This is a genomic window from Nostoc sp. 'Peltigera membranacea cyanobiont' 232 (genome assembly GCF_002245985.1).
Taxonomy (GTDB): domain Bacteria; phylum Cyanobacteriota; class Cyanobacteriia; order Cyanobacteriales; family Nostocaceae; genus Nostoc.
In genome coordinates this window covers 1-49,482 of record NZ_NOLK01000057.1, presented here as the reverse complement: position 1 = coordinate 49,482, position 49,482 = coordinate 1, and the positions used below count along the sequence as shown (strand labels likewise).

Annotated in this window: 30 protein-coding genes, 1 tRNA gene, 2 pseudogenes and 1 riboswitch; of the genes and pseudogenes, 19 read left to right on the top strand and 14 right to left on the bottom strand. The window is 40.5% G+C overall.

The genetic code is table 11. The features are described 5' to 3' along the window. A pseudogene (locus CDG79_RS19585) lies at nucleotides 1–359 on the bottom strand (transcription-repair coupling factor); the annotation flags it as partial. A 240-nt stretch (nucleotides 360–599) separates the two neighbouring features. On the opposite strand from CDG79_RS19585, the gene CDG79_RS19580 reads away from it, so the two are divergent. Then, complete coding sequence (locus tag CDG79_RS19580) at nucleotides 600–1,928, top strand: hemolysin family protein (RefSeq protein WP_094343611.1); 1,329 nt, start codon at nucleotides 600–602, stop codon at nucleotides 1,926–1,928. A gap of 82 nt (nucleotides 1,929–2,010) precedes the next feature. On the opposite strand, the gene CDG79_RS19575 is transcribed toward CDG79_RS19580, so the two are convergent. Further along, complete coding sequence (locus CDG79_RS19575; protein ID WP_094343610.1) at nucleotides 2,011–3,192, bottom strand: aldo/keto reductase; 1,182 nt, start codon at nucleotides 3,190–3,192, stop codon at nucleotides 2,011–2,013. A gap of 303 nt (nucleotides 3,193–3,495) precedes the next feature. Then, on the bottom strand, nucleotides 3,496–9,414 hold the full coding sequence (locus CDG79_RS19570) for an amino acid adenylation domain-containing protein (RefSeq protein ID WP_094343609.1): 5,919 nt from the start codon (nucleotides 9,412–9,414) through the stop codon (nucleotides 3,496–3,498). Nucleotides 9,415–10,947: 1,533 nt separating this feature from the next. On the opposite strand from CDG79_RS19570, the gene CDG79_RS19565 reads away from it, so the two are divergent. The 8 genes from CDG79_RS19565 to CDG79_RS19530 all read left to right on the top strand — a co-directional run bounded on the left by CDG79_RS19565 (nucleotide 10,948) and on the right by CDG79_RS19530 (nucleotide 23,241). Beyond that, nucleotides 10,948–12,390: a sugar transferase gene (locus CDG79_RS19565; protein WP_094343608.1), complete on the top strand. Its 1,443-nt coding sequence runs from the start codon at nucleotides 10,948–10,950 to the stop codon at nucleotides 12,388–12,390. Between the two features lie 203 nt (nucleotides 12,391–12,593). Then, nucleotides 12,594–14,027 carry an oligosaccharide flippase family protein gene (locus tag CDG79_RS19560; RefSeq protein ID WP_094343607.1) on the top strand — a complete coding sequence of 478 codons (1,434 nt, stop codon included), beginning with the start codon at nucleotides 12,594–12,596 and terminating at the stop codon, nucleotides 14,025–14,027. Between the two features lie 80 nt (nucleotides 14,028–14,107). Next, nucleotides 14,108–15,211, top strand: a complete 1,104-nt coding sequence (locus tag CDG79_RS19555; RefSeq protein WP_094343606.1) for a glycosyltransferase family 4 protein — start codon at nucleotides 14,108–14,110, stop codon at nucleotides 15,209–15,211. Between the two features lie 7 nt (nucleotides 15,212–15,218). Further along, nucleotides 15,219–16,484: an O-antigen ligase family protein gene (locus CDG79_RS19550; protein ID WP_094343605.1), complete on the top strand. Its 1,266-nt coding sequence runs from the start codon at nucleotides 15,219–15,221 to the stop codon at nucleotides 16,482–16,484. Nucleotides 16,485–16,674: 190 nt separating this feature from the next. Beyond that, nucleotides 16,675–17,829: a glycosyltransferase family 4 protein gene (locus CDG79_RS19545; RefSeq protein WP_094343604.1), complete on the top strand. Its 1,155-nt coding sequence runs from the start codon at nucleotides 16,675–16,677 to the stop codon at nucleotides 17,827–17,829. Between the two features lie 79 nt (nucleotides 17,830–17,908). Further along, the gene (locus tag CDG79_RS19540; protein ID WP_094343603.1) at nucleotides 17,909–19,210 is read left to right on the top strand and encodes a nucleotide sugar dehydrogenase; all 1,302 of its coding nucleotides are present in this window, start codon (nucleotides 17,909–17,911) and stop codon (nucleotides 19,208–19,210) included. Next, nucleotides 19,194–20,393 carry a glycosyltransferase family 4 protein gene (locus CDG79_RS19535; RefSeq protein ID WP_094328319.1) on the top strand — a complete coding sequence of 400 codons (1,200 nt, stop codon included), beginning with the start codon at nucleotides 19,194–19,196 and terminating at the stop codon, nucleotides 20,391–20,393. The genes CDG79_RS19540 and CDG79_RS19535 overlap by 17 nt, the downstream gene beginning before the upstream one ends. A gap of 616 nt (nucleotides 20,394–21,009) precedes the next feature. Beyond that, entirely contained in the window at nucleotides 21,010–23,241 is a 2,232-nt protein-coding gene (locus CDG79_RS19530) for a GumC family protein (RefSeq protein ID WP_094343602.1), read from the top strand. Nucleotides 23,242–23,402: 161 nt separating this feature from the next. On the opposite strand, the gene CDG79_RS19525 is transcribed toward CDG79_RS19530, so the two are convergent. From CDG79_RS19525 to fabI, 5 genes are all read right to left on the bottom strand, one after another. Next, nucleotides 23,403–24,791, bottom strand: a complete 1,389-nt coding sequence (locus CDG79_RS19525) for a choice-of-anchor Q domain-containing protein (protein ID WP_223278214.1) — start codon at nucleotides 24,789–24,791, stop codon at nucleotides 23,403–23,405. 1,186 nt (nucleotides 24,792–25,977) lie between these two features. After that, entirely contained in the window at nucleotides 25,978–27,441 is a 1,464-nt protein-coding gene (locus CDG79_RS19520; RefSeq protein WP_094343601.1) for an SLBB domain-containing protein, read from the bottom strand. Between the two features lie 499 nt (nucleotides 27,442–27,940). After that, a complete protein-coding gene (locus tag CDG79_RS19515) occupies nucleotides 27,941–28,930 on the bottom strand; it encodes an ABC transporter ATP-binding protein (protein WP_094343600.1) in 990 nt (329 codons plus the stop codon). Nucleotides 28,931–29,081: 151 nt separating this feature from the next. Further along, complete coding sequence (gene hisB / locus CDG79_RS19510; protein WP_094343599.1) at nucleotides 29,082–29,723, bottom strand: imidazoleglycerol-phosphate dehydratase HisB; 642 nt, start codon at nucleotides 29,721–29,723, stop codon at nucleotides 29,082–29,084. 74 nt (nucleotides 29,724–29,797) lie between these two features. Further along, entirely contained in the window at nucleotides 29,798–30,574 is a 777-nt protein-coding gene (gene fabI / locus CDG79_RS19505) for an enoyl-ACP reductase FabI (RefSeq protein WP_094328314.1), read from the bottom strand. Between the two features lie 380 nt (nucleotides 30,575–30,954). On the opposite strand from fabI, the gene ntcA reads away from it, so the two are divergent. From ntcA to CDG79_RS19490, 3 genes are all read left to right on the top strand, one after another. Next, a complete protein-coding gene (gene ntcA, locus CDG79_RS19500; RefSeq protein ID WP_008233817.1) occupies nucleotides 30,955–31,626 on the top strand; it encodes a global nitrogen regulator NtcA in 672 nt (223 codons plus the stop codon). A gap of 168 nt (nucleotides 31,627–31,794) precedes the next feature. Further along, complete coding sequence (locus tag CDG79_RS19495; RefSeq protein ID WP_094343598.1) at nucleotides 31,795–33,285, top strand: DUF3084 domain-containing protein; 1,491 nt, start codon at nucleotides 31,795–31,797, stop codon at nucleotides 33,283–33,285. 115 nt (nucleotides 33,286–33,400) lie between these two features. Continuing rightward, on the top strand, nucleotides 33,401–33,856 hold the full coding sequence (locus CDG79_RS19490) for a Holliday junction resolvase RuvX (RefSeq protein WP_094328312.1): 456 nt from the start codon (nucleotides 33,401–33,403) through the stop codon (nucleotides 33,854–33,856). A gap of 20 nt (nucleotides 33,857–33,876) precedes the next feature. Here CDG79_RS19490 and CDG79_RS19485 read toward each other — a convergent pair whose 3' ends face one another. The 3 genes from CDG79_RS19485 to mrdA (CDG79_RS19475) all read right to left on the bottom strand — a co-directional run bounded on the left by CDG79_RS19485 (nucleotide 33,877) and on the right by mrdA (CDG79_RS19475) (nucleotide 39,448). Further along, nucleotides 33,877–35,055, bottom strand: a complete 1,179-nt coding sequence (locus CDG79_RS19485) for an EcsC family protein (protein WP_094343597.1) — start codon at nucleotides 35,053–35,055, stop codon at nucleotides 33,877–33,879. A gap of 414 nt (nucleotides 35,056–35,469) precedes the next feature. After that, on the bottom strand, nucleotides 35,470–37,290 hold the full coding sequence (gene mrdA, locus CDG79_RS19480) for a penicillin-binding protein 2 (RefSeq protein ID WP_094343596.1): 1,821 nt from the start codon (nucleotides 37,288–37,290) through the stop codon (nucleotides 35,470–35,472). A 310-nt stretch (nucleotides 37,291–37,600) separates the two neighbouring features. Then, entirely contained in the window at nucleotides 37,601–39,448 is a 1,848-nt protein-coding gene (gene mrdA / locus CDG79_RS19475; protein WP_094343595.1) for a penicillin-binding protein 2, read from the bottom strand. A gap of 203 nt (nucleotides 39,449–39,651) precedes the next feature. Between mrdA (CDG79_RS19475) and CDG79_RS19470 the strand changes: the two genes are divergently transcribed. Further along, the gene (locus CDG79_RS19470; RefSeq protein ID WP_094328308.1) at nucleotides 39,652–40,779 is read left to right on the top strand and encodes an ABC transporter ATP-binding protein; all 1,128 of its coding nucleotides are present in this window, start codon (nucleotides 39,652–39,654) and stop codon (nucleotides 40,777–40,779) included. 139 nt (nucleotides 40,780–40,918) lie between these two features. Then, the gene (locus CDG79_RS19465) at nucleotides 40,919–41,365 is read left to right on the top strand and encodes a hypothetical protein (protein ID WP_094343594.1); all 447 of its coding nucleotides are present in this window, start codon (nucleotides 40,919–40,921) and stop codon (nucleotides 41,363–41,365) included. A gap of 146 nt (nucleotides 41,366–41,511) precedes the next feature. Here CDG79_RS19465 and CDG79_RS19460 read toward each other — a convergent pair whose 3' ends face one another. Continuing rightward, nucleotides 41,512–42,285, bottom strand: a complete 774-nt coding sequence (locus tag CDG79_RS19460; RefSeq protein ID WP_094343593.1) for an MlaE family ABC transporter permease — start codon at nucleotides 42,283–42,285, stop codon at nucleotides 41,512–41,514. 912 nt (nucleotides 42,286–43,197) lie between these two features. Between CDG79_RS19460 and CDG79_RS19450 the strand changes: the two genes are divergently transcribed. From CDG79_RS19450 to CDG79_RS19435, 4 genes and pseudogenes are all read left to right on the top strand, one after another. Next, a complete protein-coding gene (locus tag CDG79_RS19450; protein ID WP_094343591.1) occupies nucleotides 43,198–44,625 on the top strand; it encodes a DUF456 domain-containing protein in 1,428 nt (475 codons plus the stop codon). A 517-nt stretch (nucleotides 44,626–45,142) separates the two neighbouring features. Then, a pseudogene (locus CDG79_RS19445) lies at nucleotides 45,143–45,543 on the top strand (sensor histidine kinase); the annotation flags it as partial. 236 nt (nucleotides 45,544–45,779) lie between these two features. Further along, a complete protein-coding gene (locus CDG79_RS19440) occupies nucleotides 45,780–45,992 on the top strand; it encodes a hypothetical protein (protein WP_094343590.1) in 213 nt (70 codons plus the stop codon). A gap of 283 nt (nucleotides 45,993–46,275) precedes the next feature. Then, the gene (locus CDG79_RS19435) at nucleotides 46,276–47,238 is read left to right on the top strand and encodes an extracellular catalytic domain type 1 short-chain-length polyhydroxyalkanoate depolymerase (RefSeq protein WP_094343589.1); all 963 of its coding nucleotides are present in this window, start codon (nucleotides 46,276–46,278) and stop codon (nucleotides 47,236–47,238) included. Nucleotides 47,239–47,282: 44 nt separating this feature from the next. Here CDG79_RS19435 and CDG79_RS19430 read toward each other — a convergent pair whose 3' ends face one another. Beyond that, nucleotides 47,283–48,026 carry a cobalt-precorrin-6A reductase gene (locus CDG79_RS19430; protein WP_094343612.1) on the bottom strand — a complete coding sequence of 248 codons (744 nt, stop codon included), beginning with the start codon at nucleotides 48,024–48,026 and terminating at the stop codon, nucleotides 47,283–47,285. Beyond that, on the bottom strand, nucleotides 48,026–48,445 hold the full coding sequence (locus CDG79_RS19425; RefSeq protein ID WP_094343588.1) for a DUF1636 family protein: 420 nt from the start codon (nucleotides 48,443–48,445) through the stop codon (nucleotides 48,026–48,028). Before CDG79_RS19425 ends, CDG79_RS19430 begins: the two co-directional genes overlap by 1 nt. A 22-nt stretch (nucleotides 48,446–48,467) precedes the next feature. Then, nucleotides 48,468–48,631, bottom strand: a riboswitch (cobalamin riboswitch). 168 nt (nucleotides 48,632–48,799) lie between these two features. Between CDG79_RS19425 and CDG79_RS19420 the strand changes: the two genes are divergently transcribed. Beyond that, nucleotides 48,800–48,873: transfer RNA gene (locus CDG79_RS19420), tRNA-Val, on the top strand. Nucleotides 48,874–49,482 lie beyond the last annotated feature (609 nt).

Below are 49,482 nucleotides of genomic sequence, written 5' to 3'. Positions count from 1 at the left end.
CCAGTCCCCAGTCCCCAACCCCCAATTACCAAATCCGCCAATACCTGCATTTGTCCCCAACTCATCTCAGTTTCTGGGTCAAAAGGTTCGTAGGGAGAAGCCTCGGAGGTGGGGTAAAAATGTACGGTTTGCCATCCCATCGCCTCTAATTGTGCATAAACGCGTCCAGCTTCTTCCAGAGTGGCGCAAACCACAAATAAATCCTTACCCTGAGCCTGCGCCAATGCTGAAGCTACCAAACCCTTCGGCAATCGAGAAATGCCATTTAACCGCAATTCTTGTTGTCGGTTTAGCCTAGAAATAAATTCAGTGGTGAGCGGCGATCGCGCTAAGGCACGCACAATAGAAGAAAATGACATAAGTACTACTAGCGGTGGGAGTCTTTGTGAGCCAGAAAATCTTGAGGCAGTTTATGTCAACTATTTTAAAAGTGTTGACAGCCTTCTTCTTATTTCGGTGGAAGCATAATGCACAGCAACTAATAAACTTAAGAACTATAACTACTACTTTGTGTACAGTCAAAGCATTTATAGAAGCACCTTTAATACTAGATACTAGGTATTGAGCTACATTCGCTCTGAGAAGCGGCAATTTTAAACATGTCCCCCATCACTTTTGAAATTTTAATCATTTTGGTGCTGATTATTGCCAACGGCGTGTTTTCTATGTCTGAGATGGCGATTGTCTCAGCCCGGAAAGTCAGGCTACAACAGCTTGCCAATCAAGGAGATGCCAAGGCAAGGGTAGCATTGAAACTCGCTGAGTCTCCAAATCATTTCCTGTCAACCGTTCAAGTAGGTATTTCCCTAATCGGTATTCTGACTGGTGCTTTTGGAGGAGCAACAATTGCCAGTCGTTTGGCAGTTTATGTAAAACTTGTGCCTTTGTTAGCACCTTATAGTGAACCGCTCTCCTTCGGAATAGTGGTTTTGCTGATTACCTATTTCTCACTAATTGTTGGCGAATTGGTACCAAAACGTCTGGCATTAAATAATCCAGAAAGGATTGCCTCGATTGTAGCTATTCCGATGCAAGCCTTGGCAGCGATCGCTTCTCCAGTAGTCTTTCTATTAAGCGCTTCTACAGATTTGATCTTGCGAGTGCTGGGAATTACAGCTTCTACCGAGCCGCAAGTTACCGAAGAAGAAATTAAAATCTTAATTGAGCAAGGTACTGAGGCGGGAACCTTTGAGGAAGCTGAACAGGATATGGTGGAGCGAGTTTTTCGTTTAGGCGATCGCCCCGTCAGCTACTTAATGACACCTCGTCCCGATATTGTCTGGTTAGACTTAGACGACTCTCCCGAAGAAAATCGCCAAAAAATGGTTGATAGTGCCTATTCTCGATATCCAGTTTGTCAGGCGGGACTTGATAATGTGCTGGGTGTGATCCCTGTCACCGATTTATTAGCCAGGAGTTTCCGAGGAGAACCGCTAGACTTGACAGTGGGATTGCGACAGCCCGTATTCGTGCCAGAAAGCACCCGTGGTTTGAAAGTTTTAGAATTGTTCAAGCAAACCATCACTCACATGGCGCTAGTAGTGGATGAATACGGCGTAATTCAGGGACTAGTTACACTCAACGACATTATGAGCGAAATCGTGGGTGATGTTCCTTCAACAGATGGACAGGATCAACCCCAAGCTGTGCAACGCGAAGATGGTTCCTGGCTTTTGGATGGGATGTTGCCTGTAGAGGAGTTTTTAGAACTTTTCGGTATGGAACAGTGGGAATCCGAGGAACGCGGCAGTTATCAAACCTTGGGCGGTTTTGTGATCACCCATTTAGGGCGTATTCCTGCCGCAGCAGATCATTTTGAATGGCAAAGTATGCGAATTGAAGTGATGGATATGGATGGGAACCGCGTTGATAAGGTGCTAGTTGTACCAAAGGCAGCTAAATCAGCAGATACGAAAAAATCTGACTAGCGATGTTGAGGAGTTTGGAGAGACGCGATTAATCGCGTCTGTACAGGAGTTTGGAGTTATTTCTTGCCCAATCCCCAATTCATCAAGTCTTAGATAGACGTTTGACCTCCTCACCTGCCAACATCTGATGCGCTTGCTCCAGAAATTGCGGGATTTTATCCGCGTGGGGATTGTGGGCGAGACATTGCTGCAAGTTTAATTCGTCTAGCCGATCGGCTTTATTACCAGGAAACCAATGACCGCCATTACCAAGCAAGTTATAGCGCATTGTTGCATAATCGACTAGATCGTAAGCGATCGCTAAATTTCGCAGCCACAAAATCACCCGAATATTTACCTCGCCGGGGGTTTCGTCAAAAGTCGGTAAATTTGTTTCCCAGGATTTTACCCAATTTTCTCCCAAAGTAGCGATCGCTTCTGACTCCAACCTTGCTAAAATTGGTGGCAAAATTTCTGATGCCCGATCTACTAACTCTAAAGTCTTCAGGTGTTCATCAAAATCTTCTGGTTTTGCGGCTCCTACACTCAGAGTATGTACCTCTTGATGACTCAAACAAAACAAATCATTAAACACCATTGGACTCAAGGGGGCGCAAAGATTCACTAATTTTTCTGGCGGTTCATATAACAAACCTCCTTTATTAGATGGACTAATAATAAACACCCCCATATCGTGGCGTTTAGCTGCTTCAATTGCTGCCCAATTCCATTGATTAATGTAGTACCAGTGCAGGTTCACGTAATCAAATAGATTGGTATTAATTGTTTGCACAATTACATCTGTTGAACCGTGGGTAGAAAAGCCAATAAATCTAACTTTTCCCTCTGCTTGCAATTGCTGGGCTACTTCTAAACAGCCACCAGGACGAATGCTATAGTCTAATGACTCAGTATGGTTGATCCCGTGCAACCCTAAAAGGTCAACATAATCTAGCTGGAGATTTTGTAATGATTTTTCAAATGTCTCGCGGAATTCTTTCGCATCTTCCTTTGGGCTGATTTTGGTCTGAACAATCAACTTTTCACGGGGAAGCTGGGGCAATATTCTTCCCAATTGCATTTCGGAAGTTCCATAACCACGAGCAGTTTCAATGTGATTAATTCCAACCTCAACTGCCTTTCTAATCGTTGCTTCCAGATTCGCCTGACTATCAGCAGGAATTTCATTATTGGGAACATCGTCCCATTTAAACTGATATCTCATGCCACCGCAGGAAAACACTGGCATTTGTAATTCTGTGCGTCCAAATCGTCTATATAGCATCAGTAGATTGTGGATTGCTTACTAACTTAAAATCTCAAAATGACGGTCATTCAAGCCTACAGTGCCACAATAACTACCTCTGTTCAATTTGTAACATCTGCAAGATTCATCGCATATTAAATCGGTCAGGTCTTTTAGTTATTGGACTACGACCAGGATTCCAGTTCCATATAATAGTTATCTTATCCTAGTTGCCACTAGCAAGGGTTTTTCGATTATTCTCCCAATTGATTTTTAGACTAAGAAACGACAAAACGACCCAGCAATGCTGAGTTGTGTGAAGGTGAACTGAGGGAATTCAAATTAATTTTCTGGAGACTGCGCTTGAATTAAGCAATTTCTCAATGTTTCGGCTAACACTTGTACATGGGGTTCCTTAAGTATCTCAAGATGAGATCCGGGAATGTAATGGACATCTAATCCCCCAAGCACTAAATTGCTCCAGCCGAATTGAGGATCGTATTGTGTGCCTACAGCTTCGTCCCGATTTTTATCTTCTGTCCGCAAGAGAATAGCCCGACCCAGGTAAGGTGAAAGGATATATTCACTCATGGCTTGAATGTTAGTATCTATAATCTTTAAGTGCTTGTCAGTTTGAGGTAAATAAAGTGCGTTTTCTAAGTAACGCTTATATCTATTTTGGAGATGCTGCTTACGCCAATAGCTCCATTTTATAACCTGTTGCAAAAGGTAAATAGGCCCTTGTTGAACTATGTTATTTAAATGCAAAAAAAGTCGCTTGGTAAATGGCGCTCGCCAACTATAACCTGGAAGACAGGTATCAAGCATAACTAGAATACCAACTTGTTTGTCTTGCTTTTGCAGTTGCCGAGCCATCTCAAAAGCAACTACCCCTCCAAAAGAATAACCTCCCAGAAAATAAGGCCCATTAGGCTGAAGGGTTTGAATTTCTTGAATATAGTGAGCAGCCATATCTTCAACCCGCCTATGGAAAGGTTGTTTTTCATCTAGTCCTTGTGGCTGTAGTCCATAGAATGGTCGATCTGAACCCAGATGCAGTGCTAATTCACGAAAACACAAGACTTCTCCGCCCAGTCCGTGAATGCAGAAAAAAGGAGGCTTGGAACCGTTGGCTTGAATTTCTACCAGGGATGACCAGCTAGATTTTGATTCGTCTAAGGTATTTACTAAAGCCTTGTTTGTTACCACACTTTCTTCTTGAGAGATTATTTTGGCTAGAGCCTCTATAGTCCCTGACTGAAACAGAATGGCAAGAGGCAGATTTTTATTAAATGTCTTCTCAATTTGCCAAAACAGTTTTACTGCTAATATCGAGTGTCCTCCTAACTCAAAGAAGTTATCTCTGACACCGATGGGCTGGACACCTAAAATTTGTTCCCAAATTTTGGTTAGTTGCAATTCTAATGGATCGCGGGGAGCAAGATATGTTTTTTCTAAATCAAGCTTTGTTGAGTCTGGTGCTGGTAAAGCGCGGCGGTCGATTTTGCCGTTGGGGGTTAGGGGTAGGGTGTCTAGTAAAACGAAAGCACTAGGCACCATATATTCTGGCAGTTGCTGTTTGAGGAAGTGACGCAGTTCGTCTGTGTTTGGTGTCTGTTCTGGGTGAGGAACAATGTAGGCAACTAGTCGCTGATTTTCTGGATTATCAACTTTAGCTGTAACGACAGTTTGCTGTATGCTGGGATGTTGCGCTATTAAAGCTTCAATTTCTCCAAGTTCAATGCGGAAACCACGAATTTTTACCTGATGATCGATTCTACCGATGTATTCAATATTTCCATCGGGAAGATAGCGAACTAAATCTCCAGTTTTATAAAGTTTTTCGCCTTCCTTAAAAGGATGGGATATAAATCGCTCGGCTGTTAAGTCGGGACGGTTGAGATAGCCTTTAGCAACTCCAATACCACCAATATAAAGTTCGCCGTTTGCACCCAAGGGAACTGCTTGCAGATGGGAGTCGAGAATATAAAGTTGAGTGTTAGCGATCGCTCTACCAATTGGTACACTTTTTAAGTTACTCTCGCTTTGACACTGCCAAAATGTGACATCAATTGCCGCTTCGGTAGGGCCATAGAGGTTGTGTAGTTCGCATTCCATCCGGTCAAAAAACCGCTCTTGGAGTTCAACAGGTAAGGTTTCTCCACTACAAAATACCCGTTTTAAAGGCTGACAACGTTCTAGCCCTTTGGTTTCTAGAAATATCTGCAACATCGAGGGGACAAAGTGCAGTGTTGTAATTTCCTCTTGGATGATGGTGTTGACTAGGTAAGTCGCATCTCGCTGTCCGCCTGGTTGAGCCATCACTAAACGCGCCCCTGTCAATAGAGGCCAGAAAAACTCCCAAACTGAAACGTCGAAACTAAAGGGCGTTTTCTGAAGAACCCGATCGATTCCAGTTAACTTATAAGCATCTTGCATCCACAGTAAGCGATTACAAATTCCCTGATGGCTATTCATCGCGCCCTTTGGTTTACCGGTGGAACCAGAGGTGTAAATTACATAAGCTAAATCCAGAGGCTTGACCCTTGAATTGGGATTGTGACTCCTTTGTTGGGAAATCATTTCCCAGTCAGTATCTAGACAAACTTTTTGGCTACTTGTAGGGAGGCGATCGACTAAATCCCTTTGGGTTAATAGGACTGGGGCTTGACAATCGCCCAGCATATATGCAATGCGCTCTTGAGGATATTCGGGATCGATAGGTACATAAGCACCACCAGCTTTCAGAATCCCTAACAGTCCAACTACCATTTCTAAGGAACGCTCAATACAAATGGCTACGAGTCCATTGGGCTGGACTCCACAAGTTTGCAAGTAGTGTGCTAGTTGATTGGCGCGATTATTTAGCTCGCCATAGGTAAAGTGCTTGTCTGCAAATTTTACAGCGATCGCATCTGGTGTTTTCTCTACCTGCGCTTCAAATAACTGATGTAGACATTGAGATAAATCATAGTCAATTTGAGTATTATTCCACCCGACTAGTAGCTGATGCCCTTCAGGCGCTGTTAACAGAGGTAAATCGCAAATATGCTGTTCTGGGTTAGCGACGATCCCCTCAAGTAAGGTTTGGAAATGCCCTAGCATTCGAGCGATGGTTGTTGCATCGAATAAATCTGTGTTGTATTCAATTCCACCTTTGATCCCCTGTGAAGTTTCTGTCAAATCGAGGGTAAGCTCAAACTTGGCAGCGCCGTTATGAACTTCTAGAGGGGTAATGGTCAACCCCGGAAGTTGCCAGAGTTCTTTTGGGGTATTGTGAAAGGCAAACATTACCTGAAACAGTGGCGAGTGGCTCATGTCTCGCTCTGGCTGTAGTTCTTCTACTAGCTTCTCGAAGGGCAGGTCTTGGTGGGCATAAGCTCCTAGTGTTACTTCTCGAACTTGACTAAGTAACTGCCGGAAACTTGGGTTGTCTGCCAGGTTAGTTCGGATGGCGAGGGTATTGACAAAGAAACCAATCAACCCTTCGGTTTCAACTTGGTTGCGGCCAGCAATGGGAGAACCAATGAGAATGTCTTCTTGCCCAGTATAGCGGTGCAGGACTGTCCCAAAAGCCGCCAGCAATGTCATGAAAAGGGTGACACCCTGCTGATGGGAGAATTCTTTGAGCGATGCACTCAGATACTGGGGTAAGATCAGGGATTGCACCGCTCCCTGGTAAGTTTGGACTGGTGGCCGTGGTCGGTCTGTTGGTAATTCTAATACAGTATTAGCACCTGCTAACTGGGTTTTCCAATAGTTGATTTGGCTGGAGAGTTTTTCACCAGATAGCCATTGGTGTTGCCAGACAGCAAAATCGCTATACTGAATGGGCAATTTTGACAATGGAGAAGGCTTACCGCTCAAAAAAGCTTCATAAACGGCTGCTAATTGCTGCCAGAAAATGTTTATTGACCAGCCATCTGAGGCGATATGGTGCATGACCAACAAGAGTATATGCTCTTGTTGGTCTATTTGGAGCAAGGTAGCTCGCAGCATCAAGTCAGATTCTAAGTTAAAGGGGTGTTGGGCCTCTTCACTTAGGAGACATTCCACTTGCTCTTGTTTCACCTCAATTATTTTGAGTTCCACTGGTCGAGGCGTGCCAATTACTTGTATGGGGCTACCATCAAGTGATGTAATAAAGTTTGTTCGGAGTGCTTCATGATGGACAACGATCGCATCTAGTGACTGTTGTAATACACTGACGTTTAACTTACCCCTTAAGCGCTGTGCATTCGAGAGGATATATGCTCGACTGTCGGGTTGCAACTGCTGCAAAAACCACACTCGCTGCTGGGCAAAGGATAAAGGGGCTGATTCCCGGTTGCCTATTTGGGGAATAGTTTGATTTTGGGGATCGTTTTCTTGACTCTCGTTTTGGGTAAACCCTTGAGCTAAAGTAGCGATCGTTGGATTCTCAAATAAGAGTTTTAAGGGTATTTCTCTCTGAAAAGCTTGGCGAACCCGAGACATCACTTGAGTTGCCAGCAGTGAATGACCTCCCAATTCAAAAAAATTGTCGTGAATACCTACTTGTTCCAGACGCAAAACTTTTGCCCAGATGCTAGCTAACACCTCTTCTATAGCATTCTGGGGTGGAACAAAGTTAGTTGACAGACCCAAATCAGATGTATGCGGTGCAGGTAAAGCGCGGCGGTCTATTTTGCCGTTAGGGTTTAATGGCAAGGTGTCTAAAAAGACAAAAGAGGCAGGCACCATATATTCAGGCAACCGACCTTGTAAAAAGCGACGCAATTCAACCTGGCTAGGAATTTGCTCTGGCTTGGCAACAATATATGCGACAAGTTGCTTGTCACTAGGAACATCCTCTCTGGCTATGACTAGAGTCTGTGTCAGTGATGGATGTTGGCTTAATATCGCTTCAATTTCTCCTAATTCAATTCGGAAGCCACGAATCTTCACCTGGTAGTCAATACGACCGAGAAACTCGATATTACCGTCTGGGAAAAAACGGGCTAAATCCCCAGTTTTGTAAAGACGTGCGCCAATTTCTGAGCTAAAAGGGTCGAAAATGAATTTCTCTGCGGTTAATTCAGGACGGTTAAGATAGCCTCGCGCTAGACCAATACCGCCAATGTGCAGTTCACCTGATTCACCAACAGGTACAGGCTGCAAATTTTCATCAAGGATGTGAATCTCTGCATTGGTGATGGGGCGACCAATGGGAGCAATAGTATAATTAGTGACGCGTTGGCAAGTCCAGAAAGTGGTATCAATAGAAGCTTCTGTCGGGCCATAGCAATTATGGAGAACATTGTCCAAATTCAGTTGAGCAAAAAAGCGTTCTATAAGTTCGGTAGGTAAAGCCTCACCACCGCAGGTAATATGCCTAATGAATCGGCAATTCTCAATACCTTTCTCTTGCAGTAAGACACGCAATATAGAAGGCACTAAGGCCAGGACAGTGATTTGCTGCTCAGTAATCACCTTCACAAGGTAGGCAGTGTCTTGATGTCCACCAGGGCGAGCTACGATCAATTGTCCCCCAAAACACAATGGCCAGAATATCTGCCATACTGAAGGGTCGAAGCTAAAAGAAATGGTCAGTAAAACTTTGTCTGCCTGAGTTAATCCAAAGGTTGTTTGCTTCCAGTGGAGTTGATTGCAGATCCCACGGTGAGGGATCGTTACACCTTTGGGCTGTCCTGTAGAACCGGATGTGTAGATTACATATATGAGATTATCAGCCGTCGTTTCATTTACAAGATTTTCTAGACTGTTTTGGATATTCCCTTGCCAGTCTGAGTCTAGACAAACCACTTGTGCTTGATGCGGTGGTAGGTTCTTAACCAATTTTTCTTGGGTTAATAATACTGGTGTCTGGGTATCTTCTAAGATGAAGGCTAAACGCTCTGGGGGATACGCGGGATCTAAAGGCACATAAGCGCCCCCAGCTTTGAGAATACCCAGTATTCCTACGATCATCTCCAAGGAGCGTTCCAGGCAAATCCCCACAAGTACTTCAGGCCCAACACCTAAAGCACGTAGGTAGTGCGCTAGTTGATTCGCCTGTTTGTTTAACTGCTGATAAGTAAGTTGTATATCTTCAAAGACTACAGCAATAGATTCAGGCGATCGCTCAACTTGCATCTCAAATATCTGATGGATGCACTGACCTTGACGATCGGCTGCTTGGGTGTTCTTCCATTCCTGTAGAACTTGAGTGCCGATAATGTGAGTGAAGCTATTTAACTGAGTATTTTGCTTATACTCTGAAGTCTCGCTATTTATCTGCATTTTTTATCTATCAGCTCCATCAGGAAATAGGATTTTATTAATTTATTTACTATCGTAATACGCGAAACTGGACATTAACTTTCTCAGGATAGAAGCTTAAGGCTACATAAACAAAGCCTAGCTGGTCTTAAGAGCGTGATGGTAAGCGAACGGCTTCTGCTTTACAGTACCCAGGATAATACATACATTTTCAAAAATAGTTAGTATTTATAGAGTTGTCACTAATCTATTAGATCGTTTTATGCTTAATATAAATAAATACAATATGTTTACGCAATATCTTATTTTTCCAATAAGACTTTCAAATCAAAAAATACATTACTGCATTGCTGAGTTACGCCCATAGAGAAACATTTGTATTTACAGCTTGACTTTAGTTGACAGATTTTTTTGATTTATATACATAATATTTTAGTTAGCTATAAACATAGTGCTGACAAGAATTTATCCTTTTTTCTTAAAATTTACTTGATGAAAAAATAATTATTACCGAATCTTCATGGTGTTTGTTTATATGTAAAAATCGTGTAAAGTCATAATTATGATTTGCTTAAGTAATTGAGTAGGTTGCAAAGATAATTGCTACTATGCAAATGAAGTCTACTTACACAAAAAGCAGAATAATCAAGGATTTAAAGCCCGTATGGGAGGGTTTGTCCCATTAGCCAAGGCTTTTAATTGTCGGGTTTAGTATGAAATTAGACATTTAAACAAGCTCAAAGTCTTCAGCTTTTGAGAGACAAGATTAAAGTTGCCTAAAATGTGAGTGATTTAGACACAGAAAATTTTATCAAAAAAATTGACTTTCTCGGATGGTAAAAATGTCTATAATGCAGACATGACAGAAATCTCCAGATATCAAACATTGTTGATATTACTTTGATACCTTAGAATTTATTTCTCATTAATCTGTAACCAATTCTCTAACAAATACTCATAAAACGAACGAAGTTCAACCATGATATCAACGACATCAACTTATGTAAATTTTTGTAACTATAGACAAATTTTTGATGCATTTTGTTATACGTTATGTATGTAAGTTTTGCTAATCAGTAATTATGCGTAAACAAACAGATAACTTCTAAGCACAACTGAGTTAGTATAGCTAAACATGCTACAGTAAGTTCAGAAAAAGTGCTATCCTAGCGAATAATAAAGTATAACTCTGCGATAGAAGTGTGGTAGTTCGGTTTAATTATTACGTACTTAACTTAAAAATCTCAATATTTTTACCTGAGCTACTTGCTTATTAACATCAGGAATCTATTCAACCATAAGTAAACTCACCAACAAATCCTTCTTTAGCACCTAAAGCTCAAATTTTCCAGACTAAACCGAATTATACCCTGTAACAAAAACTAAGTACCTGGGTAATAAACGTACTCAAGCCAACTCTGAGAAAATGTTTTTGATCGAGAACTGTAAAGTTACTCTGAAGGACAAAATCCTTAACATAGCAAAAATGTGAGATACCCAACTTTTTTTATATAAAATTCAATCAATCTTTAACTACACCAAGTGTTGCTAACTATGAGTAATCAAAGCATTACAACAAATAAATTCAGTGAAGTACCTTTGGATTTACGCGCATCTTCATTTGTCAGAGTCCGCAAGGGTTCCTGGTGGTTAAGATTAACAACATTGTTTTTAGTAGACTATACTCTTTTATCCTTAGCATGGATTTTAGCCGGATATCAGTCTTCTTATAATAATTTTACTTGGTATATACCGAGTAATTATTTACCTATTTTAATAACTATTGGCATTCAAATAGGATCGTTAGCTGTCGAAGGTATTTATCGAGAAGGTCAAAAACGCTATGACTATCTTAATATTATAAAATCGCTGACTTTTGCTCATGGATTAATACTCCTTGTTTGTTTTTTGTACAAACCAGTAGTTGATATTACACGTCCAAACTTAATATTATTCTCTTGGTTACTAAGCATATTTTTTATTTGTAGCGGTAGATATGCTGTTAACCTTACTCTTGAATATCTGCGGAAGCAGAAAAAAATAGTTCGTTCTTCTGTTTTCATTATTTGTGATTCTCAAGATCATGAGCAAATCGCTAGCTTTATAAAAAAAGAGAAGCATTACATTGTATCTGGAACAGCTAATGCTAGCTCATTAGACAGATATCAACGTCAAAAAACATTGAGTCAACTTAATGAATTGGGTGTAACAGAAGTTTTTATCTCTTGGGATGCTCTAAAAAATAGAATGTTTTTATGCTGGTTATTTCAAGCCTCTGGCATCCAAGTACATATTTTACCGATGGAATTAAAACCAATTTATAGAAATGTAGAATTTAGTAAAATAGGAGGAATGCCTTGTCTAAATTTAGATTGCCCGATAATTACAGGTAAAGATTTTTGGATAAAGCGTAGTTGTGATTTCTGTTTTGCAACTTTGTTTGTAATGTTTTTATTTCCTGTTTATGTAGCTATAGCTATAGCTATCAAACTGGACTCTCCTGGCACAGTATTTTATAGGCAAACTCGTATAGGCTTACATGGGCAACAGTTTAAAGTATGGAAATTTCGAACTATGAGGTCTGATGCAGAAAAATTGCAGAAAGAACTAGAAGCTTTAAATGAAACGAAAGATGGAATTATCTTTAAAATTAAAGACGACCCTCGGATTACCCGTGTTGGAAAATTTCTCCGTCGTTACAGCTTAGACGAATTACCCCAACTTTTTAACGTTATCCTTGGAGAAATGAGCATAGTCGGCCCTCGCCCTTTACCTACTAGAGACGTAGATAAGTTTTCTGAACATCATTTTATTCGGCATGAAGTTTTACCTGGTATTACAGGTCTTTGGCAAGTCTCAGGTCGCTCAGATATTGTAGATTTTGAACAAGTTATAAATCTTGATCTGAACTACATTGAAAATTGGTCGCTTGGTTTAGACTTTGAAATTCTGCTCAAAACAGTTATGGTAGTTTTGAAAAAAGAAGGTGCTTACTAAGGTCAGAAAAACAAAATCATAGTGGAAACTAGATAATTATAGTCGTTTATGTATAGATGCAAATATTACAATTCACACTATAATTTTTATCTAGTTAAATTTAGATTTTTCTACTTTACTGTAGTGATTAGTTAAATGACAATGACAGAATTTCGTTTTGGTGATTCAAAATGAACTGATTAAGCTTAATTAAAAATTTTAGAATGGTAGAAAAGTATAAATTCATAAGTAATTCTATCTCAATGATAGTTAATCGATTAGCACAAAGCATTACAGCTTTCGTACTAACCTCTGCCATTGCTCGTACTCTGGGAGCTGAAGCCTTAGGACAGTATCTACTAGCGTATAGTTACTACTTCATATTTGTGGGCATTGCTTCACAAGGTCTAAAGACATTGTTTACTAGAGAACTAGCCCGTGAGCCAGAAAGAACACCAGTTTATTTAATGAGTGGTACCTGGCTGCAATTAATATTTAGTTTCTTCAGTTATGGGGCGTTGGTGATTGTAGTTTTTTTACTTCCCTATAGTTCCAAAACATCGACTATTTGCTACATCATGGGCTTGACGATAATTCCTTTTGCACTTTCTAACATCACGGAGGCGGTTTTTCAAGCCCAAGAAAAGATGCATTTGATTGCCATCGCTACAGTCCCGGTGTATATCCTACGCATCATAATAATGATCTGGGCGATGCGACTAAAATACGGAATTGAATATCTGGGGTGGATTTTATGTTTTTCAGAAACACTAATTTTGGTCATTGAATGGATTTTTATCACACGTTTCGTCAAAATACAATGGCAAGTTGATGGTAATTTTATATTTCATACAATCAAAATTGCACGGACATTTTTTGCTATTGAAGCAATAGCTGTAGTTAGTGGTAGAATTCAAATTTTGATTCTTTCCTTATTAGGAAATGAGTTTTTAGTAGGGCTATTTGGTGGGATAGCACAATTGCTACAACCATTTTTAATTATTGCTAATAGTACAACTTTAGCAATGTTCCCTAGACTTTCAAAAGCCGTAGCTCAAGGACGCGAGCAGCAGAGGCGGATCACTGAGAACATGATTGAAATCCTATTAATGATGGCATTACCATTATTTCTTGGGCTGTTATTTTTTGGCAAAGATTTACTAGTTTTTGTTTACGATCCTAGCTTTGCTCAGGCAAATTTAGCTCTTAGCTTAAGTGCTGTATCATTGATTTTATTGCCCTTTATACGCTCATTATCCTATCTACTTGTAGCTAATGGTTTCGAGATAGTGAACCTGCGTGAAGTAGTTATTACCACTACATTAGGAAGTTTAATTGGTGTGGCATTAGTTTCACAATATCAGTTACTAGGTGCAGCTTTCATGGCATTATTAATGACTATTATTGGTTTTATCCAGTATATTTACTTCACTTATACTCGCTTATTCTCATTAAATTTATGGCGAATTATATGTCGACCTTTACTCATAAGCCTTTTAATGGTACCTATATTTATCTTATTGCAAAAATTTAGCTTAAATTTTATATTCACTTTACTTATAGCAACTGGTGTATATAGTTTATTTATGATTTATCTAGGTATTCGTGCGTTTGGTGGGTTTCGTTTTTTGTGGATGAAATTTTTAAGAGAATCATAATTGTTTTAATTTGAGATTTTACCAATAATTCATGCAAACTTGTTGAGTAAAGAATTTACGTAAGAATATAATTTTAACTTATGATTAAAGTTGCTCTATTACATTTTTGCTTTGAAGATTACACAATAGAATTAGCAAATCATCTAGTTAAATATGTTGATTTAACGCTAATTCATCCAGAAAAAGTCTCCAAAGTCTGTAGCAATGTTCTTGATTCCAATATTCGTGTCATTAGCTTTCAAAAACCACGGATTCGTGACCCGCGCAACCTATTGTCTATGAGCAGTATGATGCGGATCATTAAAGATATAGAGCCAGATATTTTGCATGTACAAGAAACTAACGATCCTTGGTACGATTGGACTTTGTTGCTCAATAAGATGCCACCATTGGTGACAACTATCCATGATATATTCCGTCACCCAGGAGATAATATAACTGTATTTGGTTCCGAGTATAGCAGACGTATTGGCTTCTACCGTTCCCAACAATTGATTGTTCATACTCATCAACTCAAAAAAATTCTCATTGAACAATTTCGTATACCTCAAGAGCGAGTCAATATTCTACCTCATGGAGAACTTGGTAGTTTGTATCAGCGTCGCGGTGGTCAAAATATTCAAGTCCGTGAACCATATACTTTGCTATTCTTTGGCCGTATATTGCCTTATAAGGGATTGAAATATTTGCTTGAGGCTATGCCATTAATTGCTGAATCCATACCTGAAGTCAAGCTGATTATTGCTGGAAGAGGAGAAAACATAAGGCACTATTTCCCTAATGGTTATGATGAAAAACGCTATGAGATTATCAATGATTTTATCCCCCTTGAAGAAGTAGGTAATCTATTTCAACGCAGCACAGTAACAGTTTTGCCATACATCGAAGCATCTCAAAGTGGTGTAGCAGCTTTATCTTATGGAATGGGAACGCTGGTTGTAGCTTCTGATGTGGGGGGATTGAGTGAGATAGTTCAGCATAAAAAAGATGGGTTGTTAGTTCCACACTGTGATGCTCGCTTACTAGCTGATGCGATAATTTGTTTGCTAAACGATCGCGACTTGCAAAAACAGATGCAAACTGCGGCACTTGCTCGTTGCCAACAAGATTTAAATTGGTCAAATATTGCCGCTCAAACAGCCCAAATTTATCAAAGAGAAATAAATATGCAAAATAAATATTAGTTAATTTATGAAAAAACTACTAATTTTTGCCGAACAGGGATTCACAGTTGCAGCCTTGCTGATGTATTCAGGGGCAATCTTTGCAGTCCTGCTGTCAGGAGGAGCAGGACAGAATGAATCGATAGAATATGATGGCTCCCTGATTCGGATTATTTTTTTCTTATTATACACAGTTACCTTCTTACTACTAGTTTTACGTTGGAAGAAAACTCTTTATTTCCTAGTCTTACAAAAAGACCTTCTTCTTTATTCTTTAATAATATTGACAGCTGTTTCTATTACTTGGTCTTTTGCACCGTCAACAACATTAAAAAATAGTTTTACCCTGATTAATTCAAGTTTATTTGGTGTTTATTTTGCTTCTCGATATAGTTTAAAACAACAATTAAATTTACTTGCTTTAACTTTTGGAATTGTTATAGTACTGAGTTTTGTTTTTGCTTTAGCCCTGCCTAAATACGGGATACAAAGCGATCTTGGTAGCCCAAAGTGGCGTGGAGTATTCACACACAAAAACGGACTTGGAGCTAGGATGGTGACTAGTAGTATAATATTTTTTATGCTTGGCTATCAAACTCAAAGACGTAGTTGGCTTTTCTGGGGTGGGTTTAGCTTATCAATATTACTTTTAATACTTGCCGCTTCTACCTCATCTCTAGTTAATCTATTAATTATAATATTGGCCTTTTTTGCTTTTCAAATTTGGCGTTGGTCATATAGATTAATGATACCAACCCTAATACTTATGGCAACCATCAGCCAAAGTTTATATTTTTGGTTGTCTAATGATGCTGATGTCCTATTTAGCTCGATTGGTAAAGATGCGACACTGACTGGTCGAACAGACTTATGGCCACTAGTAATGGATATGATTTGGAAACATCCTTGGCTTGGTTATGGTTATGGCGGATTCTGGCAAGGATGGGATGGTGAATCTGCCTATATTTGGCGTATAGTTGGATGGATGCCAGGCCATCCACACAACGGTTATCTAGCTCTTTGGCTTGATTTAGGGCTTTTAGGTTTAGGGTTATTCTTTTTAGGGTTTTGGCGCAGTTATCTGCAAGGATTAGCTTGGGTACGCAGTAGTAAAACAGCATTAGATATGTGGCCCATTATACACATGACATATATAGCTTTAGCTAGCCTTACAGAATCTTCTTTGCTGGAATCTAATAGTTTGACTTGGATGCTCTATGTGGCCGCATGTTTATCAGTGAGAACGACACATAAAATAAAAATAAAATCATTAAAAAATGCATTGAGAGCATAGAACTTACCAAAATGCTCTAAAGCCATTGTTTTTGTGATAGTTATTCAGAATATACCAATTTTGGTATCACAGGTTTGTGAGCGGTGCAAAGGTATTATCTGACAACAATAGTTCAACATCAGGAGATGTAAAAATAATCATATTTTGATAAGATTTCATGGGATTATTTTAATTATGGAAGAAGATTAAAATGAGCAACTCTAATTCTTTGGTTGATATATTAACTAAGGATAGGCCGGTTCTTGAAAAAATACAGCCTATTTCTCCCTCTAAAAGTCTCAAGATTATCCTGTTAGGCCCTAGCTTACTCCAGCAGGGTGGCATTTCCAATTACGAAAAGCTTTTTTTGGAGTATGCTCCTTCTGAAGTCGATATATGTCATATTGTCACTCACGAAGAAGGCAATATAGCAATTAAGGTCATAGTTTTTTTAAAAGCTGTATGGAAGTTTCTGTGGATCTTACAAAGAGAAGAAGTTGATATTGTTCAACTTGAAATTTCACAGCGCGGCAGTATTTTACGACAAGGAATTATGACATTTTTAGCTTGGGTCTTTCAGAAGCCTATAATCTTACATGCTCATGGTAGTCAATTTCATGTTTTCTACGCTGGATTGGCGAAATGGATGCAGCAACTGCTAAGTTGGGTATTTTGCAAGTGTCAACGCTTAATTGTTTTATCAGAAAGTTGGAAAACTTTTTACATAGAACATCTTGGTCTTAAACCCGAGCAAGTTGTGGTTTTTTATAATCCAGTCAAAGTTCCTGATGAAGTCCCACAACGTTCATTATCTGAATTATCTGAAAAAATAAACTTACTTTTTTTAGGAAGAATTGGTCAACGGAAAGGAGCATTTGATTTGATAAAAGCCTTTTCTCTTTTGCCTATTGAATATAAAACAAGATCGAGTTTGATTATGGCGGGGGATGGAGAAATAGAACAAGCAGGCAATTTAGTTAAAACTCTAAATCTAGAAAATTATATAAAACTACCTGGCTGGATAGGGTCAGATAAACGTGATATTCTGTTAACTCAAGCAGATGTTTTTGTCTTGCCTTCTTACAATGAGGGTCTCCCATTAGCAATGCTTGAAGCAATGGCTTGGGAATTACCAGTCATAGTTACACCAGTAGGAGGTATCCCTGAGATAGTTAGTCAATGTGAAAATGGATTAATAGTTAATCCAGGAAATATTGAGGAATTATCAGATGCTATGAAGTCTTTAATTGAAAATGAGTCTTTGAGACTTTCTTTAGGAACGAAGGCGAGAACAAGTGTTATTCCTCTAGATATAAGAAAACATTGGGTTGATTGTATGGATTTATATTACTCAGTATTAAATTGAATGGGCTAGAAGAAAAGCGTCTTATTGGCTTGTTTTGTAATTCATGTAAAGAATAACAACTGGATAGAACTGGATAGATATGAAAATTAGCATTTTTGGTTTGGGATATGTCGGTGCAGTAACAGCAGCTTGCTTGGCACGAGACGGACATGAAGTAATTGGCGTAGATGTAAATCCCGATAAAGTAGATTTGATCGCCAAAGGAGAGTCGCCCATTGTAGAGCCAGGGTTGAGTCAATTGCTGATTGATGGAGTTGCAGCTAAATTAATCACAGCTACTACAGATACTGAAGTGGCAGTGCTAGCATCAAATATTTCTCTGATTAGTGTTGGTACGCCTCCAATAGAGAGAGGAGAACCCGATCTTACTTATGTTTGGAATGTGTGCAAACAAATTGCCAAAGCAGCTAGCCATAAGACTGAAAGCCATGTAGTTGTTTTGCGTAGCACTGTTCCCCCAGGAACTTTAGAAAAGTGTCAGAATCTCATAGATAGTATTACAGGTAATAACTCTATACATCTGGCATTTAACCCAGAGTTTTTACGCGAAGGTTCGGCTATCAAAGATTACGATCAACCACCTTACACTATTATTGGTACTGAATCTCCTGTGGCAGAAGCAGCAGTACGACAGATGTATGCGACAGTAGATGCACCGTTCACTGTAGTAAAACCATCTGTGGCTGAAATGGTTAAATATGTAGCCAATTGCTGGCACGCAGCCAAAGTGGGCTTTGCTAATGAAATCGGACGAGTAGCCAAAGCTTTTGGTGTAGATGGACGGGAAGTAATGAACATCATTGTACAGGACACAAAGTTAAATATTTCCCCTGTGTACATGCGTCCTGGATTTGCCTACGGTGGTTCCTGTCTGCCCAAAGATTTGAGTGCTTTGCTTTACCACGCACGAAATATGGATGTACCAGTCCCTCTATTAAATGCCCTCCCAACCACTAACAGCGTTCAAGTCGATTTGGCTGCCCAGCAGGTATTACGCCTGGGAGTAAGACAGATTGCTGTTTTGGGATTGGCATTCAAACCAGGTACAGATGATTTAAGAGAAAGTCCCGCAGTACTGCTAGTCAAACGGTTGATTGGAGAAGGCTGCCAGGTAAAAATCTATGACCCGGCTGTGTATGAAGCTCGATTAATGGGAACCAACCTTGCTTATATACAGAGTAATCTCCCTCATTTTGAAGGTTTGCTAGTGCCAAATTCCCAGCAAGCTTTGGAGGGAGCAGAGCTTGCGGTAGTTACCCATGCTACACCAGAGTTTCACCAAGTACTACTTGATGCCCCGAAAGAAATGCAAATTTTGGATCTAGCCGGGGTCTTTAATCAAACATCTAAGGAGTTAGGTTATCATGGCATCGCATGGTAGTAGGGTACTGATTATTGTCGAAAACCTTCCACTTCCCTTTGATAGACGTGTATGGATGGAAGCCACCACCCTAATAAAAGCTGGGTATGAAGTTTCGGTGATTTGTCCTAAAGGTAAAGGCTTTGAACAAGAATACGAGGTAATCGATGGCGTTCATATTTATCGCCACGACATGCCACCGGATATCAGTTCGGTTTCAGGATATTTACGGGAGTATGCTACAGCCGTTTTTTGGGAGTTTCGTCTTGCTCATCGGGTGTGGCAAGAGCGGGGTTTTGATATTGTCCACATTTGCAATCCTCCAGATTTACTGTTTTTGGTGGCAGGATGGTTCAAGTTTTTCAAGGGTGTAAGAGTCATATTTGACCACCATGATATTAATCTGGAGATGTACGAAGCTAAGTATGGAAGGCGAGACATTTTTTATTATGGACTCTCATTAGTTGAGCGATTGACCTTTGCCACAGCAGACGTAGTTATCTCAACAAATGAATCTTACCTCTCAGTTGCACTTACCCGTGGAGGCAAGAGTCCAGAGGATGTCTTTGTTGTTCGTAGTGGGCCTGACCTTTCCCGTTTTCAACCTGTACCACCCAACCCAGACTACCGTAAAGGTCGAAAGTATCTGGTCGGCTATGTTGGTGTTATGGGAGAACCAGAGGGAATCGATTATCTGCTGCAATCGGTACGCTACATTGTCTATGAAAAGAAATGCCAGGATATTCACTTTATGCTCATCGGTAGTGGACCGATGTTTGAGAAACTTCAGGCACTATCTGAAGAGTTAGGAGTTAAGGAGTTTGTAGAATTTACCGGGCGTATTCCTGATAATGAACTTTTGGCACGACTTTCTAGCTGTGATATATGTGCCAATCCAGATAAAAAAATGCCCTACAACGATCGCTCGACTATGAATAAGATCATGGAGTACATGGCAATGGGAAAACCCATTGTTCAGTTTGATCTTTTGGAAGGAAGGCGATCGGCGGAAGGAGCATCTGTTTATGCTAAAGGCAATGATGTGGTGGATTTTGCCGAGAATATTCTTGAACTTCTAGAGGATACTGAACGCCGACAAAAAATGGGAGAGCTAGGTAGACAAAGAATGGAGGATAAACTAGAGTGGCGACATCAAGTACCTAAGCTCTTAGAGGCTTATGAGAAAGCCTGGCAACATAAGTAGCAACACGGCAGATGGAAATATCGTGAAAATACACTTGGAACAAGGTTTCAGATATTTATCTGACGATAGTAATAGAAGACCACTAAGTATATCGGCGTAAATATTTGTAGTTGCAATAAGGTAGAAAGAGGATTTTAGCCAAGTTTATCTTTCTTCATATAATTTTATATTGTGCCAACTTACTTAGATAACAGGTTTTTTCCTGAAATTTGTTTGGATTGGCACTCTTTTATTACTATCGTTAGATAATCTTGAAACTGGAGTTTATGTATGCTTGATTCCAAACAAGAATTTTGAGAATACAGCCAAGAACACTCAATATCTCACCATACTTTGATGAAAGAGAGTTAATGGAAGCAAAAATCAGCATTAACTAGTATTGTATGTACTTTTAATTATGCTCCTCAAGACTCCTAAGTATTAGCTATCAGATTCCAGAAACCGAAGCCTGGAAACGATTTCAGGTTTTTAGAGTTAAATAGTCTATACTATATGTCATATTGTAAAATAGTATCACTCTTAGTTAATAGGTGTGCTTTGTCGCTACTCTAAGTAGAGCAATATTGAGTTTCTTGCTTAAAACCTGTACTTTTGAAGATTTATCTCAGAAAAATCTATGGAATCTAGAGAATCTATTGATTTAGACCTTAATCGTTACCTATTGATATTGAAACGATGGTGGATACCGGCTGTCGGTATCTTTGTGGGTACAGTTATGCTGAGTGCTATATCCACAACATTTATGAAGCCATCTTATGAAGCCGAAGGAAAACTTTTATTCAGAGTTCCCTCTTTTAAAGTAGCAGGAAGTAATCTTTCCCCTGGTTCCTCTGAAGGAGGAGACTCAGGAGATTTAAAAGCTTTGGTCGCAACTCAAAATCCTGTAAGCACTCAGATAGAAGTTATTACTTCTCCTAGCTTATTGCAGCGGGCAATAGACAAACTAAAACTCAAAGATAAAGAAGATAAACCTCTGGAAGTACAAGCGCTACAAAAATCGCTAACTCTAAAAATTGTTGGTGGGACAGATGTATTGAAAATTACCTATAGCAGCCATGACCCAGAAGAAGCAGCAGCAGTGGTCAACACAGTGATGAATTTGTATTTAGAAAATGATATTCTGACAAATCGCTCTGAGGCAGCAGCAACTCGTCAATTTATGGCCAAGCAGCTTCCTAAAACTCAAGCTGCTGTTAACAATGCGGAAGTAGCGCTACGTATATTTAAACAAAAGCATCAGATTGCAGATTTATCAGAGGAGACAAAGTCAGCTGTTGCAACTATTGGAAATCTAGACAATGAAATGAATACTGTCAAGGCTCAACTGGATGAGATAAACGCCCAAACCAATGAACTGCGCCAAAAAGTAGAGCTAAATTCTCAGCAAGCGATCGCTGTCAGTGCCTTAAGTCAGTCACCTGCTGTACAGGGAGTTCTTGTACAACTTCAAGAAACCGATCGGCAGTTAGCGATTGAGCGCAGCCGTTTCCTAGATGACAATCCTGTAATTATTAACCTAGAAGCAAAAAAAGCTAATTTAAAATCTCTCCTGCAACAGCAAATTGGTCAGACTATTGGCAATCAGACACAAGTTCCGCAGAGCTTATTGCAGATTGGAGAACTTAGACAAGGTTTGATACAAAACTTTTTGCAGTCAGAAATACAGCGATTTGGGTTAACAAAAAGACTCTCGTCTCTATATAATTCTCGTTCTAGCTACGAACAACGGGTGAAACTCATACCCCAGTTGGCACAAAATCAGCGGGAGTTAGAACGCAAAGTTGAAGTCGCAGAATCGACCTATCAAACTCTGTTGAAAAAGGTTCAAGAATTACAATTAGTTGAGAACACAAATACAGCCAGTTCTCGGATTATTGCTCAGGCTTTAGTGCCTAAAGATCCGATAGTAGTCAAGAAAATAATTGTTTTGGTGCTAGGAGTTATGTTCGGTTTGTTTTTTGCCACCACAACTGTGCTATTCCTAGCTATGAGAGATAAATCTCTAAAAACACTTAGAGAAGTTAGAGATGTATTTGGATATACTTTGCTGGGAATTGTTCCTTTGTCTGTTAAAAAGGTTCGCTCCCGTTACTCAAATTTAGAATTACCAACTCAAACAGTTGCCGTGAGAGATACGCCCTACTCTTTAACGAGCGAAATGTACCGAATGATTCAAGCTAATCTGAAATTTCTGAGTTCAGATAAAGCACTCAAAACTATTGTGGTAACTAGCGCAGTTCCTAAAGAAGGCAAGTCTACAGTTTCAGCTAATTTGGCTGCTGCGATCGCTCAACTAGGACGTCAAGTTTTACTAATTGATGCAGATATGCGAGTTCCTTCTCAGCATCATTTCTGGCAACTAAGCAATGCAGTCGGTTTAAGTGAGGTTCTTGTAGGTCAAGTTGAATTTAATATGGCTATATCTAAGGTAATGGATAACCTTGATGTTTTAACTGCTGGAGTCAGACCTCCCAACCCACTTGCTTTGCTTGACTCGAAACGGATGGCATCACTAATTGAAAATTCTTCATCTCAACATAACTATGATGTTGTAATTATTGATGCTCCTCCACTCCTTTTAGCAGCCGATGCTTTGACTTTAAGTCAAATGACTGATGGGATTTTATTAGTAGCCAGACCTGGAGTGATTGATTCTAACAGTGCTGCTGCTGCCCAAGAAATGCTAGAGAGATCCAGTTACAACGTCTTAGGTTTAGTTGTGAATGGTATCATTGATAAAAATGAATCTAGTAGTTATTTCAACTATGCTAAAGAATACTTTACTCATCAAGATTTGACAAAAGAGGTAAAGCCACAAAAACGTATTCCTGACAAAAGCTCTGTATAAATTAGAGTTTTGTCTCACAAGTTAACTTAACAGCATAACTGCTATATCATGTCTGTTTAATTAGCTACAAAATAATAAGCCTGCTAAGGCAGGCTTATTATTTTGTGTAACCCTAACTTCAGTCTGACGCAAGTATGAGCAGGTAGCAATAGATATTATACTTACTGATATTCGTATGCTCCAATATCATATCTACCACCAGCAGGACGGGGTTTGTCTGCATAATCAGTTTTTAACCCATTCCAATTGTAACCCCTGTTGATCGCTGGACTCGTTGCTTTGAGTCTAAAGTCACCACTTGAAGCATCTACAAACTGTGGGTCTCCTATAACATCGTTAGGCCCCATCGCACCAACCACTGCACCGTTAGTGTACAGATTATAGTTATAGGTAACATTGGTATTCATGTAGCTGCTGTTAGCATTTTTTCCAGCAACACCATAAATAATGTTATTGAAAATATTGACATCCGATGCATAGCCAGCATAGAGTTGCCCTTTCTTTGATAGCTCTGGGCTTTGCTGATTTAAATAAACCGTGTTGTTGACAATATCGATATGCTCACTCTCATGAGCATGAATACCCGAACCACCATTTTTGTATGAGATATTGTTTGCAATTAAAGTCCGTCCTTTATATGCACCATTAGGACCACTTTTTAACTCATCCATAATAATGCCATTCCCGTCTGTGATCCTGCCGACTTGAATCCAGGGAACGTACATACGATTGTTGTAGACCTTGTTGTTGGTAACAAACATTTTGTATCCTTGGTTATTGTCAGTATTCCGATTCTTCAAGAACGAAATGCCACTGCCACCATAGATACCATACCAGGCGTTATTATACACAGTGTTATTATCCACTTTCACATAATCAGCCGCGATTACTGAGATACCTCCTCCTCCACAGTCATGCACTTTGTTGTTCAAAATATTTATGTGATGAACATAACTACTGCGTCCCTCAATGCTTATGCAGGTTCCATTTGTAAGGCGATTTGATGTGTTAGTCTTCTGACTTAACGCATAAGCAAGGGTGATATTGGCATTGTTCCCGACGATCTCTAGACCGTCGATCTCAATATATGAAACTCCATTTGAAAACCCGATACCACTCCATGTGTTGTGTTGAATCTTTGGAAAATGTCCAGGATATGCTTTATACGTAATCCAGGCATTAGCAGTTCCAGAACGTTTAATACTTAGGGCACTCCCCGCTTGTCCTGAATTTGTGTACACTCCATTCATAATAAATACTGTGTCGCCAGGGTTAGTCAGGTCTGCTGCCCTTTGAATTGTCTTAAACGCATCGTCTTCATCGCGTCCGCTATTTTTGTCGCTTCCGGTACCGCTAACATAGTATTTTGTCGCAGGAGCTGCGCTGATTAACTTGCGGCTGGGCAGTGATGTTTCCGGAACAAGCGATGACTGACGAACGTCTTTAAATAAATACTCTGTTATCTTCTCTCCTTGAGCCAGACCTGTTAAGGCCCAGGGAAGTACAAGAGATGCGCTCAAACTGAGAAAACCGAAACCATGAATCATCATAGGGAAAAATAGGGAAAATAGGGTATGTTGCGAAAAACTGAATCGTCAACGGTCAGTAGCTCTAGCCTTAGTAAGTAACTCAGTATTGGAGACAGTCGTATAACTGCCATTTGTAAGTTTATACACGGTTTCCCAGGTTTACACCTGAGAATTTCCACGTAAATATGGCGGAAACGCCTTTTGAGCTTGTGTTCCAAAAATGTGCATATATCTAGTAAAAGTACTGAAGAAAAATTATCAGTATCCAGAGCTACTCCATTAATGGACACCAAGCAACCGTACAAATGGCATCATTTCCAATTCGACATCATTCTACTGTGTATACGCAGTCTCTGCGGTTAAGATAGTAAATCTGTCATCAATTAGTTAATTTACTTAAATAATTCTTATGATAATAAGAATCATAAAATGAGAGTAAATGAGGTATAGAGCACAATATATCCCCTGCGACCTCTAAACTATTCTCATTATCATAAGAATCAGAGTAGCCAAAACAAAGTTTGAAAAAGCCTCTCAATAGCAGATTATGAATTCCCAGTAAAATTGTTATGTGTATAGCACTTGTCAATTGGTAATATTACTGATAAATATTCTAAAATTAGTACAAGAAAGACTATTTTTAAGTAAGTGAGCGCCCAAACTAAGCCACTTATGTAGTTCTCTACCCTAATATTGTCTTATCCTGTGGTCGAGCGATGTCTAGCTTGCTTGTCCGTAAGAGTACGAGAACTGCTTAGAATTTTTTTGGAATAAGAGACGGCTTCCTGTAGCCTGCTTCTCTGTAAAAATATGACTCTACACATTTATAAACGCATCATTATTTATTCTTGCCCTCAAAAGGCAGTACAAGAGTGAATTTAATAGTCCCATTTCCCATTATCTATAAGTTGTTTCTTATAGCAATCCGAATTAAATCGTGAGGAGATGCAGAGAGCAAAAGTACGTAGTTATAAGTTTTTTTAGCTTTTTTATTTCTAATCAATAATTAAATAGGGCTATAAGCTGTCGGGTATCTAAATTGTACTTTTTGGACTTTGAAAACCTTACTGTAAGGTTTTCAGCTTGAAAAATTAAATGTGTCTTTGCTTATTAAATCTTGACTATTAAGCTTTGACTCATAGATAGTATAATTTTGGGGACGCAAAGGGTTTATCAACGCCCCCAATATTCACATCTGTATCTTAAACTAGAGTCCGAACAAGTTCAGAAGATTAAGGATAATCCCTAGAGGCCCAGTTATAGTGTTAACGGTATCACCAGTTTGAGCGGCACCAGAGCGGTTGACTACCACAACATCATTATTACGAAGTATAGGATTAGTTTGCTCATTAATCCCAGCCGAGAAATCTATTTTTACTATACGTTTAGTGACAGAACCGTTAGGGTTGAGGCGAATCAAATCGACAGCTTTACTACTAGCTCTGGCATCATTAAATCCGCCAGCTGCGAGTATAGCTTGATTTAAAGAGCTATTCGGCTGAACGTCTGTTAATCCTGGTTTTTTAACTTCACCTACTACACCAACTTGAATGCGTGTAGGAGACAAAGTGGTAGTAGCTAATTGAGTAGCTTCTGCGGGGTTAATTTCAGTAGCTGTCGGAATAACAATCGTATCTCCGTCTTGCACGATGATGTCTTGATTAGCATCACCACTCTGCAATAATTGCCAAAGGTTAATATCTATAGATTGTTCTGAGCCAGTTCTTGTAGGTCGGCGTAACTTAAGACTACGAACATCAGCCTGTGATGTAATTCCCCCAGCTAGTTGAATTACCCGCGTCACATTTGGCAGACCTGTGGGAGTGGAAGTGCCACTATTTGCGCCCCCCTGGGTATCTGTGTTACCTGGAGTGACAAGATACGAACCGGGACGGTTAACTTCACCAATAATTGTTACTGTGCGGGGTGTGGTTTGGCTGGCAGCAAAGTTAGATGCAAATATATTTCGGGATTCTGCGATGTTGAAGTTGGTAGCAGTTGGCACAACTATGGTGTCTCCATCGCGCAAGGTAATATCTTGTGTTAACCTGCCTGTTTGGATGAGTTCCTTCAAATTAACAGTAACAGTTTGCTCTGAAGAAGGTCCTATTTTACGCCGTAATTGAACTTGGGTAACATCCGCAGCTAGGGTTACTCCCTGCGCTGTTGTCAATGCGGCTAATACAGTCGGGTATTGTACACCTGGATTGTTCCCTGCTCCTCCGCTCAAGTTCAGGGTGTAAGCTCCTGGACGTGTCACCTCTCCAGCAACGAATATGTTAATGGGACGAGGCGATAACAAATTGACTGAGATTAAGGGACGTTTAAGGAAGCGAGCATATCTTCTGGCAACTTCATCGGAAGCTTGTTCAGTTGTTAGTCCTAGAACTGATACACTGCCAATTAAAGGTAGGTTTATTGCTCCACCTGGAGGAACTTGATATTCACCTGTATATTCAGGTACTTCAAATACATTTACACGGATGAGATCGCCGCCTCCTAATAAATAATTAGTATCTAATTGTGTTTGTGTGCTTGGTGATTGTGTAGTTGGTGGTAGTGGTTGCCCTTGAGCTAGACTCACAAATGGCACAACGACATTGACAGCACTTAAGAAAGCTACACCCACAACTGGCTGAGTTAAAAATTTAAACAAACTTGTGTTAAGCATATTTACCTGATATTTTGAAACTACGATCAATAAAGTACTGTCTAAACATTTTTATTTTGACTATACCTAAGTATTCAAGTTCCCCGACACTCTTATTTTCCTCGAAAAGTGTAATTTTCCGGAGGAAATTTGTTTATATAATTTGAATTTTTAGTGAAGTTAATTTAAAGTTAAGCAAACTTGAATATAGGAATTATTACAAAACATTAGTAATTACGCAAATAAACGTAGTTTATACAAGAAATTCTCCGTTAACCAATAAAGTACTTACTAATAAAATTTGCTTGTCAATGTCAATTTGATGACATTTGAACTATAGATTAGAATTTGCTACTAATATCAAGATTACGAGCAAGTTCATTAAATAAATATAAATAACTTTAAAAAGATATCGGAATTTGGTTTTTTGTAGGTTTACTTGAAAAAGTAAACTCAAAAATGCAAAACCTTTGGATTTTTTTGCTCAAACGAGCTTACAACTTACCGCTTGGCAACGAAATTAATTAACTAAGTTATTGTTATTTTTTCTTTCGATTTGTTGAATAAAAAACTCTTCTAGGGAGTAACGCGACAAGTTCATGGCAATAATTTTACCTTCCATAAGACGAACACTAGCGAGGAAATCATAGTAATCGTCCTGTAGTGTACCTTGCCAGGAACCATCACGTTCAAATTTGAGAGTGGGTATCCATTTTTTAAGAATTTCCCAGTCACCACCTTGACCTTTTATGTGATATGTGTTGTTTACGCCTAAAAGTTCATTCAGGGAACCAGAGCAAATTAATTCACCTTGAGCGAGGATGGCAATGCGATCGCAAATCTGTTCTACTTCACTAAGAACGTGGCTGTTGAAAAAAATCGTCTTCCCAGCAGCTTTTAACGCCAGGATAATTTCCCGCATTTGGTAGCGTCCCACCGGATCGAGACCAGACATTGGTTCATCGAGAAAAACCAAATCTGGCTCGTTAATTAGCGCCTGTGCCATGCCAACACGCTGTAGCATTCCTTTTGAGTAGCGGCGTAGCAGCTTTTTACGAGCATCAGCTTGGGATAAACCCACTAATTCCAGCAGTTGGGGAATACGTTGGCGTTGGACACTTTGGGGAATTTGAAATAGTCCAGCAGCTAGCTGTAAAAATTCCCAGCCAGTGAGATAGTCATACAAATAGGGATTTTCTGGCAGATAGCCGATATGTTGTTTAACACTGCGATCGCCTATTGGCTTATCCAATAATAATCCCCGCCCAGAGGTGGGATTAATAATTCCCAGCAACAATTTTAAAAGGGTGGTTTTACCAGCACCGTTTGGCCCTAGCAAACCAAAGGTTTCGCCTTTGTAAACTGTTAAAGAACAGTTTTTGAGAGATACGACTTTTTGATTTAGCCAAAAGCCAGTGCGATAGACTTTTCGCAACTCAGAAGTTAGGACTACTGGCGGAGTTTCTGCCGTATTAAGTTGAGAATCAGGGTCATCTGCAACAGACTTCATCTCGGTTCAACCACTAATTACCAGCTTAGTATTAATTACAAGTTACCCAGTAGCCTGATAATAACCATCACCGAGCGGTGTGTCAATTATTGGGGATTGGGGATTGGGGGAATAACAAATGCTCCATGCTAAATGCCCCATTTGACTCGTTTTATAGAACGCCTTTAGAACTGGGAATTAAACCAGCACGACGGGGATCAATTTCTACCGCTAGTCGTGTTGCTCTTGCAAAGGCTTTAAATGTCGCCTCAATGATGTGATGGGAATTAATGCCATCCAATTGTCGAACATGCAGTGTCATTTGGCTATGGTTCGCGATCGCCACAAAGAATTCGCGCACAAGTTGGGTGTCATAAGTTCCTACACGCTGGGTAGGAATTTGCAAGCCGTAGCTGAGGTGAGGCCGTCCAGAAAAGTCTAGTGCTACCTGAACTAAGGCTTCATCCAATGGTGCAAGAAAATTACCAAAGCGGACAATACCTTTTCTGTCGCCTAGTGCTTGGTTGAAAGCTTGACCCAAGGTAATGCCTACATCTTCATTCGTGTGATGGTCATCAATTTCTAAGTCTCCCTTGGCTTGGACATCTATATCAATCAGTCCGTGGGAGGCAATTTGATGCAACATGTGATCCAAAAACGGAATGCCTGTTGCTGCTGTGCAAGTTCCTCTACCATCCAGGTTGATGGTAACTTCCACATCAGTTTCACCAGTGGTACGGTGAACAGTGGCAATTCGGGGAGTTTTTGTTGACTGGTCGTAATTTGAATTAACTTGACGATTGGTTGTTTGCATAGGGAATGGAAAGAGTTAGGAGTGAGGAGTTAGGAGTTAAAAATTCATAACTCATAACTCCTAACTTTATCGCGTCACATTCCCATAATTTCATATCCTGCATCTACATATAGAACTTGTCCGGTAATCCCACTGGACAAATCACTACACAAGAAAGCGGCAGTATTCCCCACTTCTAGCTGAGTGACGGTACGGCGTAGGGGAGCCACTTCTTCTACATGATGAATCATATCCAAAATCCCACCTACTGCTGAAGATGCCAAGGTGCGGATGGGGCCAGCGGAGATGGCATTGACGCGGATATTTTGCGGCCCTAGTTCAGCAGCTAGGTAACGCACACTCATTTCTAATCCTGCCTTGGCAACTCCCATAACGTTGTAGTTAGGGATTGCTCTAACACCACCTAAATATGTCAAGGTGACGATACTACCTCCCTCTGTCATCAAAGGTTTAGCTGCACCACTTAACTGCACCAGCGAGTAGGTACTGATTTCTAAGGCGGTGTTGAAGCCAGAACGAGAGGTTTGGCTAAAATCTCCAGTCAAATCGTCTTTGCTGGCAAAAGCCAAACAATGGATGAGGATGTCTAACTTCCCCCACTGTTCGCGGATTGTCTCAAAGGTAGATTGAATCTGCTCCTCATCTTGGACATTACAGGGAAGAAATAAGCTTGGGTTGAGGGGTTCTACCAACTCCGCAACTTTTTTCTCCATTTTGCCGCGTTCATCCGGCAGATAAGTAATACCCAGGTTTGCTCCGGCTTTATGCAGCTGTTGGGCGATGCCCCAGGCGATCGAGCGGTTATTGGCAATACCTGTAACAAGAGCATTTTTTCCAGTCAGATTCAGCATAGAAATTATTAATGCGATCGATCATTAGGAGCATACTAGAATCTGAGGCACGTTTTGTCTTTGTTTTATACAGGATTTGCAAAAATGAATATTGAGAAGGGTGTTTGCTGTGACAAAATTCTTGATTTTTCCTAAAGATTTTCTCAAGATATCTTTATTTGTTCTTTAAAAAACCCTTTTTAATACGGCTATTGGAACTACTTATAAACAATTAGTAGCTGAAAGGATCAACAATTATGTATCATTATAAACAAAGAGTTATGAAGTGATTTGTTTGAGTATAGGAAAGTACAGAAAGGTTGACGGTGCTTTATTCATTTTTCAGGTGTATTCTTAGGTAATCAGTTTTTGTTTTTCCGGCATTGGGTAGGGGAAGGGAGATGATCGTGACACAAGATAAAGCCCTAGCAAATGTATTTCGTCAGATGGCGACCGGGGCGTTTCCGCCAGTTGTGGAAACGTTTGAACGCAATAAAACGATCTTTTTTCCTGGCGATCCTGCCGAACGAGTTTATTTTCTTTTGAAAGGTGCTGTTAAGCTTTCTAGGGTGTACGAGGCAGGAGAGGAAATAACAGTAGCATTGCTTCGGGAAAATAGTGTTTTTGGTGTTTTGTCATTGCTGACAGGAAATAAGTCGGATAGGTTTTACCATTCGGTTGCATTTACGCCTGTGGAATTACTGTCAGCCCCAATTGAACAAGTAGAGCAAGCACTCAAGGAAAATCCAGAATTATCAATGTTAATGCTGCGGGGTCTGTCTTCGCGCATTTTACAGACAGAGATGATGATTGAAACTCTCGCTCACCGAGATATGGGTTCCAGATTGGTGAGTTTTTTGTTAATTCTTTGTCGAGATTTTGGCGTTCCTTGTGCTGATGGGATCACTATCGATCTGAAGTTATCTCATCAAGCGATCGCAGAAGCAATTGGTTCAACTCGTGTTACCGTTACTAGACTGCTAGGGGATTTGCGTGAAAAGAAGATGATTTCGATCCACAAAAAGAAGATTACTGTGCATAAACCTGTTACCTTAAGTAGGCAATTCACATAAAATCAATTGGAGAGAGGGGAATCGGCGCGTGTTCTATTTTGAAAGATGACACTAATAGCTAGAGGTAAATCTAAAATTGAGTAATTTCAGCTATTGCCAATTTCCACTTCTTTCCAGACAATGCTTAAAAGTAGTAGGCTGTATCTGGAAGGATTTCGGTAGCTAAAGATGACCACCGGATACATCCTCATCGCAGCAATTTTAATCTTGGGAGGCGTAATTGCAACCGTGGGCGATCGCATCGGCACACGAGTTGGCAAAGCTCGCCTCTCACTTTTTAAGCTTCGTCCGAAAAATACTGCTGTAGTGGTAACTATTTTTACGGGCGGTTTGATTTCAGCATCAACGTTAGGAATTTTATTCGCTGCCGACGAAGGCTTGCGAAAAGGAGTCTTTGAATTAGAAGATATTCAAACAGACCTCAGACAGAAGCGGGAACAGCTAAAAACCGCAGAAACTCAGAAAAGTCAGGTAGAAAGCGAGCTAAACCAAGCTAGAGTTGCCCAAACAAAAGCACAACAAGACTTGCAGGTAATTAATCAATCCTTGCAGGCGGCAAATGCCAAACAACGCCAAACACAAGCTCAATTGAACCGCACTATTAGTCAACAAGCCCTAACTCAAACTCAACTCCAACGCACTCAAGGTCAGCTAGGACAAGTTGTAACTCAATACCAAAAAGCTATAGCTGAGTTGCAAAGCGTTTCCACTCAGAGAAAAGAGCTACAGGCCGCAGTTGAACTACTAAAGACAGAACGACAACGACTGTACGCTGAAGCGAAAAAAGCCATTGACGAAGCCAAAACAGCTATTGAAAAACGCGATCTCGAACTTGCTAACCGTCAAGAAGCCATAGAAATGCGCGATCAAAAAATTGGCCAACTCGATCAATTGATTCAAAAGCGGAATGTAGAAGTTGCATCCCGAGAGGAAGTGATCGCCAAACGGGAATCGCGCCTGAAAGAATTGGAAGCACAACAGGAGCAACTAGAACTGGAAGTTGCAAGGTTAGAAAAATATTATCAGTCTTACCGTGACCTGCGTCTAGGTAAGCTGGCCTTAGTTCGCGGTCAAGTTCTATCTGCTGCTGTAATTCGTGTTACCCAACCTGCTGCTGCTCGTCAGGCTGTGGTACAACTTTTACAAGAAGCCAATCGCAACGCCAACCTGGAATTAAGTGAGCCTGGGGCAAATCCTGCAAATGTAGAGCTACTGCACGTGACTCAGGATAGAGTTGACCAATTGAGCAAGCAGATTAGCGATGGTCAAGAATATGTGGTGCGAATTTTCTCGGCAGGGAACTACGTCAGGGGAGAAAAGCAGATAGAGTTTTTCGCTGATACAGCCCGAAATCAATTAGTTTTTTCGGGAGGTGCAGTGCTAGCCACAACTACTGCCGATTCCAAAACCATGACATCCTATCAGTTACAGCAACGGCTGGAAATACTAATTTCTGCTTCCCAATTTCGGGCCCGTAATGCCGGAATTGTCGAAAATGTGCAAGTAGAAGGGACTTTCTTGCGTTTTATCGCCCAATTAAGACAGTATAATCAACCGTTAGAGATCAAAGCGATCGCAGCAGAGGACACTTATACAGCCGGCCCATTGAGAGTAAAATTAGTGGCAATAGTCAACGGACAAATAATTTTTAGTACTTAAAACATTATTTGCACACTGTTATTAGTAAGATTTAAACATATTCAACAGCAGTCAAAATAATTGCTGTGGTTGTATTTATTGATTTCTAATTCTTAATTTTAATTTTGAATTTCTTATGACTTTCCGCGAATTTTCACCAACGCAACCAGTCATATTGGGCTTTGATCCAGGTCGAGATAAGTGTGGTTTAGCGGTGATGGGACTGGATCGGCAATTGTATTATCATCAGGTCGTGCTAGCAAAAGAAGCGATCGCTACCATTGAGACCCTGCGTCAAAGGTTTCCGATCTCCTTGATGGTGATGGGAGATCAAACTACAGCCAAAGAGTGGAGACAGAAATTATATCAGGAATTGACAGAACCTCTGAGTATTATTTTAGTGGATGAGCGCTATACAACCTTAGAAGCACGCGATCGCTATTGGCAAATGTTCCCACCCAAAGGGCTAATAAAGCTATTGCCACAAGGTCTGCGACAGCCACCAAGACCGATAGATGACATTGTTGCCATCCTCTTAATCGAAAGATACTTAAATCGGCTTACTGAATCAGCAGTGAGGAGTTATGAGTGAGGAGTTACGCCTAATGTGAATTAAATAGGTTGAGACTGGAAAGTGAGAACATCAATATCAAATTTCCTAGCGATCGCTGCGATTATTTCTTGCTCAAGTGGTGTAGTCTTATTGTCAAGCTGGGCAATTTTGTTACACTGAGCCAGCAAGGGTATGGCAAAATCGTGATTCAGCTGATTAAGCAGTATATCTAAAGACTTTGGTGATTTGATATTTTGGGCAATGGCATCCAACGAGGTAGGACTGAGTTTTACAGCTTGTAATTCCGGCAAAATTTCTTCCAAAGTCTTGTCTGGATGACTAGCAAGGATCATGTGAACTAAAATTTGATCCATAACGGCTTCTTGAGCGATCGCACTTTCTAAATACTTTTCACTTTCTGCTTTTAATGTTTCTAGAGTCTGTGGGGATGCGAGGGAAGTTGATTCATCTAACTTGGCTTCGTAAAATCGACAAGCAGCATAGCCCAATGAATAGATCATCGTCGCATTTGAACTAGCTGCGATCGCAGCACCCGCCAAGGGCACATTTCGTAACAAGCCTAATCCCGCAGCTTTCAAAAGACGACCTCCACCCAAAGCCAGACCAAAAATTGCCAAAATTTCACCTTTACGGGCAGGATCTTTTAAATCTAGCCCGTAGACTGATGCAATTTGATAAAGCATTTCTGACTGCAATTTGGTTGTCGCTGTTAAATCAATTGCCAACAATGCAATTGCTATTCCTGGCAAAATACTAGTTGCTAGTCCAACTGTACCTGCTTGAGTGGCTTTTTCCATCATGATTCGGTGAGCAATCTGGCTAGGTAATTCATTCGGATAGTTTTGCTTAAGCTTGTTTACTTCCGCTTCTGCTTTTTCCAAATCAACAAGGTTATTATCAGCGATCAGCCAATTTAGATTTAACACTCCAGATAGTTTTCTAATCAGCCAATTTTCGCTAAGGCGATCCACCACCTGACCACTGGTTTTAGTTGTTTCCTCAATGAATTTATGTGTTTGTTTTGCTGTTGCTTCTCCCACTTCTATTGCTGTGTCTAAAACTGCTTTGCCAGTCTGAGCAACAGTTGTAACAAAAGACTCTAGTATAGAGGGTTCATTTTCTACTGATGATTGAGCCTGGATTTTTATTTCTGAAGTTTCTTGGGGTGAATTAACTGATTTATTCACTACTATTTCTTGTTGCGGTTTGTCTGCCATGAATTGACACCATCTTCTAGAGCCTCTCTAAACTTTTAGCGAATTATAAGCGGCTATACATCTCTCTACAAACGTAAATCTCAGCTAAGTGTCTCCGATTTTCCTACTTCTAAACGGTTGCATTCCTTCCCAAAGCAGCAAGTCTTCAATCACCATTGACCTCATTTTTGTGGCTCTACCGTACTTGTTATGCTAAATTCACAGTCTTTAAGAGGGAACAGGGGAAAGAGGCAATATTAATATTAAGAAATAATCTGAGAAATAAGCTTGATTTCCCATATATAGCAAGCTTTTTAAGATAAATTTAGCATACTAGGTACTGAAGAACCATTTTTGTTTGGTAATAGGAGAAATAGGAAACATGAGGTAGATAAGGGGTAGAGAAGAGAATAATCAATACCCCATTACCCAATTTCATGCTTTCTTAGGCGCTGGTTTCTGATACTTACCTGGATACTTGCGTTGAAAATATTCTTCCATAATTTGTAAAATCATTGGTGCAGCAATGCTCCCACCGCCACCGCCAGAATGTTCAGCAAAAGCCACGATCGCAATTTCTGGTTGTTCAGCAGGTGCATAAGCACCAAACCAAGCGTGATTTTGCTTAACACGACCTTTCCAGGCTTCAGCAGTACCACTCTTACCAGCGACTGGGGGAACTGTTGGCTGCTTCAAAGCTTTGCCAGTACCTTCAGCTACTACTTTCCGCAGTCCCTGACGGAGAATACTTATGGTTGTTGGTTTTATATTTAAAGATTCTCGCCAGCTTTTTGCTTCTTCGTTGTCTTTAAGCAAATGCGGCTGGAATCGGTAGCCACCATTAGCGGGTACGGCAAACATGACAGCGACTTGCAGAGGTGTTGTTTGTAAAGCACCTTGACCAATTGAGATATTAATGCTGTCGCCTACAGTCCAAGGTATTTTCCAAGCTTTCTGCTTCCATGCTTCATCTGGTACTAAACCTGTTGCTTCTTCGTTGGCAAACTCAAATCCGGTTTTTTTACCAAATCCATATTTGCGAGTCCATTCAATTAAAGTTGGGCCGCCGACTCCGCGACCAATTTGATAGAAGAAGGTATCACTACTCCACTGTAATGCCCCGACAAAACCCAACGGCCCGAATCCGGCGTGATTCCATTCACCAAATCGAGTCCCGCCAAAACTTAAGGAACCGTAGGTTTGCAAGACTGTGCTAGGAGAAAATTTACCTGATTCTAGACCGGCAGTAGTGGTGACAATTTTGAAGGTGCTAGCGGGTGGAAAGGCGCTGAGGGCGCGATTTACTAAGGGATGATCTGCACCTTGCACAATTTTCCAATCTTTTTGGGTGAGTTTCTGCTTCGAGAAAAGATTGGGGTCAAAGGTGGGGTGAGACACCATTGCTAAAACGGCACCATTCTTTGGGTCAAGGGCCACGATCGCACCATCGCGATCGCCTAAAGCTTTTTTTGCTGTTTTTTGCATATTTAAATCTAGGGTCATGTGCAAATCTTTACCAGGTTTCGCCTGCTTCTCACCCAAAACCCTGAGCGGTCGACCTGCACCATCCACTTCTACCTGCTGACCACCCCATTCGCCCCGCAGAGTTTTCTCATAAGCTTTTTCAACTCCCATTTGACCAATGACATCACCTAATCGGTAGCCTTCCTGCTTCTTTTGTTTTAACTGGTCGGCGGTCAGTTCTCGCGTATACCCTAATACATGTGCTAATTCCTTGCCGTGGGGGTAGTAGCGAACGGCTTCTGTATGAATTTCTACGTCTTTAAGTTCGGTTTGATACTCCTTCAATGCCGTAATTTGCGCTTCATTCAAGTCGCGGGCAATTCGGATCAGTGAAGAAGAGTTAGCGCCTGCCTCTTCTAATTTCTTTTCCATCTCTTCTTGAGAAACTTCCAGAATTTCAGATAGACGCGCTCCCACGACTGACCACGCAGGCTTTGTATGTGCCATCGGCCACAAATATATAGAACGAGGATAGCGAGTACTAGCTAAAAGTTTACCATTGCGGTCAAAAATGTTGCCCCGTTCTGGTTGTTTGGGAATCATCCGAATTCGATTTGACTCGGCTCGTTTTCGGTGGTTCGTTCCTTCAGTAATTTGCAAATATGCCAAACGAACGCTGATTCCCGTCATCATCAATAGAGTAAATATAATTAAAAATATTGGCTGGAAACTCTGTCCAACTGTACGTGTATTTTTTTTCCCACCAAGTAGAGATGGTTTCAATATAGCCATAAGACAAAGAAGATTTCAAAATTAAGATTATCTGTAAACAACTCTGCTGAATTCTTAGCAAGTATTTAACCACAAACTAATCGGCAGTGATTAATTATTTTCAATTGATCCCATAGGTCTAAAACCCTTATGCAATGGGAATTACGAATTACGTTAGTTCAGCGTCTCATAGAGAGCGTCATTACGAATTACGCAAAGCGCTACTAGTACACCACGGCGTAAATAAAGCTACCATTTCAAATCAACGAAAGGCTTACGCTGTATTCATTTTGAATTTTGAATTTTGAATTTTGAATTCCGCCTTGCGGTACTAGTCTCCAGTGCCATGTCCTGAATTCTGAGTTTTTGCTTCTGATGGATCGGGCTGAGGTTTTTTATACTTACCTGGATACTTATGCTGAAAATAAGCTTCTAGCACTTGTAAAACCATCGGCCCACAAATAGTACCGCCATGTTCGCCGGAGTTTTCACCAAAGGCCACAACTACGATTTCCGGCTTATTACTTGGGGCATAAGCACCAAACCAAGTATGATTTGGGCGACCGGCACCAGCTTCAGCAGTGCCACTTTTTCCAGAGGCTGGGGCAATTGTGGGCACATCTAAGTGTTTGCCAGTCCCCTCACTCACCACCCTCCGCAGTCCATCGCGGAGAACTTTGATCGTTTCCGGCTTCATATTTAAAGATTCTCGCCAACTTTTTGCTTCTTCGTTGTCTTTGAGCAAATGCGGCTGAACTCGATACCCGCCATTAGCAGGGACAGAAAACATAATCGCCGATTGTAGCGGTGTCACTTGTAAAGCGCCTTGACCAATTGACATATTAATGGTGTCGCCTACAGTCCAAGGTGTCCTCAAAACTTTCTGCTTCCACATTTCATCTGGAACCAAGCCTATTGATTCTTCGTTAGGAAATTCAATGCCAGTTCTTTGACCAAATCCATATTTGCGGCTCCATTTGATTAAAGTTGGGCCACCGACTTTTCTACCAACTTGATAGAAGAAAGTATCACTACTCATAGCTAGCGCTCTGGGAAATCCTAATGGCCCGAATCCGGCGTGGTTCCACTCACCAAAAGTCACCCCACCAACGGTAAGGGAACCAAAGGTTTGTAATATTGACCCAGGAGAGAATTCACCTGATTCTAAACCGGCTGTGGTGGTGACAATTTTGAAAGTACTGGCGGGTGGAAAGGCACTCAAAGCCCGATTGACTAAGGGATGATCTTTACCTTGCAAGCTTTCCCAATCTTTCTGGGAGAGTTTTTGTTTGGAGAAAATATTTGGGTCAAAGGTGGGGTAAGATACCAATGCTAAAACAGCACCGTTGTTTGGATCGAGTGCTGCGATCGCACCTCGTTGATTTCCCAAAGCTTTTTCTGCTGCCTTTTGCACATCCAAATCTAGAGTTAAGTGCAAATCGTTACCAGCCTTTGCCTGTTTCTCCCCCACAACTCGGATTGGTCTACCCGCACCATCTACTTCCACTTGCTGACCGCCCCATTCGCCCCGTAGCACTTTCTCATAAGCTTTTTCCACCCCCATCTGACCGATGACATCTCCTAATCGGTAGCCTTCCTGTTTCTTGCCTTTTAGCTGGTCGGCGGTCAACTCTCGCGTATAACCTAATACATGCGCTAACTCTTTACCGTGAGGATAATAACGTACAGAATCTGTATTAATTTCCACTTCTGGGAGTTCATTTTTATACTCCTTTAGTGCCGTAATTTCTGCTTCATTGAGATCGCGGGCAATTCGGATGAGTGAAGAAGAATTAGCACCTGCTTGTTCTAATTTCTTTTCCATCTCATCTTGCGGAATGTTGAGAATTTGCGCTAGACGCGGGCCGACTACAGACCAGGAAGGCTTAGTATGTGCCATAGGCCACAAATATACAGAGCTAGGATAGCGAGTACTGGCTAAAAGTTTGCCGTTGCGGTCAAAAATATTTCCCCGTTCCGGTTGTTTAAGAATCATCCGAATTCGGTTCGCTTCGGCTCTTTCTCGCAGTTTTGGCCCTTCAACAATTTGCAAATATGCCAAACGCGACCCAATGCCAGCGATCATTAATAGGGTAAATACGATTAAAAATATTGATTGCAAACCATGTCCAACTGTACGTGTATCTTTTTTGCTGCCAATTGATGGGAATAAAGACATAAGACAAAGAATGATTATTAAGAGCGGTATTATTTGTACACAATTACCCTAAACTCATCCCCAGTCATGGGTATGAAAGAATCGGGCGAGTATATTCTTGAACAATTGTTTTTGGCGGATACAATAAACCAAAGTGTCAAATCTAGTCTGCCCAATAGACTACTGACAAAATTACGTAAGATCACGGCATTCTACTAAGGATTATGGCTCAAATTTTCATCCAGAATCAGAGGGGGATAACAACTTTTCAGCCACTTGATGTTGAACTGCGTAATGTGTTCAAGTTTTTTAACCAAGAACCAGCAGTACATGGAATAGATTTGGATGTCAGACAGGGAGAATTTTTTAGTATTTTAGGCCCCTCCGGTTGTGGCAAAACAACAACACTGCGCTTAATTGCTGGCTTTGAAATCGCTGATGCTGGCAAAGTGTTGATTCAGGGTCAGTCTATGACTAATGTGCCGCCTTACCGCCGGCCCGTCAATACTGTATTTCAAAGTTACGCTCTATTCAACCACCTGAATGTCTGGGATAACATCGCCTTTGGACTGCGGTTAAAAAAAATCCCCAAATCGGAAATTGAAATTAGAGTTCAAGAAGCTTTAAAAAGAGTGAAAATGGAAAGTTTGCGATCGCGTTTTCCCAGTCAACTTTCTGGTGGTCAACAGCAGCGAGTCGCCTTAGCAAGGGCCTTAGTCAACCGTCCCACCGTCGTCCTACTGGATGAACCTTTGGGGGCGTTAGATTTAAAACTCCGTAAAGAAATGCAGGTTGAGTTATCAAATTTACACAAAGACTTAGGAGTAACCTTTGTGATGGTGACACACGATCAAGAAGAAGCATTATCTTTGAGCGATCGCATTGCCGTCATGAACCAAGGCAAAATTGAACAAGTTGGCACTCCCAGTCAAATTTACGAACGTCCCCAAACATCTTTTGTTGCTGATTTTATTGGCGATACTAATTTATTCAGTGGTGAAATTGTCGCGGTAGATTCCTCTAATATTAAAATTTCAACAAAAACAGGACTCTCAATTATCATTAGCCGCACTGAAGATACGCCATCTCAATTATCACAAGGAGTAGTAGTGAGTGTGCGCCCAGAAAAAATACAGCTTTCCCTTTATCCACCTAATTTGCCAGCTAACTCTTTTGAAGGACGGCTTGTCAATGTTATGTATTTGGGCACACACGTTAATTATGTTGTGGAATTAACAAATGGTATTAGCATAAATGTATTGCAACCTAATACTTTTGGTGCTTTACCAGACCGCGATACACCTATCTATGCTTGGTGGGCAGAAAATGATTGTTTAGCTATTAGTCAATAGTTATAATAATTTGCCTTGAAGAGGACTCATATTTGATTGCGTGAAAAAACTCATTACAACTCAAAGAGCCTTTTTTCCCGTTGCCTTTTACCTGTTAAGCCAAGTAAGTTCAGAGACCTTGTACTAGGAATATTAACCCATGTCAATTTTGAAAAGAGTTCCTTGGGTGTCCTTGGCACTAGTACTGCTTAGTTACAGTACCTTGGGCTGGGTAATATCTGAAACACACGCGCCTCGCTCTGTGTGGGTTCTAACTGTGGTTGGTATTTTGCTTTTAATAGTGACGTTGACCACTCCTTGGCCGAAAATGACATATTACCTCAATACTTTGCTTAAATCAAATATTAAGTCTTTCGGTGTTGCCGTTTTAGCAGCTTTCTTGTTTTTTATTATGATTGCCTGGTTTGGGGTATTTCTTGATACTTTACTCATTATTTCGGCAACTATATTAGTCAAAATAGACTTTCAAAAAGCAGGTCTTAAGCAAAAGCTAGCTTTTTTGACTACATCTATCTTTTCATTATCAGGTTTAGCTTTGGGTGCGCTAATCTACAAGTTAGTATATTCCCAAATGCCGCTAAGATGATGAAGTATACTAAAAAAGCTAGTGATGCCTGCGGCAGGTTGCGCCAACATTTAATAACTGAATATTGCTTACCTAAATATTTATTTTTACTTAAGATTCCCAACTTTTTCACGAGGTTGAGAATCTTGTTTTCTACTTACTTAGATTTAAAATGCAGGCTGTTCAAATAGCAATAGAGAAAGGAAAAAATCCATAATAAAAATGGATACCCAACTAGTAACAACTGCTTTTGTTGCCGATTCTCCTACTTCCTTAGCTCCACCCTTAGTAGTTAAACCCCAACTACAACCAATCACAGAAACCAGCACTCCAAAAATAAACCCTTTTAGCAAAATAATAAACAAATCTGATGGTTGTAAAAAATTTCTGACTGATTCTAAAAATGTTTCAGGAATAATTTTGTAAAACTGGAATGCAGCAAAAATTCCGCCGAAGATACCAGTTACTAAAGCCAAAATCGTCATCAAAGGCACCATCAAACTACAAGCAATTACTCTAGGAAGTACTAGATAATCAATTGGATCGGTTTTCAGCATATAAAGTGCATCGATTTGCTCTGTTACCCGCATTGCACCTATTTCTGCTGCAAAAGCAGAACCGACTTGTCCCGCCATAATACTAGCGGTTAAAATCGGAGCCAATTCTCTACAAAAAGCTAAGGCAAAAGCACCTCCCACAGCATTTTCAGCCCCAAATCGGACTAATTCTCTCGCTGTCTGAATAGTAAAAATCATTCCTGCAAAACCGCTAACAAGGAGAACTGGAGAGATAGAACCGGGCCCAGCAGTCACCAGATGTTGCAGAATTTTGCGGTAGTAAGTTTTTCCCTGGAGTAAATGTAGCCACACTTGACCGAAAAGCAGCACTGCCGCACAACAGCGTGCAATCTCAGATTGCTCAAAATTTGTTTTTAGTCGCAATTTTATCGTCCTTAAGACTGGCTTTTTTTTGCAAATATTGTTATTTATATCAATTCTCCAAAATAAGACTACAGATACAAATGGTGGAAACCCAGCCAGATGTAATCTGACTTTCTCAATTACGTAGACGCACGAAGTGCGGCTTCCCGCAGGATATTACGAATTGGTATTAGGGTATGGTACATGAACACAATCAAGTTTGAGACTTTTCTGCTAAATACAAAGTGTCTAACTGGTATTTTATTTTTACGTGAGTCCCTAAATTTTCTTAAATAATTTTTTATGAACAGGATAAAAATAGTAGCAATAGTGTTTCTTTTGATACTTAGTTTATCCGCAGCATATCCAGCTTTTGCATCTGTATGCCGCAATTACGATGTTGACGACAGACTACACCAACACCACCAGATTTGCATTATCAGTATAAACCGAAGTGCTAAAAATTATTGGGAATACAGAGCAGCCGTTAGTGTCGATGGGGTAAAAAGACCGACTGAGGTTTACAATTGTCGCGAACGAGTTAAGGTTCAACATAATGGGACTATTTTGCCCTTTGAGCAAAAAGATCCTGGTGAGATGATATGTAGCTTTTTTAATTCTTCTCGGCGGTAAACACGCGCCAGATAATAAAGGCGGTGAAACCTAGATAGGCAAATACTGTTAACCATTCTTGCCAGCTACCAAATGCATTATTCATCAGCAAAAGCCGGAAAATTAATATTTTTCAATCCTACACGCTGATGCTACCAGTGGCTTTCTATATTTTGAGATAGTTTTGCGTAATTTCTTAGTTGTAGTTGAGCAATTTAGCAACACTTGATCGGACTGTCTGCGTATTAAATAAAACTATTGTTCAGAAACTTTTAAGAGATTTTATCGGTCTGGTTCTGCAAACTCTGCAAAAATTAGCCAATGTCATCTTCTGCTCAAGGTATTCCCGGATTACCCGATTTGACGCATCCGATTGAGCTTGTTCAATTTGGAACCCAGGCGCTCAAAGCTTCACTGTTATTAGTGTTTTTGATCGTAGCTTTAGGAGTTGCGATCGCACTAATAAGTTTTTCTCTCCGTCGCAGCCAGCCGGAACAACTTATATTCATCGGTGAATGGGCTGTTGGTTATTCCCAACTGTTGCGCGGATTACAGCATTTAACTCTAGTATTAGTTTTGTTGGTACCAGGATTTTTTCTCTGTTCAACTTTGAGCAATCGCTACCACTACTGGGAACAAGCAAGGGTGGCTCAAGTGACTGAAAGTGTTGCAGGTGAAAAGCTCGAACAACTTGCCCCGCAAGTGCGCTACACTATCCAGGAGCCATACTCATATAACACTCAAGTCGGTAACAAAATAGTCAAGGTAAATGAGACACGAGATATTAACCGCTTCTTGACCTTGGCTGGTTCGCAAATTCAAGTCAAGCTTGACCAAAGTGTAGATGTTCCAGGTCGTAGCTCAATTTATCGGGCAGATTATACTGCTGATTATAAAGTAATTAACCAACTCAAGGATATTAATAATTTTTTCTTTGAAGCACCGCCACCCAAGGGCTACACACTGCTTTCTAGCTACAAAATCGAGCGTGACGGGACTAGGTTGCAACAAATCAATCCAGAAGACTATGGTTTTCCCTTCCAGCTGCAACCAGGCGAAGAAACTTCCTTTCGAGTCACATATCAGGCTAGAGGCGGGCCTCGCTGGGTTTATAGTGCAGGGGGACAGATTCTATCTAACTTCCGTCTCATAGCAAATGCCAACTTTGCTCCGGCTAATTTTGCTAGTGGTATTGAACCTGATGAGATTAAATCTGACGGACGCAGTACGCAATTTACTTGGAAATTTGACGAGAATGTTTCAGTCAAAAATCCATTTGGAGTGTTTACCAACACCGAACCGATTCGGAATACGGGGGTAATTCCGCGTCTTTTATTACTAGCACCAGCAATATTTTTGTGGTGGATATTGTTGTTATATTTATCACTGCCAATGAGTTTCAAAAATGTTGCGATCGCTGCTAGTATTTTCTTTGCTTGTCTATTGATTTTGACCTATCTGGCTCGTGTCATCAATGCTCAGTTGGCCTGGACTTTAATTTCTATCATCTTACTGTTTTTGACATGGGGATTGGGAGCCAGTCGCAGTGCTTCTTTAGCTGCAATTATCTGTACTATTGCTGGAGCCGTATTACCCATCTTTGGATTATTAGTACCCTTTAGCGGCCTCACCCTCAGCCTAGCGGGTTTGCTTTCAGCAGTTTGGCTAGCAGTTCGTCACTGGTATGGCTGGTACAGTTTGCATCCAGAAGACCGAAGATTGCAGACTCAAAAAAATGCTCAAGATTAGTTGATTTTACTATGATTAGCGAAGTTTTAGCAAATAGCATTTATGGATAACGATTTACTGGCTTTTTTTGCGGGTGCTGGGTTACTCATCCTCTATCTCATCTTCTCAGCATTGACTGAAATGGGAACTAAACTACCTTGGAAGAAATAAGCTAATAGGGCGATAAAGTTGCTAAAAATTTACATTTTTCAATCTGATTGGGCTTGGAAAAAGGAATAAACATCCTTTAGCTGACAAAGCCGGAGTGACGCTATCCATTTCTGCTCTATAGGATTACTATTTGATTTTTGAACGAAATTAGGTATTGTAGAGGAGCCAGTGCGTTGCGGAGGTTCCCNGACGCTCGCAAACTCGCTTGCCGCCGGCGCTATCCGTTGTAGCAACTGGCGTTGTGTTAGAACGGAGTTCGTAACGCACTATTATCAAGGGTTTGATGCCGTACTCTCCGTGCTAACACATCCTACGGATATTTTCTCCAAATCAAACCGGATTCCTCTATCGGCTCAAGTAATTGGTAGATTGCGATCGCATTGTCCAAACTCTGACTAATTTACTGAGTAACGCCATTAAGTTTTCGTCTTGCCGGATGTACGGTTTGGTTAGGGGTGCAACAACAAAGGGATGAAGTTTTGTTGACAGTCAAAGACACCGGACGCGGTATCCCAACTGACAAACTTGAGAATATCTTTGAGCGCTTTCAACAAGTTGACTCTTCAGATTCACGCAACCATGATGGGACTGGTTTAGGTTTGGCTGTAAGAGTATTGTGCAACAGCACGGCGGACGGATTTGGGCTGAAAGTACGTTGGGTAAAGGTAGCACTTTTACGTCACTCTGCTGTTATTTGAGACTTTCCAAAATCCTAATTTAGAAATTGCACATTACGTAAGTATGACTTTAGTCATGCTTAAATTATGACTTTATTACCATTTATCTTTCTATTTAGTGTTTTAAACTCAAAGTGACACATCAATCTTAATTGAGTCGTGAGACAAATAAGATTTCCTCCAAATTTAGGGTCACTTTTCTTAATGGAAAAATCCTGATGACAAAGGGATTTTCAAATATCATTTTTCTCGGTAAAAAGTAGAACCTAAATCATTTAGGAATGTTGTAGTCAAGTAAACCAAAAATAACTGATAGGAGATTAAATAATGAAGCGGATCTTTGTTGGTACTTTACTTGCTTTACCACTTATAATTGGTTCCTTGCCATCACAGGCATCGGCAGCAGAGATCGTTGTCAGACCTGGTGTTCAGAGACATAATGTGATTAGCCGTTATGTTCACAAAAAGTTAATTCCTGGTCATTGGGAAAGAACAAGATACGGTCGTCGTTGGGTTCCTGCTCACTACGTAAGAGTTTAATATATCTGCTGCATTTAGTAGTGATGTTGTAATCGACTTCTTGCAAAAATACCAATTCTCTAAGAAGCTGCATTAAACTTCCCTCGATCAAACTTGGGGCAAAATTACCTTATTTGATGCAGTCTCACAAATAATCGGTATAAGTTTGATTACTTTTAGCTGATTAGCATGATTAAAACTAACACTTTAGAAAGAGTGTTAGTTTTAATTTTATCCTACTTCAGATAATAGACAAAATACACTAATTATAGTAAAAATATTCTTATCGAATGATTGAACGAACATGAATATATATCATAGCTGTCAATACTTTAAGAAAATTATTACTTCCTTACTTGTAATTAGTTTAGTAACAGCCTGCAATTCAATCCAAGCGGATGAAATACATACCTCTCAACCAAAAATATTGAGTGGTGATAATTATGGACAGATAAATAATCAAGGACGATTACGCACTTACTATCTTTACACTCCAAAATCTTACGATCCAAACCACCCAATGCCATTAGTTTTAGTATTTCATGGAGATGCTGGTAGTGGTCATTCGATTAGTGATGTTACGCGTTTTAATAATTTAGCAGAGCAAAAAGGATTTATTGTTGTTTATCCAGATGGAATTAATCAAAAATGGAGCCTTAGAGGTAATTCTCAAGGAAAGATAGATGATGTTTTATTTGTCAGTGCTTTAATCGATCATCTGAAGCAAGAAAGAAATATTGATAGTCATAAAATCTATGCCACTGGTTTTTCTAGAGGCGGAATACTTACCCAAGCTTTAGCATGTAAGCTATCTGATAAAATTGCCGCTTTTGCATCAGTAGCTGGCTCTCTTCCAGTTCGGCTCAAACCTAATTGCCAACCTCAGACTCCGATCTCAATGATGATCGTTAACGGTACAAACGATCGAGATGTTCGTTATGAAGGTGATGACCACACTCAACGAGGAGCGCTTGTTTCTATTTCAGACATGGTAAGCTTTTGGCGATCGCACGATCGATGTATTTCACCTAGCGCATCGCCACTGCTTTCTGACACGAACTCTAGCAAAAGCTCAAAAGTCAAAGCTACTCAGTACTCAAATTGTAGTGGCAACTCAGAGGTCTTACAGTTAGCTGTAGTAGATGGGGGACATTTTTGGCCTGGTGGTGCTTCAACCGATCCGAACCTAAATAAATTCAATGCTAAACTTGGCTTGAATGCCAGTCAGACCATTTGGGACTTTTTTCAACGCCACAGTTTATCTTAAGCTGACTAAAGAAAATTCCCGATCGAAGCTTTTGCCTGATTGTACTAATTGTGCAACTTGTCAAATAGCCATGCCAAAACAGCATCAACATCAGTAACTTGTTCTCCTGGCGGTATGGCTGGACGGTTTATTATAACAACCTTCACACCCAGTTCTCGCGCTGCAACAATTTTGGGCTTTGTGGCATCGCCCCCGCTATTTTTGCTCACGATGGTATCAATATTATTATCAATCAGGATTTGCCTTTCATTATTGAGGGTAAAGGGCCCGCGATCGCACAATATCCTTCCTGTGGGTACTAAAGCATCATCAGTGGGAGGGTCAATCATCCGCATCAGAAACCAAATTTTCTCTAGGTGAGCAAAGACGGCTAGTTCTTGCCTCCCAACTGTCAAAAATACTCGCTGTGCCTGGTTTTGCAGAGATATGGCGGCGGCTTCAACGCTGTCAACTTCAATCCAGCGATCGCCACTTTCTTTTTCCCAAGGCGGGCGAATTAACATTAGATGGGGTACTCCGACTTCAGTTGCAGCATCTGCCGCATTGAAGGAAATCTGACTCGCAAAAGGATGGGTTGCATCAATTAATAAGTCGATTTGCATTTGACGCAAATAGCTAGCCAATCCCACCACACCACCAAAGCCTCCAACCCTGAAATCGCCCAACGGAATTGATGGTTCACGGGTACGACCAGCTAGAGACGTGATTGCTTCTAACCCTTGAATAGTCGCCACTTTAGCAGCTAGTTCTGCGGCATCTCCCGTTCCACCCAGAATTAAAACGCGCATCATTGAGATAAAGGTGGAATCTTTGCCAAAATGCCTTTTTTCAGCGCTTCTGGCCGTTCTGACCAAGGTAGTAAACCATCTGTTTTGACATAGTATTGACTAGCGCATTCTAGTACCGCAGATGCACTACCATCAACGGCTAAATCGCCAAACAAATATGTTAATTTACCTTTGGCAGCAAAGGCAACTACACAAGAACGATTGCAAGCACTCATGCATTCAACTTCTTGAATTGGGAATTCATCTCGTAAGTTCCAATCTTGTGCAAGCTGCTGAAGTTGGTTTAGAAGTTTTTGACCACCACTTTCACCTAAGCGTTTTCCCTCTTGCCAAACGCTAGCACAAGTTTTGCAAACAAATAAAGTATGGTCAGCAACACCCAAGGGATTCGTTGGGGAAATATTTACAGTAGTAGTCATCTGTACCTCGCAGAGATGTGGAACTGTTAAATCTATTTCGGTGGGCATCCTGACTCACTCAATTTGGAATTTGAGATGTAATCTCAAATTGGTTCACAGTTGCTCCCAAGCGCCGGATTTGCACCGAACTTTCCCCGTTACCTCTGGTAGCTGCTCCCCACCAGAACCGAATGACCTTATCGATCATACACTAGGGTCATCTGAGAAAAGTTTCATCAATTGCGATCGACCCGGTTTTTGCCACAGATGGGAAATGACTCCTGAATTCTGTTTGATAATAAACTTCGCCTGATTTGGGTCTTTTTCTTGCTCGATTCAAGAAGTATATGCTAATATTTATAATCGTGTGGTTAAGGACGTATAGCTCAGTTGGTTAGAGCGCTACGTTGACATCGTAGAGGTCACTGGTTCGAATCCAGTTACGTCCATTCTAAATGTACAGTGACTAATTATTTGTCGTCGGTGACAGATTAATGTCGTTGGGACTAATTATCTGTCGTCGGGACAAATTGATGTCGTTTAACTGCCAGTGACAAATTAATGTCATTTATTTACAGATACTATAGCGATAATGTCAACGTAGCGCTCTCTTTCAACCCTCCCTAATAAAAATTATGATAACCCACCTAGTACCTGGCACGTTATTACAACATTTTTGTATGCGTGCGTAATAGTTTCAGATTTGGCTTTCAACCCACCCAGTACTTAGAGGGTTGTTGCCACGCTAGTATAGGCTTAGATTCTATCTAAATTAACTGGCAGCAGTCTTTCAACCCACCCAGTACCTGGAGGGTTGTTGGCACATATTCTCAGTCAAATGATCAGCATGATTAAATTCATTGCCAACAATCACCCAGTACCTGGAGGGTTGTTGGCACATATTCTCAGGGCAGTAAAAACAGCCTCCGAGCTAGGCTGTTGACTTTGTGCATTTTTCGGGAATTTTCGGGAAAATTATTCGTGTTATTTTTGTTTGACTTAAAGTGCCTGCTTCAGGCACTTTAAGTCAAAAACAGGCGACATATTTTTTGCATGAA

Excerpts from the sequence above, each read along its gene's own strand:
- CDG79_RS19495 (WP_094343598.1), top strand. The coding sequence starts at position 31,795 with ATGACCACCGGATACATCCTCATCGCAGCAATTTTAATCTTGGGAGGC.
- CDG79_RS19545 (WP_094343604.1), top strand. The coding sequence starts at position 16,675 with ATGAGCAACTCTAATTCTTTGGTTGATATATTAACTAAGGATAGGCCG.
- CDG79_RS19520 (WP_094343601.1), bottom strand. The coding sequence starts at position 27,441 with ATGCTTAACACAAGTTTGTTTAAATTTTTAACTCAGCCAGTTGTGGGT.
- CDG79_RS19490 (WP_094328312.1), top strand. The coding sequence starts at position 33,401 with ATGACTTTCCGCGAATTTTCACCAACGCAACCAGTCATATTGGGCTTT.
- fabI (WP_094328314.1), bottom strand. The coding sequence starts at position 30,574 with ATGCTGAATCTGACTGGAAAAAATGCTCTTGTTACAGGTATTGCCAAT.
- CDG79_RS19435 (WP_094343589.1), top strand. The coding sequence starts at position 46,276 with ATGAATATATATCATAGCTGTCAATACTTTAAGAAAATTATTACTTCC.
- CDG79_RS19440 (WP_094343590.1), top strand. The coding sequence starts at position 45,780 with ATGAAGCGGATCTTTGTTGGTACTTTACTTGCTTTACCACTTATAATT.
- CDG79_RS19580 (WP_094343611.1), top strand. The coding sequence starts at position 600 with ATGTCCCCCATCACTTTTGAAATTTTAATCATTTTGGTGCTGATTATT.
- CDG79_RS19560 (WP_094343607.1), top strand. The coding sequence starts at position 12,594 with ATGGTAGAAAAGTATAAATTCATAAGTAATTCTATCTCAATGATAGTT.
- CDG79_RS19470 (WP_094328308.1), top strand. The coding sequence starts at position 39,652 with ATGGCTCAAATTTTCATCCAGAATCAGAGGGGGATAACAACTTTTCAG.
- CDG79_RS19430 (WP_094343612.1), bottom strand. The coding sequence starts at position 48,026 with ATGCGCGTTTTAATTCTGGGTGGAACGGGAGATGCCGCAGAACTAGCT.
- CDG79_RS19515 (WP_094343600.1), bottom strand. The coding sequence starts at position 28,930 with ATGAAGTCTGTTGCAGATGACCCTGATTCTCAACTTAATACGGCAGAA.
- CDG79_RS19575 (WP_094343610.1), bottom strand. The coding sequence starts at position 3,192 with ATGCTATATAGACGATTTGGACGCACAGAATTACAAATGCCAGTGTTT.
- CDG79_RS19565 (WP_094343608.1), top strand. The coding sequence starts at position 10,948 with ATGAGTAATCAAAGCATTACAACAAATAAATTCAGTGAAGTACCTTTG.
- mrdA (WP_094343596.1), bottom strand. The coding sequence starts at position 37,290 with ATGGCTATATTGAAACCATCTCTACTTGGTGGGAAAAAAAATACACGT.
- CDG79_RS19550 (WP_094343605.1), top strand. The coding sequence starts at position 15,219 with ATGAAAAAACTACTAATTTTTGCCGAACAGGGATTCACAGTTGCAGCC.
- CDG79_RS19525 (WP_223278214.1), bottom strand. The coding sequence starts at position 24,791 with ATGATGATTCATGGTTTCGGTTTTCTCAGTTTGAGCGCATCTCTTGTA.
- CDG79_RS19555 (WP_094343606.1), top strand. The coding sequence starts at position 14,108 with ATGATTAAAGTTGCTCTATTACATTTTTGCTTTGAAGATTACACAATA.
- CDG79_RS19450 (WP_094343591.1), top strand. The coding sequence starts at position 43,198 with ATGTCATCTTCTGCTCAAGGTATTCCCGGATTACCCGATTTGACGCAT.
- CDG79_RS19535 (WP_094328319.1), top strand. The coding sequence starts at position 19,194 with ATGGCATCGCATGGTAGTAGGGTACTGATTATTGTCGAAAACCTTCCA.
- CDG79_RS19530 (WP_094343602.1), top strand. The coding sequence starts at position 21,010 with ATGGAATCTAGAGAATCTATTGATTTAGACCTTAATCGTTACCTATTG.
- hisB (WP_094343599.1), bottom strand. The coding sequence starts at position 29,723 with ATGCAAACAACCAATCGTCAAGTTAATTCAAATTACGACCAGTCAACA.
- ntcA (WP_008233817.1), top strand. The coding sequence starts at position 30,955 with ATGATCGTGACACAAGATAAAGCCCTAGCAAATGTATTTCGTCAGATG.
- mrdA (WP_094343595.1), bottom strand. The coding sequence starts at position 39,448 with ATGTCTTTATTCCCATCAATTGGCAGCAAAAAAGATACACGTACAGTT.
- CDG79_RS19425 (WP_094343588.1), bottom strand. The coding sequence starts at position 48,445 with ATGACTACTACTGTAAATATTTCCCCAACGAATCCCTTGGGTGTTGCT.
- CDG79_RS19485 (WP_094343597.1), bottom strand. The coding sequence starts at position 35,055 with ATGGCAGACAAACCGCAACAAGAAATAGTAGTGAATAAATCAGTTAAT.
- CDG79_RS19465 (WP_094343594.1), top strand. The coding sequence starts at position 40,919 with ATGTCAATTTTGAAAAGAGTTCCTTGGGTGTCCTTGGCACTAGTACTG.
- CDG79_RS19570 (WP_094343609.1), bottom strand. The coding sequence starts at position 9,414 with ATGCAGATAAATAGCGAGACTTCAGAGTATAAGCAAAATACTCAGTTA.
- CDG79_RS19540 (WP_094343603.1), top strand. The coding sequence starts at position 17,909 with ATGAAAATTAGCATTTTTGGTTTGGGATATGTCGGTGCAGTAACAGCA.